Source organism: Pseudoalteromonas piscicida, assembly GCF_002744175.1.
GTDB lineage: Bacteria > Pseudomonadota > Gammaproteobacteria > Enterobacterales > Alteromonadaceae > Pseudoalteromonas > Pseudoalteromonas piscicida_B.
In genome coordinates this window covers 1-48,816 of record NZ_NKHF01000003.1, presented here as the reverse complement: position 1 = coordinate 48,816, position 48,816 = coordinate 1, and the positions used below count along the sequence as shown (strand labels likewise).

The 48,816-nt window shown below is 42.9% G+C and carries 51 protein-coding genes; 32 read left to right on the top strand and 19 right to left on the bottom strand.

Features of this window, described 5'->3' with window-relative positions; all coding sequences use genetic code 11:
- Positions 1-179 precede the first annotated feature (179 nt).
- From CEX98_RS00755 to CEX98_RS00740, 4 genes are all read right to left on the bottom strand, one after another.
- Positions 180-1,106, bottom strand: a complete 927-nt coding sequence (locus CEX98_RS00755; protein ID WP_099640235.1) for a FecR family protein — start codon at positions 1,104-1,106, stop codon at positions 180-182.
- 3 nt (positions 1,107-1,109) lie between these two features.
- A complete protein-coding gene (locus CEX98_RS00750; RefSeq protein ID WP_172439698.1) occupies positions 1,110-1,601 on the bottom strand; it encodes a sigma-70 family RNA polymerase sigma factor in 492 nt (163 codons plus the stop codon).
- A 72-nt stretch (positions 1,602-1,673) separates the two neighbouring features.
- On the bottom strand, positions 1,674-2,816 hold the full coding sequence (locus CEX98_RS22810) for a TonB family protein (protein WP_172439697.1): 1,143 nt from the start codon (positions 2,814-2,816) through the stop codon (positions 1,674-1,676).
- 18 nt (positions 2,817-2,834) lie between these two features.
- Positions 2,835-3,431 carry a biliverdin-producing heme oxygenase gene (locus CEX98_RS00740; RefSeq protein ID WP_099640233.1) on the bottom strand — a complete coding sequence of 199 codons (597 nt, stop codon included), beginning with the start codon at positions 3,429-3,431 and terminating at the stop codon, positions 2,835-2,837.
- Positions 3,432-3,637: 206 nt separating this feature from the next.
- Between CEX98_RS00740 and CEX98_RS00735 the strand changes: the two genes are divergently transcribed.
- From CEX98_RS00735 to CEX98_RS00720, 4 genes are all read left to right on the top strand, one after another.
- Complete coding sequence (locus CEX98_RS00735; RefSeq protein WP_099640232.1) at positions 3,638-4,291, top strand: MotA/TolQ/ExbB proton channel family protein; 654 nt, start codon at positions 3,638-3,640, stop codon at positions 4,289-4,291.
- 10 nt (positions 4,292-4,301) lie between these two features.
- Positions 4,302-4,709 carry an ExbD/TolR family protein gene (locus tag CEX98_RS00730; RefSeq protein ID WP_099640231.1) on the top strand — a complete coding sequence of 136 codons (408 nt, stop codon included), beginning with the start codon at positions 4,302-4,304 and terminating at the stop codon, positions 4,707-4,709.
- A gap of 435 nt (positions 4,710-5,144) precedes the next feature.
- Positions 5,145-6,071 (top strand): hypothetical protein, encoded by a 927-nt coding sequence (locus tag CEX98_RS00725; RefSeq protein ID WP_099640230.1) that lies wholly within the window; start codon positions 5,145-5,147, stop codon positions 6,069-6,071.
- Complete coding sequence (locus tag CEX98_RS00720; RefSeq protein WP_099640229.1) at positions 6,071-6,628, top strand: hypothetical protein; 558 nt, start codon at positions 6,071-6,073, stop codon at positions 6,626-6,628. Before CEX98_RS00725 ends, CEX98_RS00720 begins: the two co-directional genes overlap by 1 nt.
- Before the next feature lie 17 nt (positions 6,629-6,645).
- Here CEX98_RS00720 and CEX98_RS00715 read toward each other — a convergent pair whose 3' ends face one another.
- On the bottom strand, positions 6,646-7,068 hold the full coding sequence (locus tag CEX98_RS00715) for a helix-turn-helix transcriptional regulator (protein WP_099640228.1): 423 nt from the start codon (positions 7,066-7,068) through the stop codon (positions 6,646-6,648).
- Positions 7,069-7,167: 99 nt separating this feature from the next.
- Here CEX98_RS00715 and CEX98_RS00710 point away from each other — a divergent pair, with 99 nt between their 5' ends.
- The 4 genes from CEX98_RS00710 to CEX98_RS00695 all read left to right on the top strand — a co-directional run bounded on the left by CEX98_RS00710 (position 7,168) and on the right by CEX98_RS00695 (position 10,980).
- The gene (locus tag CEX98_RS00710) at positions 7,168-7,539 is read left to right on the top strand and encodes a hypothetical protein (protein WP_099640227.1); all 372 of its coding nucleotides are present in this window, start codon (positions 7,168-7,170) and stop codon (positions 7,537-7,539) included.
- A 256-nt stretch (positions 7,540-7,795) separates the two neighbouring features.
- Positions 7,796-7,966: a hypothetical protein gene (locus tag CEX98_RS22805; RefSeq protein WP_157782791.1), complete on the top strand. Its 171-nt coding sequence runs from the start codon at positions 7,796-7,798 to the stop codon at positions 7,964-7,966.
- 753 nt (positions 7,967-8,719) lie between these two features.
- The gene (locus tag CEX98_RS00700; protein WP_099640225.1) at positions 8,720-10,159 is read left to right on the top strand and encodes a hypothetical protein; all 1,440 of its coding nucleotides are present in this window, start codon (positions 8,720-8,722) and stop codon (positions 10,157-10,159) included.
- A 47-nt stretch (positions 10,160-10,206) separates the two neighbouring features.
- Positions 10,207-10,980 carry a hypothetical protein gene (locus CEX98_RS00695; protein WP_099640224.1) on the top strand — a complete coding sequence of 258 codons (774 nt, stop codon included), beginning with the start codon at positions 10,207-10,209 and terminating at the stop codon, positions 10,978-10,980.
- Positions 10,981-11,010: 30 nt separating this feature from the next.
- Here the strand turns inward: CEX98_RS00695 and CEX98_RS00690 are convergent, their stop codons facing one another.
- The 3 genes from CEX98_RS00690 to CEX98_RS00680 are packed head-to-tail and all read right to left on the bottom strand — an operon-like array spanning position 11,011 to position 11,996.
- On the bottom strand, positions 11,011-11,325 hold the full coding sequence (locus CEX98_RS00690) for a type II toxin-antitoxin system RelE/ParE family toxin (protein ID WP_099640223.1): 315 nt from the start codon (positions 11,323-11,325) through the stop codon (positions 11,011-11,013).
- A complete protein-coding gene (locus CEX98_RS00685) occupies positions 11,319-11,549 on the bottom strand; it encodes a hypothetical protein (protein ID WP_099640222.1) in 231 nt (76 codons plus the stop codon). Before CEX98_RS00685 ends, CEX98_RS00690 begins: the two co-directional genes overlap by 7 nt.
- A gap of 30 nt (positions 11,550-11,579) precedes the next feature.
- On the bottom strand, positions 11,580-11,996 hold the full coding sequence (locus tag CEX98_RS00680) for a hypothetical protein (RefSeq protein WP_099640221.1): 417 nt from the start codon (positions 11,994-11,996) through the stop codon (positions 11,580-11,582).
- 384 nt (positions 11,997-12,380) lie between these two features.
- On the opposite strand from CEX98_RS00680, the gene CEX98_RS00675 reads away from it, so the two are divergent.
- The 5 genes from CEX98_RS00675 to CEX98_RS00655 all read left to right on the top strand — a co-directional run bounded on the left by CEX98_RS00675 (position 12,381) and on the right by CEX98_RS00655 (position 15,074).
- Positions 12,381-12,515 carry a zinc ribbon-containing protein gene (locus tag CEX98_RS00675; RefSeq protein WP_099640220.1) on the top strand — a complete coding sequence of 45 codons (135 nt, stop codon included), beginning with the start codon at positions 12,381-12,383 and terminating at the stop codon, positions 12,513-12,515.
- Between the two features lie 90 nt (positions 12,516-12,605).
- Positions 12,606-13,691, top strand: a complete 1,086-nt coding sequence (locus CEX98_RS00670) for a DUF3644 domain-containing protein (RefSeq protein WP_099640237.1) — start codon at positions 12,606-12,608, stop codon at positions 13,689-13,691.
- 70 nt (positions 13,692-13,761) lie between these two features.
- Positions 13,762-14,472, top strand: a complete 711-nt coding sequence (locus CEX98_RS00665; RefSeq protein ID WP_099640219.1) for a hypothetical protein — start codon at positions 13,762-13,764, stop codon at positions 14,470-14,472.
- A gap of 63 nt (positions 14,473-14,535) precedes the next feature.
- A complete protein-coding gene (locus CEX98_RS00660; RefSeq protein ID WP_099640218.1) occupies positions 14,536-14,889 on the top strand; it encodes a hypothetical protein in 354 nt (117 codons plus the stop codon).
- Positions 14,886-15,074 (top strand): hypothetical protein, encoded by a 189-nt coding sequence (locus tag CEX98_RS00655; protein WP_099640217.1) that lies wholly within the window; start codon positions 14,886-14,888, stop codon positions 15,072-15,074. The genes CEX98_RS00660 and CEX98_RS00655 overlap by 4 nt, the downstream gene beginning before the upstream one ends.
- A gap of 29 nt (positions 15,075-15,103) precedes the next feature.
- Here the strand turns inward: CEX98_RS00655 and CEX98_RS23540 are convergent, their stop codons facing one another.
- The 3 genes from CEX98_RS23540 to CEX98_RS00645 form a co-directional block, all read right to left on the bottom strand.
- On the bottom strand, positions 15,104-15,955 hold the full coding sequence (locus CEX98_RS23540) for a tyrosine-type recombinase/integrase (protein ID WP_431520148.1): 852 nt from the start codon (positions 15,953-15,955) through the stop codon (positions 15,104-15,106).
- Positions 15,956-15,991: 36 nt separating this feature from the next.
- A complete protein-coding gene (locus CEX98_RS23535; RefSeq protein ID WP_347337885.1) occupies positions 15,992-16,309 on the bottom strand; it encodes an Arm DNA-binding domain-containing protein in 318 nt (105 codons plus the stop codon).
- 196 nt (positions 16,310-16,505) lie between these two features.
- Positions 16,506-17,366, bottom strand: a complete 861-nt coding sequence (locus tag CEX98_RS00645; protein ID WP_099640216.1) for a YicC/YloC family endoribonuclease — start codon at positions 17,364-17,366, stop codon at positions 16,506-16,508.
- A gap of 153 nt (positions 17,367-17,519) precedes the next feature.
- Between CEX98_RS00645 and rph the strand changes: the two genes are divergently transcribed.
- Together rph and pyrE are read left to right on the top strand one after the other, a co-directional pair.
- Positions 17,520-18,233 (top strand): ribonuclease PH, encoded by a 714-nt coding sequence (rph, locus tag CEX98_RS00640; RefSeq protein WP_099640215.1) that lies wholly within the window; start codon positions 17,520-17,522, stop codon positions 18,231-18,233.
- A gap of 22 nt (positions 18,234-18,255) precedes the next feature.
- Positions 18,256-18,900 (top strand): orotate phosphoribosyltransferase, encoded by a 645-nt coding sequence (pyrE, locus tag CEX98_RS00635; RefSeq protein WP_099640214.1) that lies wholly within the window; start codon positions 18,256-18,258, stop codon positions 18,898-18,900.
- Positions 18,901-18,996: 96 nt separating this feature from the next.
- Here the strand turns inward: pyrE and CEX98_RS00630 are convergent, their stop codons facing one another.
- The 7 genes from CEX98_RS00630 to yegQ form a co-directional block, all read right to left on the bottom strand.
- Positions 18,997-19,710 carry a response regulator transcription factor gene (locus CEX98_RS00630; RefSeq protein ID WP_099640213.1) on the bottom strand — a complete coding sequence of 238 codons (714 nt, stop codon included), beginning with the start codon at positions 19,708-19,710 and terminating at the stop codon, positions 18,997-18,999.
- Positions 19,711-19,828: 118 nt separating this feature from the next.
- Positions 19,829-20,989 (bottom strand): M23 family metallopeptidase, encoded by a 1,161-nt coding sequence (locus CEX98_RS00625; protein WP_099640212.1) that lies wholly within the window; start codon positions 20,987-20,989, stop codon positions 19,829-19,831.
- Positions 20,990-21,243: 254 nt separating this feature from the next.
- Positions 21,244-22,182 (bottom strand): GGDEF domain-containing protein, encoded by a 939-nt coding sequence (locus tag CEX98_RS00620; protein WP_099640211.1) that lies wholly within the window; start codon positions 22,180-22,182, stop codon positions 21,244-21,246.
- 2 nt (positions 22,183-22,184) lie between these two features.
- Entirely contained in the window at positions 22,185-22,589 is a 405-nt protein-coding gene (locus tag CEX98_RS00615; RefSeq protein WP_099640210.1) for a response regulator, read from the bottom strand.
- A gap of 2 nt (positions 22,590-22,591) precedes the next feature.
- Positions 22,592-25,279, bottom strand: a complete 2,688-nt coding sequence (locus tag CEX98_RS00610) for a PAS domain-containing sensor histidine kinase (protein WP_099640209.1) — start codon at positions 25,277-25,279, stop codon at positions 22,592-22,594.
- Between the two features lie 276 nt (positions 25,280-25,555).
- A complete protein-coding gene (locus tag CEX98_RS00605; protein WP_099640208.1) occupies positions 25,556-25,810 on the bottom strand; it encodes a YfhL family 4Fe-4S dicluster ferredoxin in 255 nt (84 codons plus the stop codon).
- A 2-nt stretch (positions 25,811-25,812) separates the two neighbouring features.
- Positions 25,813-27,171, bottom strand: a complete 1,359-nt coding sequence (gene yegQ / locus CEX98_RS00600; protein ID WP_099640207.1) for a tRNA 5-hydroxyuridine modification protein YegQ — start codon at positions 27,169-27,171, stop codon at positions 25,813-25,815.
- 320 nt (positions 27,172-27,491) lie between these two features.
- On the opposite strand from yegQ, the gene ndk reads away from it, so the two are divergent.
- The 14 genes from ndk to trmB all read left to right on the top strand — a co-directional run bounded on the left by ndk (position 27,492) and on the right by trmB (position 42,309).
- Entirely contained in the window at positions 27,492-27,923 is a 432-nt protein-coding gene (gene ndk, locus CEX98_RS00595; RefSeq protein WP_010377338.1) for a nucleoside-diphosphate kinase, read from the top strand.
- Between the two features lie 204 nt (positions 27,924-28,127).
- A complete protein-coding gene (locus CEX98_RS00590) occupies positions 28,128-29,264 on the top strand; it encodes a bifunctional tRNA (adenosine(37)-C2)-methyltransferase TrmG/ribosomal RNA large subunit methyltransferase RlmN (protein ID WP_099640206.1) in 1,137 nt (378 codons plus the stop codon).
- A gap of 142 nt (positions 29,265-29,406) precedes the next feature.
- Positions 29,407-30,897: a type IV pilus biogenesis/stability protein PilW gene (gene pilW / locus CEX98_RS00585; protein ID WP_099640205.1), complete on the top strand. Its 1,491-nt coding sequence runs from the start codon at positions 29,407-29,409 to the stop codon at positions 30,895-30,897.
- A gap of 8 nt (positions 30,898-30,905) precedes the next feature.
- Complete coding sequence (locus tag CEX98_RS00580; protein ID WP_242441580.1) at positions 30,906-31,766, top strand: RodZ domain-containing protein; 861 nt, start codon at positions 30,906-30,908, stop codon at positions 31,764-31,766.
- Positions 31,767-31,771: 5 nt separating this feature from the next.
- Complete coding sequence (gene ispG / locus CEX98_RS00575) at positions 31,772-32,890, top strand: flavodoxin-dependent (E)-4-hydroxy-3-methylbut-2-enyl-diphosphate synthase (RefSeq protein WP_099640203.1); 1,119 nt, start codon at positions 31,772-31,774, stop codon at positions 32,888-32,890.
- A gap of 136 nt (positions 32,891-33,026) precedes the next feature.
- A complete protein-coding gene (hisS, locus tag CEX98_RS00570) occupies positions 33,027-34,304 on the top strand; it encodes a histidine--tRNA ligase (RefSeq protein ID WP_099640202.1) in 1,278 nt (425 codons plus the stop codon).
- Between the two features lie 9 nt (positions 34,305-34,313).
- A complete protein-coding gene (locus CEX98_RS00565; protein ID WP_099640201.1) occupies positions 34,314-34,931 on the top strand; it encodes a YfgM family protein in 618 nt (205 codons plus the stop codon).
- 9 nt (positions 34,932-34,940) lie between these two features.
- The gene (bamB, locus tag CEX98_RS00560; protein ID WP_099640200.1) at positions 34,941-36,122 is read left to right on the top strand and encodes an outer membrane protein assembly factor BamB; all 1,182 of its coding nucleotides are present in this window, start codon (positions 34,941-34,943) and stop codon (positions 36,120-36,122) included.
- A 74-nt stretch (positions 36,123-36,196) separates the two neighbouring features.
- Positions 36,197-37,666: a ribosome biogenesis GTPase Der gene (gene der / locus CEX98_RS00555; protein WP_099640199.1), complete on the top strand. Its 1,470-nt coding sequence runs from the start codon at positions 36,197-36,199 to the stop codon at positions 37,664-37,666.
- Positions 37,667-37,873: 207 nt separating this feature from the next.
- Positions 37,874-39,217, top strand: coding sequence for a UDP-N-acetylmuramate:L-alanyl-gamma-D-glutamyl-meso-diaminopimelate ligase (mpl, locus tag CEX98_RS00550; RefSeq protein ID WP_099640236.1), 1,344 nt, complete (start codon positions 37,874-37,876; stop codon positions 39,215-39,217).
- 5 nt (positions 39,218-39,222) lie between these two features.
- A complete protein-coding gene (locus tag CEX98_RS00545) occupies positions 39,223-39,846 on the top strand; it encodes a flavin prenyltransferase UbiX (RefSeq protein ID WP_099640198.1) in 624 nt (207 codons plus the stop codon).
- 6 nt (positions 39,847-39,852) lie between these two features.
- On the top strand, positions 39,853-40,773 hold the full coding sequence (locus tag CEX98_RS00540; RefSeq protein ID WP_099640197.1) for an ABC transporter ATP-binding protein: 921 nt from the start codon (positions 39,853-39,855) through the stop codon (positions 40,771-40,773).
- Between the two features lie 2 nt (positions 40,774-40,775).
- Positions 40,776-41,543, top strand: coding sequence for an ABC transporter permease (locus CEX98_RS00535; protein WP_099640196.1), 768 nt, complete (start codon positions 40,776-40,778; stop codon positions 41,541-41,543).
- 100 nt (positions 41,544-41,643) lie between these two features.
- Complete coding sequence (gene trmB / locus CEX98_RS00530; protein WP_099640195.1) at positions 41,644-42,309, top strand: tRNA (guanine(46)-N(7))-methyltransferase TrmB; 666 nt, start codon at positions 41,644-41,646, stop codon at positions 42,307-42,309.
- Positions 42,310-42,352: 43 nt separating this feature from the next.
- Here the strand turns inward: trmB and CEX98_RS00525 are convergent, their stop codons facing one another.
- Positions 42,353-44,275, bottom strand: coding sequence for a GGDEF domain-containing protein (locus tag CEX98_RS00525; protein WP_099640194.1), 1,923 nt, complete (start codon positions 44,273-44,275; stop codon positions 42,353-42,355).
- A gap of 659 nt (positions 44,276-44,934) precedes the next feature.
- Here CEX98_RS00525 and panP point away from each other — a divergent pair.
- From panP to CEX98_RS00510, 3 genes are all read left to right on the top strand, one after another.
- Complete coding sequence (panP, locus tag CEX98_RS00520; protein ID WP_099640193.1) at positions 44,935-46,566, top strand: pyridoxal-dependent aspartate 1-decarboxylase PanP; 1,632 nt, start codon at positions 44,935-44,937, stop codon at positions 46,564-46,566.
- A 207-nt stretch (positions 46,567-46,773) separates the two neighbouring features.
- Positions 46,774-47,745, top strand: a complete 972-nt coding sequence (locus CEX98_RS00515) for a sensor domain-containing diguanylate cyclase (protein ID WP_242441579.1) — start codon at positions 46,774-46,776, stop codon at positions 47,743-47,745.
- A 180-nt stretch (positions 47,746-47,925) separates the two neighbouring features.
- Complete coding sequence (locus CEX98_RS00510) at positions 47,926-48,309, top strand: VOC family protein (RefSeq protein WP_099640192.1); 384 nt, start codon at positions 47,926-47,928, stop codon at positions 48,307-48,309.
- The last annotated feature ends 507 nt before the right edge of the window (positions 48,310-48,816 follow it).

Below are 48,816 nucleotides of genomic sequence, written 5' to 3'. Positions count from 1 at the left end.
GGAGCACAAAGTCTTTATCGCCTGACTCACATAGAATAACTATGCTACACAGGCTTTGCCTTGTATAAATGGCAATCAAACTGCTGCAAAAACAAACTTGAAAGATCAACAGGCCCTAAGTAAATGCGCTATTTCATCCTGCAAATTGATTAGAGAATTAATTTAACTGGTATAGCTATCTACTGAGCGGTAATACTCCAATAGGTATTTTTATCGATTATATTGACTGGCAATACTTTAGGCAGCAATGCAGCAAATTGTTGGGCGTCAGCAATATTGTATGTTCCGCTGAGTTTTAGCGCAGTAGAGTGCGGCTCCGAGAGCTTTAGTGGTTTCTCACTGTATCTGTTTATTTGCAGGATAGCGTTTTCTAAGCTGCTATTATTAAAAACGATTTTACCGCTTTGCCAGTTGGCAAATTGGTCACTTTTACGTTGCGACAGCTTGTCATTCTCGGTGTTATACATTTGATTGGCTGTAAGGTAAACATCGGGAGAGGTTGGATCGGATACCTTCACTTTACCATGTGCAACAGAGACCACCATTTCATCGGCCAGTTTATTAATATTAAACTTGGTCCCCAGCACTTGTACCATAAATTCATCGATCTTGACCGTAAAGGGGCAAGCAGGGGCGGGCGCAACGTTAAACATGACTTGGCCTTGGAGCAGTTGAACCTGTCTTTCGGTGTTTTTCATTAACACTTTGATGCGGCTATCACTGTCTAAAAATAATTCCGAGCCATCGCTTAAGATAATATTTTTCGACTCACCAATTGCGGTTGTGTAAGTGTCTCCTGCACCTTGGTGAAGCATAAATAGGGTTATTGCAATGGCGAAAACCGACGCTGCTAGTGCGAGAGGTTTGGCAAAGGTGCTGTTGTTTGACGCCCGCTGAGTGGCTAATCGGATCAGCCTTTCAGCGCGATGTGGTTCTATTGCGCCCAGTTTGCTATCAAGCAAAATACATTCTTCAAATGCCTTTTGGTTTTCGTCACTTTCATGGAGCCAAGCCTTCCACTGTTCAAACACTGGAGGCTCGGGGTGTTCTTTTAGTTTAAGCAACCACTGTGTGGCTTGCTCAAAGCGGTGATCATCATGATGCATGTTTTATTCTTCTAATAGGACTTCACGACAGCGTTTCATCGCCTTAATGATATGCTTTTCTACCATGCTTTGCGAAATTTGCATATGGGTAGCAATTTGTGACTGATTTAACCCTTTGTATTTATGTAGGACAAACGCTTCTCGGCATTTGGGTGGTAAATCAGCTATACAGCGCTCGAGGCGTTCGTACTCTTGCTGTGCAATAAGCTTACTTTCAGGGTTTAAATGTGCCTGTTCAAATAGAGGGCTCTCTTCCTCTGGGAGTGCGGTAAAGCTACACACGTTATTACGTCTGTAGAGATCAACCAGCAGGTTATTGGCTGTTTTTAAGATTAACGCTTGGTCCAAATTATCCGTGGAGTGCTGCTGAGCTTTATTTCTTCCCTGTTTTATCAAACGAGCAATGGCTTCTTGAATGATATTTTGCGCTTTGTCTTTGCAACCTGTGCGTCGAGAAATAATCGACACCGCTCGTTTGTAAGTAGATAAAGACATAAAACTGTACTGCTTTTGGGAAAGTGGCGTCATCATATAGATCAGTTTAGTAAAAGTAAAAGATAATTATTCTCATTTATCTAAAAAGTACTCGATGGGTACAATAAGTTGATGAGGAGCGTCTAGGTGAGCAGGCACTTTGGGTAATGGCTGGGCTTTTCGGACGGTATTTAGTGCTGCATTATCGAGCACCGCAACTCCTGAACTTTTTAGAATATGCATTGCTACTACTTTGCCTTCTCGTGACAGAGTGACATCTAAATAGGTGACACCCTGTTGCTTTTTCATCAGCGCCGATGTTGGGTAAGTACGGTTTGCCATGAGCGTAGAGAGTAAATCGGCTTGCCAAGTTTTTTCTCCTGCGGCGGTGTGCTGCGTACTAACATGTTTTTGTTGTTGGCTGGCAGCCCCCGCATTTGCTAATTGTGCAGGCGCTTGCTGCGGGGCTTTGTTAACCTCAGGTTTGGGCGGTGGCGCGGTGTCTTGTTTTGGGGCTTTTTTCGCCTGCTTTACCTGATGTTCACTCGGCTGAGCTTTACTCAGCACCGGTTTGGGCTGAGGTGGTGTTTTTTTCTCCGGTGGCGCTGACTCAGCCGCCGCTTGGGTAGCCGTAGTTGGAGGTGCATTTTCAACCTCCACCTCCGAAACATGGGGAGTGGGAGCGTTGGCTATCACTAATTGTGCTTTGATCACTTTGGGTTGCTGAAAACTCGGTGATGGGGTAGGAGGCGACGAGGCCGCAAACACCGTAAACAGCACACCGTAATGCAGCAATAAAGCACTTAACCAAGCGTAAGCTGTACGATACTGGTGCGTGGGTTTATTGATTTGCTTAGCATCACTTGGCTTTGATAATACATAAAGCTGCGCGTAACCTAGGCTCAATGCAACCAAGCCAGACAACCATAAATTATTGGACACCCAATATAAAGAGCAGACGCCAAAAGCCATGCCCGCAATCGCAAAAAATTTAGCCTTGGGAGGTACAATTTGATGCGCTTGCCAATCACTGAGAACTGGACCAAATTTAGGGTGCGACAGTAACCGCTGTGTTAACCGCTCTGACGAGCGACTAAAGCATGCCAAGGCGATGATTAAAAACACCGTGGTTGGCATTACCGGAAGGAGAGCACCGACAAAAGCGAGTGCCAATGCACACCAGCCAGCAGCTAAATAGGCGACCTGTTTATATTTAGGTCGCCAGTATTGTCTCATCTCTGAGCATTGCACGCGTTAACTCGCCTTTTGGTACATTTCATCAACGAGTTGGTGGGTGTATGCAAATGCTTGCTTGGCGCCATCAAGCAACTCTTGCTCTTGCAAGTCGGTCAATGGGGCGGCTTCAATTGCTGCCATAAACTCACGCCATTTATTTCCGCGACCAACGCCTGGGCCCGCAAGAAAGCGTGCGCCAAACTCACTGGTCAATGATAGCTTAGAAACCTCTTTACCCAACATGGCAGCGCCCAGTTTAGAGCCTTCAATTACGTACAGCCAGCCTAAAGAGCGCGCCAAACTCATTGAGTCTAAAGTGATTTGCGCAGCATCGGTAAACGCACTGGCATCAAAGTCTTGTAAATCGTCTGCTAGCACATCAATGCGATTGCGGCTCTGTAAGTCTGGAATAAGGCTTGCTAATTTCGGGCAGTGATAGAGCGGGTCAACATAATGCATTAGGGCATGCTGAAATTGTAAAAACAACACGTAGTTATTGGTAGAAGCGAATGGCGCTTCACCTATCAAGCGTGCGTCTAAGGTGTCGTGTACGCTAGTTGTTGCTTTGCGTAACTTGGTCATTCTTGGGTATCGATTTTCAGTGGCTTTGCTCATTTTGACTCTAAAATAAATACAACTATGTAGGGTAAAACGAGCGAAACAAAAAACTCCACACCTCAAAAAATAAAAAAATAAATAATAATTATTATCGCTTGAAAGGCGTGAATTTGCTGCTTAACATACCGCCCCCATCAAGGCAGCGAAAGCAGTGGGCAAGCCCAACTTTGCTGGTGGTTTAACAAAAATAATGAGAGCAAATTATGGTAGATAATCCTTACGGCATTGCAGCGCTGTGGACTCAGAGCGATTGGGTGATTAAAGGGGTGGCCGTCATTTTGGTGTTAATGTCTCTTGCGAGTTGGCAGGTTATCATCAGTAAGATAATACTATTACGAAAATTGCGCTCATTGAGTAATGCAGTCATTCCCCATTCTGGGCTAGCAAAAAAATGGTTGGAACAATTGCAGCAAGAAGCAAAGGTAGCCAAAGATTTTTATCAGTTATGTGATGCACAGCAAACACAGTCTTTGCCGCCATTACAAGCTTGGCTTCAAGTGCAGTTAAAGAATAAAGTTTCATGTTTTCGCGGCACTTTACAAGCAGACTTGGCAATTTTGGCGTCGATCTCATCCTCTGCGCCTTTTATTGGCTTATTTGGAACTGTGTGGGGTATTTACCATGCTTTAGTCAAAATTAGCCTCAGTGGTTCAGCAGGTATTGATAAAGTTGCAGGCCCTGTGGGAGAAGCCTTGGTGATGACTGCATTTGGCTTGGCGGTAGCCATACCTGCACTGATTTTTTACAACGTAATTAACCGCGCCAATGCTGGCAAACTCGATGCTCTAGTGAAATGTGCATTAGAAGTAGAAGTAGAAGAAGTATTTGGACACCAATACCAACCAAGCTCACACTGAGGGAGTCTTCATGGCCTTTTCAAATCAACATGATGATATCGACGACGGACAAATCAGCGATATTAATACCACGCCTTTAGTCGATGTGATGCTAGTACTATTGGTTATATTTATTATTACTTTACCTGTAATAAATCAAACGGTAGAAGTAGACTTACCAAGCGAGCAAGCCAGTCAAAACGAACCTGAAGCAACCGCGCTTTACTTAACTGTCGATAAGCAAGGTCAGCTCTTTTTAGACAATCAAGCTCTAGATGAAAAGGCCTTTAAAGCAGCACTTACCAAACACGACACCAAAGAGACCGTATACCTACGCGGCGACAAACAGGTTGCTTATGAACATGTTATTAAGGCAATGAGTCAGCTCCAACAGGCAGGGTTTTATAATCTAGCGTTTGTGACAGAGTCTACCCCCTGATCTTTAGGTGTGACACACAGCTTGCGTATGGTTTTCCTCTGTGCCTGTTTTTATAAACTTGATTTAATACTTGAGATGAAAAGCCTAAAAGCACGTTAACTCGTTATTTTAGGCTTGGTTTATACTTGAAAGCTTTTATTCGATGTTTTGGATCTGCTTCTTGAGTGTGAAATATAAATCTTTAAATTACAGTTGGTTATCTTTGACTTTTATTAGTGGAAACGGGCGTCTGCCACCACTCCTGCCACCATTGTTTTACGGTTAACCCTGTATCGAATTACTCTATATTCTATTACAATACTGAGTATATCATGTTTTAACTTTAACAAGCACACATCTATAAAGCGCACGTAAAGTATGTCTTGAATGACTTTTTCTAGATCATATGATACATTTTTTTAACGTAAACTGTATTCTTATAGGCAAAAGGAAGTTATGCACGCAGTAGCACCTTATTTAATGCGTTGTTACAACAAAGAGTTGGACGGACGTAAAGATCAACGTTATCAGGTTCTAAATTGCATTGGCCAGTATGATCTTTTTTATCTTATCAAAGATTTTATTGAAGCTAACCAAGGTGCTTATAAAATCGTAGAGGACACTAAACAAGTCTACCAGTTCAGTGATTTAGAGTTTGATGAAAACTCAAGAGAGATTTCAGCTTGGTTCAATGTGGGTAATTATGGGATAAAAACAGATATAATTAATATTGAAACAGGCGCTGTGGATTTTGAGAAAGCTCAAAACAATGCTGAAATTATTAAGCATTTTGTCCATTTCTTTATTCCCAAAGGTTTTAATGAGGCAATGTCTTTCATGCACTCTTATAGAGGAACAGGCGTGAAGACATTATTCTACATATTGTTTTCCCATTATTTTTCAAATAAAACCCAGCTTGTAATTCAGATGAACCCGTTGTCATACGATAATGCTGTAAATGCTTGGTTGGACGCCGTAGCTAAAGAGGTCAGGTTAACGAAGTTTGTTGGTGTAAATGATATTGCTGATCAGGTAAGTATGCTAGGGCATCATGAACAAGAATTGGTCATTAAGCCACCAAGAAAAAATAACCTTGGTAAGCTGAAAGATTATTTACGCAGAGATTCAGAGAGGTTTAAAGCTATTGAGATTATGGGAGGATATGGTTCTCAGATAAAAACAATAGTTGAAATGAATGGTAAGCAAAAGACGTTTTATATTGGTGGAAGTGTTTCTTCACCACTTTGTGAAATTGAGTTAGACGAAGATGTTGTGTTAAATGATGGGGTTCCAGATTATCGTTCAATTAGGCGTTGGATAAGAGTCATAGTCAATGAATATGCTAAGACTATGTATCCAGGGCTAAACATTAAGGTTGCATAATGAGCTCTAAAATTAATATTTCTGATATTGTGGTTGGGCATTTTCGTACTTTAAGAAGCTCAGGTAATGATAAAATTAGTTTTATAGATCTATTCACTTTTATTTTATTACCTCTGCTTTTGTCTCTAGTAACCGTCATATGTGGTCTCAAGCTATCCAATGAAATGACTTCTTTGTTAGTGAACTTTGGAGCAATTTTTACCGCACTGCTTCTTAGCGTTTTGGTATTGGTGTATGATCAAGGGAGTAAAATAGACGAGAAAATAAAAGAGGATAAAAACCAAGGGCATTTCCTCGGTGTGAAAAAGTCTTTACTTTCAGAGCTTTACTATAATATATGCTATTCCATAGTCGTTTCGATCTCACTGGTGTTTTTGTGTTTGGTTGAGAAATCAGTTAGAGGGTGGGCAGCTAGCTTTAGCATAAGTGGTTGTGACCTTAGTTTTAGTCCCAGTGAGCACTTGCTATCACCACTTGTTGCATTTTTAACCTTAAATTTAATGATGACGATTTTGATGATAGTTAAACGGATGCATGTACTTTTAACTTCTAATTGATGGCTAAGAGCTAGCAGTTATTGTTTTTTAATCCACTCTTGTATATCATTATAGCGCCAGCCGATACGGCTTCCTGTTAGTGGCACTCTAGCGGGGAATTTCCCTGCACGTTCTAGTCGCCAAATGGTTGTACGGGAGAGATCAGTTAGGCGCTGTACTTCTTTTACGCAAATGATCTTATCGGGTGTGTTTAGTTGTGGCGGTTCATTACTGGGCTGGATTTGTTGCGCTAAGTACTCCAAAAGTTGAAAGCCGAAAAATTCCGTAATTTCTTCGTCAACTTGGATATACTCAATTTTATGCTGCTTCTGTAACTTTGTGAGCGCTTCAATAGTGCAATGCAAGAAAAGAGCGGCTTCAGTCTGAGAAAAGCGCTGATAAAGGCATATACCCATGCTATCGGCCATATCACATATTTGTGGAGTAAACGGATGCGCCATATTTAAGCTCTATTCCCTTCTTGCTATACCTGACAAAGTTGAAATTTTAAGGTTCAGGGTTCAAACTGTTTATATATCAGTCAATATAGATAGTAATGTATGGAAGCCAAAGAGCAAGATTCAATTTATCGGCCAAAAGACGATGAGCTGGTTTCACGAATTAACGCCTATCACACGGTAATGAAGGAAAAGCGCAATATTGAACTGAGTCTTGACCTATTCAAAGATAAAGAATGGGCTGAGCGGTTGGGTTCGACACAAGAACTCGAACAGGCGCACAAAGTCATTTCAACTAGCCTAGAAAAGGCCATCATGAGTTTTAGTGATAGCGATTTGAAAAAAGCCAGTGAACAAAAACTCTTAGACGATACACAGCTCCATGAAATGCGAATTAACCAAGCTAAAGCAAAGCTCGGTATACTTCGTCAATCTCAAGATAGTTACGAGAAAAAACACGGTAAATCAATTTAATAGAGTGACCGAGTTAAATCGATTATTTCGAGTAACGCGAAATAACGAAGTAAATTTGATTATTTTAAAATATCAGTAAAATTAGTTTGATAGATTTAATTGATAACACAAGTTTATGAAAGTAACTGTCTATACCACAAAATGAGGGGCGGGGAAGTCTCCAATCTCAACCAATATCGTTCACGACCACGGTTTTGCGTTAGGAACAAACGAGCCATACCATATTTATGACGAAATATTACCTGAAGATCAGTTTATGGCCGTTGATCTCAATGAGCCTTTTCCTGTGATACCTGAGCATATAGATATGGTCTTCGATCTTGCTGGGGCACTTTCAAACAGCGCATTAAGTATTAGCACAGCTATTGCGCAATCGGACTGGGTGATTATACCTATCTATGATGAGTACAAGTCCATACTGGCGTGATTAAATACGCTTGCTGAAGTTTTGCACCTCAATAAAAATGTTCTTGTGGTGGCAACCAAACTGCAAAAAACTTATCGCGACAAAGGTAAAAGCTGGCATGAGTGCGAAAGTTTTAAACATATTCAAATGCTTGTGCATGAAAAGTTTGGTTGAGATATTTCTGTGCTACCACTGAAGTTTTCCAAGGTATTTGATGAGATCTTTAAGTCCAAAAAATCAATCTCACAGCTTCAAGCTGCATCACCACTTGCCAAGTTTCAATATAGGGAAGTGAGTAGGCAATTCGATGCCATTTATTCTTTAATCCTCCCTAAACATGAATCAAAAAAATAGCCTGACAAACATCAAGCTTAGTAACAAAAACACACTATCTAATTTGATGCATCAGCCATCACAAGTAAAAACCAGTGGCAGAACAGCAAAACCAGCGGCGGAAAAACAATCAGAGCTGGTAGGTTTAAGATTTACACCGTCAGAGCTTGCAATCATCAAAAAAAAGGCAGGGCTAGTGCCAGTGGCTACCTATATTAAAAATGAGTTGGTAAATAAGTTAAATTTATTCAACTAACTGGTCTTTAAATGAACAAATTAATCCCCATGTTACTTTTTGTACAAAAAGTAACATTTTTATTTTCCAACTCGCGGTGTTCAAACTAGCGGCTTAAAAGTGAAAAGATACTTTCCAGCAAGTTCTTGGTTTTGTGGACTCTTAGCTCACGGCCCATGAGCTGATATTAATTTGAAGGGAATAATATGGGTAAAATTAAAAATCCAGCCACAATATCTACACAGTTTAACATTGATTTAGCTACGCTGGATAAGCTGGGAGTTGTAAATGTATTGTTGAATACCGACACGTTGGTTTTTATTGACCCATTGCTTTTAGAGGAAAGTAGTCATATCGAGATGAGCGTTGGTGCAGCTCAGTCATACAGGCAGAGATTTAGTCAAATAATAAAGCTTTTGTCAGTATCGAAAGAAGAGAATGATATAGCTTGGCGAAATGCAAAGAGGCTTTTTAAATTCTCAGAGGTAAGCTGGACTTGTCTAGGCTATGGAACCAGTGTTAGAGGCTCAGGTTTTGGGAAAGACCTGATTTCAACTACTTTGGAAACTGCTCGTCAGATAGTTTCTTTAGGTGTGGAAGATGTTGATTTATTCATGGCTCTGGCATTGTTTGAAGAAGGAATAGGCCCAGACAGAATCAGTGACATGACTACAAATATAATAATTCATGATCTGGTTAAGTTTTCACAGACCATCAATAAATCATTACAGTTGCCTACAAAACAATTTAAAGTTGAAAACACTGTATATGACTTGGTTGAAAACCCTTACTCAAGTCAGCCTTTGTTATTTGTTCCAAATGATATTGTTAGGGATTTACCAATTGCATCTGACTGGAGTGATATTTCTAGAGTTGTGAGAGAAAATGAAGAGCTTAGAGAGAGAGTAAATAACCATGTTGGTGAAATTTGGGCTAACATGTCAAAAAAGCAAAAAGAACAATTAAAAAAGTCGGCATTGAGAAGCAAAGAAGCATTTCAGCAAGTTATGGATATGATTCGAGAGGTGTCTCCCACACCTTATGATTTTAGTAATGATAGAAATGGAGAGGCCTTTTGGACCGAATTACTGAAGTCGGTATCACAATCACACCCCTTTGATCTTTCTAACTATTCAGGTCGAAAATTAACTTCAACAGAAGTGATTGAAGTTGTGCATAAGATATTGGAGCAGTTTCAGGAGCTTGTTGAACATAAAGGGCTTTGGAAGGAATTATGGGATGAAAATGGTAAACCAAGAAAAGAAAAAGCATCTCAAAGACTATTGTTTGCAGTTGCATATAGCTATTGTAAAGCAAACAATCTAGATCTCACTCCTGAAGCTGACTCAGGTAATGGTCCTGTTGATTTCAAAATGTCACAAGGTTACGACTCAAAAGTCGTAGTCGAAGTAAAGCTATCTACGAACACAGCTTTAGTACATGGTTATGAAAAGCAGCTCGAAATATATAAAAGAGCGGACGATACTGATTTAGGTATATTTTTGATTATGGATGTTGGTGGTATAGGGAAAAAGTATGCTGATGTTCAAAAAGCTCGTAGGGAGTTTCTTGCTGAATATGGACAAGCATCAGATATTTGGTTTATTGATGGAAATCAAAAAGCCTCAGCTAGTAAAAGGCATTAAGCTAGCATAAACCCTCATATAAAGAGTTTTGAAAGTAAGGAAATTATATGTCTTTTAATGCAAAGGTTATTAAAGTTTTGATTGCTAGCCCGGGTGATGTTGCTAATGAAAGAGAAGCAATAGCAGAAGTCATTTCTCGATGGAATAGTATGAACTCTGAAACCCAGCAAGTTGTATTGCTCCCTGTTGGGTGGGAAACTCACTCCGCCCCTCTTCTAGGAGGAAGGGCACAAGGTTTTATAAATGAGCAAGTCGTAAATGGTTGTGACATGTTAGTAGGAGTGTTTTGGACTAGGCTCGGCTCACCTACAGGTGTTAGTGAGAGTGGTACTGTTGAGGAAATCGAGCACTTCATTGATAATGGTAAACCCGTCATGCTCTATTTTTCATCTCAACAAGTTGATATTAATAACCTTGATTTAGAGCAACTTCAATCATTGCGCGCTTTCCAAAAGAAAATGCAGAAAATAGGCTTGACTGGTTCGTATCGGAATCTGCCTGATTTTAAGGAACAGCTCTTAGGTCAGTTATCTATAAATATTCAAAGGTTGAACAACGGTGAACCCATAAACGTTCCTACTGAGGCGGAAGTGAAAGAAAAAGCTAAGGTGCTCAAAAAAGCCATTAAAGAGGGAAGAGTTTATATGGAGGACTATGAAAAGGATGGCCATGTTAAATCTTTTCTTGTCAAAGGAGATACAAAAGAGATTAAAGACGGAATTAAAAACCTTGGTGGTAAATGGAACCGTGCATTACAGGGTTGGATTTTTCCTAAATCAATGGAAATTGAGGTTGCCGATTTTATTAAAAATAACACTTGATTAATCTGTGTTTTTTTATTGGAACGAAACCTATTTAGGTTGTTTTGTTGCACCTATTATCATATTTTGAAATACCGAGGCGTGGAGTATATGCAGGATATACACACTGTCTTTTGATGTATCGTATTGATAGTACAAGTTGTAGTCTCGGTAAACAAAGCGCCTGATATTCTTTTCTTTGTTATAGAGCGGGTGAGAGCAAGGGAATGTAGCTAAGTTTTCAACAGCTCTGTGCAAGAACTCTTCACAAAAACTTCTGGCTCTGGCTGGATTATCTTCAGCTATAAAACATTCGATCGCTTCAAGGTCGGTTTTGGCTTTGCGGGTTAATAGTACTTTTACCATTGAGATGCAGGTTTAGAAAGTACTTGTGAGATGTTGCCTGCGTCAAGTTCAACCATATCACCATTAGCCACATCTTGAAGACCTTGTTCAATACCCGAATCAATGCGTTTTTTAACGTACTCTGAAACTGCCTCGAAGATAAGATCTTCAGGCGACTGAAACCCTGAGTTGTTAGCTTCAGTTTGCACAAGCTTGGCAACGTTACCGTGGAGAGTAATAGTCATACTGTCTACTCTTAAAAAATAAGTCTACTTCTATTGTATCAGAAATTGGGTAAAGTCAAATGGCCAGTTAGTAAAGAGGCTCAAATCATACGCCCTTTGTTTACTGATTTTGCAACCTATTGGTACTTTGTCTTCTACTTTGTTGATAGCGTTTACGATCTCTTTCTGGATTTGGTAATAGGTTGTCTTTAGGTAAAACACCTTATTGTTTTCGCTGTCGGATTGAACTTGCATTGCTTGCTTGGAGGCCATTGAGATAATCACATATTCAATACGCGCTTCTCTGAGGTGCGGAAAATGGCTCTGAAACTTCTTACTTTTCTTATTCTTAAAGTTGGCAGGTGAGATCTCAGCGACAAACGATTTCCCGTCAATCGTAAATGGCCTTTCTACTGACTCTGCCGCACCGTCGTTAATCCACGTGATCAGCGGGTCATTCGGCGACACATCTTTTGGAGTCGCTTCGTCGGTTTCGGAAAGGTTGAGCCTTTTAGTTGACTGGAAAAGCTCAAGTTGAATCGCGATGCTTTCTTGTCAAAACTGCATACTTCTAGGTTTTGGTCACATAGCGGTAAGTTAAAAAGTATTGGCTGTGATTATTTTACTCAAAGGTACAGAAATGCAAGTGAATATCTTTTGCGCTTTTATTTTTATGATGTTGAAATTACTAGATAAATGTATTCTTGACAGGGTTTTGCAACTCACGCATGATGGATTTTTAGACTAAATTATTTTAGCTCTAAATAGCAGTATCAAAATGTTGGTACTTGCCTTATCCCGCCTAGGCAAGCGCAGTTACCTTACAATCAGGGATTATTAAGGAGACTATTTATGTCTACAACTGGTGAAAAGCCCGGAACAGGTACTTACACCTGTAAAAAATGTGGCGAGCAAGTTACGTTGGATGATCACGACGATAGATTACCGCCTTGTCCACGGTGTCATCATACTGAGTATACACCGTAGTATTTTTCAGTTTGACTTAAATGTCCGCTTCTGGATTTACAGAAATCTACTCTTGGTTTAGAGGTGGACATTTTGGTGGAGGGTGTTGCTGTGACATTACGAAAAGGAAAAACGAAATCTATTCTTGAAGCCTCTATAGACTCTGCACTCCTCGCTGTTGAAATATACAATAAGCCAAGAACTAGTTTTAGAAGCGAAGGCTTCATCACCATGATGATAATGGCATGGACTCGGCTATTTCACGCTCATTTCAATGCAACTATTGGGCAGAAGTATTATTATAAAAAGAAAAATGGCAGATATGAAGTTATTGACGGTGAGAGAAAAGCTTGGGAGCTTTCTACATGTATAAAAAAGTACGCTAGTTTGACTAAGGGGGTTGAATCAAACTTAAGCTTTTTCATAAGGCTTAGGAATAAAATTGAGCATCGCCATATAGAAAAAAGAGAGGTCGACACTCTTATTTTTGGTGAATGTCAATCACTACTCTTCAATTATGAAAGCCAATTAATTGACTTCTTTGGTAACGAATACTCTATAAATGAAGCTTTAGTCTACAGTCTCCAATTTTCTCAAATCCGAACAAAGAAGCAAGAACAAGCTAACAAAGCTGCATTATCAAAAGATTTGTCTGAATTAGTAGCGTTCGTACAGAAATACAGAAATACTCTAGACGCTGATACATACAACTCTCGAGAGTACAGTATTAGATTGATTCAAATTCCCAAAATTTCGAATACAAATAGAGGTGACGCTGCAGTAGAGTTTGTTCAATGGGATTGTCTTAGTGACGATGATAAAGCTGCATATGAGAAACTAAACGTTATCATTAAAGATAAGACAGTAAAAATAGAAGCGGCAAATGTAGGTAGGTTGAAGCCATCAGAAGTTGTTAAAAAGGTAAACGATGGTCTAAAGGGCAAAGAGATTACGATGCCCTTACATGTGGTTTTATATAAGTTATTTAGAATTAGGCCTGCTAACGGTTCAGATGATCCATTTGATACTAACGCTGAGTTTTGTCTTTATGACGAGCCTCATAATGATTATGTTTATCAAGATGCTTGGGTAACTTTCCTTATTCATTTTTTGCAAACAACAGATTTTGAGCCCTCAGAATTAAGAGCTAAAGAGCAACAAGGCGAGAAGCTGGATATATCAAAATACCTGATATGAGTACGTTGATATAAGGCATCTAAACACAGAGGAATTTAAATTGAAGCTAAGTTACCAATGTCCCTACTGTATGAAAGAATCCTTTGCTAAGTTTCCATCACAATCACTAATTTTTAGAGTAGATCATCAGCAATTAGATGATAGTTGTATTCACCCTATCACATGTCCTGAAGGGCATCTGTTCGCAATGGTTTTTAATGGGTCGAAGTTTGAGGTCCTGTTTGATATCGCGCTAAACGCCATATCGGATGGATATTTTCGTGAAGCCGTTTCCTCATTCTCAGCATCGTTAGAAAGGTTTTTTGAATTTTTCATAAATTATGTTATGTATCAAAATCTTAAAGGCAATAGTGAGTTTGATAAAGCATGGAGAAGCGTGAAAAATCAGTCGGAAAGGCAGCTCGGTGCGTATATATTTGTTTACCTTTATAAGTACTCATCTTTTCCCTGTATATTAACCCAAGAGCAAAGCAATTTTAGAAATAAAGTAATTCATAAAGGCTACATTCCTACAAAGCAAGAAGCTATTGACTTTGGCGAAGTTGTTTATACCTGTATTATGGAAGTTATAAAGAAGATAGAACAGGGTGAGGAAAGGCAGTTAAGCGAGTTTTATAACAAAAGCCTTCCGACTATTACAGGCTACGAATGTACCTTAACGATGAACCCAAAAGGAATTTCATTAAATTCAAAATACAAGAACTCTAAATTGCCAGAGCCAACTAGATGCAAACCGTATTCATTAATACTGAAATCTTTTAAACTAAATACTGAGTTTTAAAAGATAGCTAGTGATTAATATTTATTATTAATAATACATAGCTTTTCTGATGGTGGTAGTACGATGGAAAAAATAGCAATTTACGTTGAGCAACAAAAAGTTGCATTGGACTATATAAAGCACCTTACTACACTTAGTACTGGGTCGATACTGCTGTTGACTTTACTGCTAGAAAAGTTTTTCAGCACACCTAACTCTGAGTGGTTAGTTTTGTTAACTTTTGGCTGTTTCACAGGAGCTATTTTGTTTCTGAGTTTCGCAGCATTTGGAGTTTTGTTGAGTATCAGGGGGGAGGTAAAAAGCTCCGTCCAACATTTCACTGCAATCTCTTTTATTATTGGTATTATTTGTTTTATAGTCGCTCTCATTTCGCTTAGTGGATTTGCCTTAGTTAATTGGTGGGGAAGTATGAAATGAAAAAACTATATAAAACGATAGTTTGTGCGTTGTGTGGGGAGCAGGTTCATGTTGAGTCGGACGTTATTGTTGAAAAAGAGATGGGCTTTGATTGTCCCGCCTGTGGTGGGCATGAGTATGTGGCACAAACTGAAAATAGTTTGGCCAAAACTCAAAAGTCTAAGGATAATAGAAGCGAACCTTAGTTAATTTATTAGTCAGAACTATTAACAGGTTACCTTTCATTTGAGGCTACAATAAATGGTAATATACATATGGTGATTAACAACGCCTCCCTTCGCTCATCCAAATAATCATACCTATCATAGATGCCTTCAACGCCTTTAAGCTTATGGTTTAAACATCGCTCGGCGATATGACCAGCTACGCCATTGCCTGCAAGTAGGCTTCGACAGGTGCGGCGTAGGTCGTGAACGGTAAAGTGGGGCACGGGCATTTTGTCTTCACGAAATAGCTTTTGAATGGCGGCGTTGAGTGTGTCGGGGCTGATATGTCCAAAGCGCTTGCTGGCTCTGCGGTTTGGAAAGACATAGTCAGAGCCAAAGGCTCGTATTTGCAGCTCTTTGAGCCATTCAATGACGATGGGGCTTAATGGCACGGTTATGCCTCGGCCTGTTTTGCTGCGCTCCTGTGGAATATGCCAAAGCGCTTCTTTAAGATCAAATTCAGCCCATTTAGCAGCGATCAGTTCGCCTTTTCTAACACCTAAACAAAGTAGCAGCGAAAAGGCCAAATAGTTGTCGCGGGTAAATTGGTCAGAATTTTCCCGCAGGCATTGATACACTTTCTCTAGTTCTCCAAGTGATAGGGCGCGGCTACGGCTTTGCTCTACACCGCCCGCATCTGACACGTTAAATGCTTCAGCTGGGTTTGAGGTGCGTAAATCTAGCTTAATTGCGTGTCTGAATAGCTGCTTGCAGTACATGAGCGCGTCATTTGCAATGCTTGGGCGGTCACCTTGCGCAATGCGTTGTATCGCGCCGCGAATATCTCTAGGGTTTACTTTTTCGATTGCTAACCCACCAAAATAAGGGGCAAGATCTTTGGTATAAATACGTCTAGGGATATTTGGGTGCTTTAAGCGTTTTTCGCATTCTTGCAGCTAGTCTTCGGCAAGATCATTGACGGTTTTTAAGGTTTCGTTATCGAGGCGCATTTTCTCGGCTTGAGGGTCGATGTTTTCATTTTTCACATCAAGCACAATTTGCGCTGACTTTAAGCGTGCCTCAGCCAATGAAACATCGGGGTATTTGCCGAAGGTTATTTCTCTGCGCTTTTTATGAATTGTATATCTAACCACCCAAAAAGCGCTTCGCTCTTTACTGATTCGAATATAGAGGCCATTCCCAATTGAGTGATAGCCTACTTTACCCGTTTTGATTAAAGACTTAATTTGCTGAGCGTTGATTTTGTTTGCCATATCATACCTTTACAATAAAAGTGGTGGCAGATTTTTAAAGTTTGGGGCAAATTTTGAATTTTTTCAAAATCTGCCACCATTTCTGCCATCATTTTTTCATTACAAAGAGCAATTCGGGGCAACAGGTTGAAACACGTAAAACTCATAACAACCCGACTTTAAAGGCTATTTTAACACTCAGAAACAGCCTGAAACATTACTCAATATTCTGGATCTGCTCGCGCATTTGTTCGATCAACACCTTCAACTCAACGGCGGCGTTGGTGATGTCGCTGTTGATTGACTTTGAGGCTAGGGTGTTAGACTCACGGTTGAACTCTTGCATCATAAAGTCTAGGCGACGACCACATGCGCCTCCTTTTTTGAGGATTTTGTGGGTTTCTTTAACGTGTGACTTTAGACGGTCGAGTTCTTCGGCAACGTCTTGTTTTTGCGCGAGGTAAATTAGCTCTTGCTCAAGGCGGCCTTCGTCGATGTCGGTTTTTAGTTCTTCGAGTTTTTGTGAAAGCTTTTCACGTTGCCACTTAGTGACTTCAGGCATGTGGCCTTCAACAATAGCAACTTGCTCTAAGATCCCATCAAGACGGGTGGTGATCATGGTTTGTAGGTTTTCGCCTTCGCTTGCGCGTGCTGCTTTAAAGTCTTCGATAAGCTCGTCAAAGCCGCCTAACAGCTGGCTATTTACGGTGTCTAAGTCGACTTCTTCGGCTTCCATTACGCCAGGCCAGCGGAGGATATCTACTGGATTAATGTCGCCGCCACTTTGTGATTGTAGCCATTTTGCGCTTTCAACCAGTTGCTTGGCGAGCGATTCGTTTACGGTTAATTGGCCAACGTGGGCCGGGTTTGCCGTGAATTTTAGGAATACTTCTACTTTGCCGCGTTGTAGGTGTTTACGCAGGCGTTCGCGTATTACTGGCTCTAAGCCTCTAAATTGTTCTGGTGCGCGGATAAAGGTTTCGAGGTAGCGTTGATTAACTGAACGAATTTCCCAAACCCCAGTGCCCCAGTCACCTTTCACTTCTTTGCGGGCGTAGGCGGTCATACTATGGATCATATAAAGTCCCTAAATTAACTTGGTTTAACCGAGCCATTATAGCCGAATTTACACACAGCTCTAAAGTGAATTTTATTTTTAGTCGGATCGCGTGGCATAGTGACTATGATCCCTTTATAATGTACGGCAAATTTTGATGATGGGGGAACGTGGATGCGTCCAAGCGAAAGAACTGCAAATCAGATCAGGCCGGTTACATTTACTCGTAACTATACAATGCATGCTGAAGGCTCAGTAATGGTAGAGTTTGGTAACACCAAGGTGTTGTGTACAGCTTCAGTGGAAGCCGGTGTACCACGCTTTATGAAGGGTCAAGGCAAAGGCTGGATCACCGCAGAATACGGTATGCTTCCGCGCTCTACACATACGCGCAACAACCGTGAAGCGGCGCGTGGCAAACAAGGCGGCCGTACCATGGAAATTCAACGCTTAATCGCGCGCGCGCTTCGTGCTGCGGTTGACTTAAAAGCGTTAGGTGAAAACACAATTACTATCGATTGTGATGTAATTCAAGCTGACGGTGGTACTCGTACTGCATCAATTAGCGGTGCTTGTGTTGCTTTAGTTGATGCATTAACACATATGCGTGCCAAAGGCATGATCAATGTTAACCCATTAAAGTTCATGATCGCGGCTATCTCGGTTGGAGTGTACAAAGGTCAACCAATCACAGATTTGGAATACCTTGAAGATTCAGAAGCAGAAACTGACATGAATGTGATCATGACAGAAACTGGCAAGCTAATTGAAGTGCAAGGCACCGCTGAAGGCGAACCTTTCTCTTTTGAAGAGCTTGATGAATTGCTTGGCTTGGCTAAGCATTCAATTCGCGAAATCATTGATTTGCAAAAGCAAGCATTAGCGTAACCAACACTCGGTAGGTAAAGACATGAAACAGTATCAAAAAGAGTTTATTGAATTTGCACTGGAAAAGCAGGTGCTTAAATTTGGTGAGTTTACGCTAAAGTCGGGTCGCACGAGCCCTTATTTCTTCAATGCTGGCTTGTTCAACACTGGCCGTGACCTTGCGCGTTTGGGCCGTTTTTATGCTTCAGCGCTAGAAGATGCAGGTATTGAGTTTGACGTGTTATTTGGTCCTGCCTACAAAGGCATTCCAATTGCAACGACAACAGCGGTTGCACTTGCTGATCATCATAACAAAGACGTGCCTTACTGCTTTAACCGTAAAGAAAAGAAAGACCACGGTGAAGGCGGAAACCTTGTTGGTTCTGCACTTGAAGGCCGTATTATGTTGGTAGACGACGTGATCACAGCGGGTACTGCTATTCGTGAGTCGATGGAAATTATTGCGGCAAACGGCGCTGATCTTGCTGGTGTACTAATTGCGTTAGACCGTCAAGAAAAAGGCAAAGCCGAGCTTTCTGCTATTCAGGAAGTAGAACGCGACTTTAATACACAAGTGGTTTCTATCGTGAAGTTGGCTGATCTTATCACTTACCTTGAACAGCAAGGTGGTATGGATGAGCACTTAGATGCAGTAAAAGCATACCGCGATAGCTACGGGGTAGCTTAAGTCGTACTGTTTGTAGCGGTAAGGAATGACTTACCGCTACAGCAATCTTACTTAAATCCCACCACTTAACCTTCCTTTGTCATATTAAACGACCGACTATCCCATATTAACGATGGGAATATGGCGCAGCGCCCAGTTGGCTAATTCAACGCGATTTCGAGAATTGGTTTTTTTAAAAGCACTATAGATATGTGTTTTTACCGTATGGCTACTGATGTTGAGCTTGTCGGCAATATCTTCGTTTTTTGCGCCAGCAGCAATGAGTTTGATCACTGACTTTTCTCTGCCTGTTAATATATTGAGCTCTTCGTTTGTGAGCACAATATCGCTGTTTGGTAGTGTTTGAGGGAGCGCGGCAATTAGTTCACTGAATGCGGCAGAAATAGCGCTGCGACAAAACCAAAGCTCACCCTTTAATACGCTGCTTAGGCCTTTAAATAACGTCTCTGGTGGCGCGTTTTGATAAAGTATTCCCTTTACGTTGCCAAGCAAAGCCGTTTTCTCGTTTACGTTGTCTGGGTCGGCGTTGAAAAGAAGCACCTTATGTTTGGCGGCTAATAGCTTTACTTCCGCGCTGATAAGTTCATCACAATCTCGATGTTCGGTATCGACTAAGAATAGGGCGGTTTGAGCTCGCTGTTCGGGTTCTGGTAGCCGGGTATCTACCTTGACGGTACTACCGAGTGTTTCTAAGACTTTTATGAGCAATGTATAATTAGTTGAACTAGTATTGGCACGAGCATGTGTCAGAATAAAAAATGCCCGCTCTTGCCACTCGACTAAGTCGCTGGAATATTCCTTCGTAAGCATAGATGTACTAAATCCTTTTTTATTTTTTGTTAAATTTAATATACATATGTTTTACAAAAAGTTTAAGTTTTTTATAAGACCCAGTTATGCGCTGGGCCTTTGAGCTAATATTGCAGGCTTATTTGTAAAGTGCATTCCAAGCACAAGTGCGATATCCATTCTTCTCAAAATAGAAGCGATTACAGTTATCATCATAGTTGTAGTCACCTACATCTATGCGATAGCCGCTAATGTACCAGTTATGTAAAGAGATATGGCCACCGTTATACAACAGAGAAAAGTGAACATGAGGGCCGCTAGATTGGCCGCCCTGACACAGCGCGGTTGGTTTATCATTCGCATAGCGCCCTAACCAAGCGCCGGCAGAAATAACATCACCGGTGTTGTATTGTAAGTTTTCCATGTGGTAGTACTGAGTTGAGTAGCCGCTGGAGTGAGTGACGCGAATATTACACTGTGAATAGCGAGTCACCGTACCACTGTGTGCTGCTTGAACCCAAGGTGTATTGCTGCCCCAGCCCCCTGAACCATTGTTGAAATCCAGCGAGGAGTAGGGGTATCCCGAGCCTGTATTTGAGTGAGCACCACCACTGTACCAAGCGTAGCCAGAAGGCCATGGAAAGCTCATACTAAAGCTTGCCACCGATGCAGCCTGTGTAGACGCCTGCTCAGAAAATGAGGTATCGCTATTGGCAGTTAATGCTAAAGACTCACCATTAAACAGCGTTTGGTATACAGTTAATAATGCATCAACAGAAGTATGCGTAAGATCAGCAAGAGCGACTGTGGCCTCATTTACCGCAATCAGCTTTTGCGCTTTACCTTCTTCTTTAAGCTTCTGGAATGCGTAATATCTTGCGCTAAGATTTAGTGCAACATCTTTCACCTGCGCATCAAAACCTTTTTCTTGAGAAAGCTCGCCAAATGGTGCTTGGAGCGAATCAGCATTCGGTTTGCTGATCACACCTGATTGCAGTTCCATTAGCGCAAGCAGCAATTTAGGGTTGATGCTCGCATATCCTGCATAGTGCAAAATCACCTCAAGTTTTTCGCTTAGGTGAGGCGCTGTCGAATCTAGTACTTGTTGCCAGTCTACTTGCTGTAAGGCATTACTAAATAGGAATTGATCAGGGTTAACGGCCTGCAAACTAGAGAGAGGTAAACTGCTAATATGCTTGGCAGTAAACTCAGGCATAGTTACCGAGTCATGTTGACCTGCTGCAAATACTTGATGTGAGAGGAGCGTGAGTACACACGCTGATAAATAGTGGCGTTTCATGTCGTATCCTTTCTGTTTGTTTTTTGTTCAAGTTAAGTTATAACTAAATGTATATAAATTGTAAAATAAAAGTTTTTTAATAAAGTGGAGAGTCGCCGTTAGACGGTGTAAACATGGCTGCTTAACTTTGTGGGATACCTGCGTTTAATAACCGGGTAAGTATATGAAAATTAAGAAAGTAACAAAGGCGCTATATTCAAAGATATAGACAGTTCAAGAAAAGTGAGGGACAAAGATGGCTATGTGCGACTTTGCTACTCTTGCTCTTTATCTAACCCGGTTTCTGAATAAAGGGCGTAGGGGAGCTGATTAGTTTTCGCGTAATACATGGCTTTATCTGCTTTGGCTATCAATTCTTCCGCAGACGTGGCATCCGTTGGATAAATTACAGCACCTATGCTTAACCCTAATTTAACCTCTTGAATGTTGGCGTTTTCATCTTGTAGGCAGTAGTTGTCACTGAGCAAATCATACTTGTGCTGTGCTAGTTTCCTAAGTTGGTTTTTTTCGGTGAGGTGTGGGGCTATTACTACAAATTCGTCGCCACCGTAACGGGCCACGAAATCGGAGGCACGTTTATACATTTTTAACTTAGCCGACAGTATTTTTAATAGCTGATCGCCAGCTTGGTGGCCAAGTTGGTCATTAACCGGCTTAAAGTTATCCAAATCTATAAACAAAACACCAAAGCCGTGGCCATATCGTTCCGATTCAGAAATGGCTCTATCAATCTCTGAATCAAATGCGCCCCGGTTATGGAGCATGGTTAATCTATCCATCACCACGAGGTTTTCTAAGTTACGCTGCATTTCGTAACGCTCCTTCGAAAACGTAATAGTGCGAACCAGCAGCGGACTACTCAATTCATGCTTGGGAATATAATCTTGAGCGCCAAGTTGAATTGCTTTTTCGCCAAATAGGGTGTCAGAGACGCCAGTTAAGACAATAATAGGCGCACAGACAGAAAACTGCTTTACTTTAATCAAGGTGTTCAAGCCTTGGCTCTCGTCAATATTCAAATCGATTAACAACGCCTCAGGTTTGACTGTCTTTGTTGCATGTTCCAACTGGTCTAAGCTTTTAAAATGCTTAACATTAAATTTTTGCCTGCCATTTGTGTGAGCAAGGGTACGCTTGACCAAATAAGCATCTTCGTCATTGTCTTCGAGCAGGTAAATCAGCCATGTATTCATCGTTATCCTTGTACCACTCGGTTATTATCAAACCAGTATTGTTTGATTAGTTTAATCAAAGACTCCAAATCACTTAACCGACCAGGTTTAGTAATATAAGACTTTGCGCCTAACTGATAGGCTTTGCGAATATCACTATGGTGCGTTGATGTGGTGTAGCATACCGTAATGAGGTTATCGGCAATGTGCTCATCTTTTAATGCTTCCATCACTTCAAAGCCGCTCATTTTTGGCATATTTAAATCAAGTAAAATAACTTGATTATGCGCCTCTTTGGTATTGAGGTAAGCTAATAGCTCGTGCCCATCTGAAAATATTTTCAAGTCAGGAGCATTAACTAAGCTACTGTAAGCTCTTTTAAAGAAGTAAATATCATCAGGATCGTCCTCAACTAATAGTAGCTCCATGATCACTCCTGCTTATCTTTGGGAAAGACAATTTCAAATAGCGCACCATCGTCGCTTTGTAGGCATTTAATGGTTCCACCATGTAGTTTTACAATTTGACGGCACAACGAAAGTCCAATACCGCTGCCATATTCTTCGGTTGTACCAAAGCGCCTAAATGGCTCAAATACCTGTTGACGGCGAGATTTTGGAATGCCAATGCCGTTGTCTTTGTAGTGGAGCACCGTTTCATGTCCGGTTTGGCTGGCATAAATATGGATCACTGGCGGTTGGTCAGGGGTTTTAAATTTAATACTGTTGCTGATCAGGTTTTGCAGCACTTGCAAAAAGAGTGATGCGTCAAGCTCCAGCGGTAACTCACCATTTTCAACTTTTATCTCGGTGTTGCTTTCTTCTAAACTAAAGCTCATGACTTCACAAACGTCTTCAATAAGTAGCGTTAGGTTTGTGGGTTGTACCTTCAATTCTTGAGAATGCAATCGCGATAGCTTTAACAAGTCTTGGATCATGATCCGCATTCTTTGGCTTGCGTCCACAAGCCGGTCTATCTCAAATTTTGCGTCTTCGTAATCCGTCAGCTCAGGGGTGATCCTTTGTGCCAAGCTGTCTGAAAACGCGGTAATTTTTCTAAGTGGTTCTTGCAGATCATGAGATGCAATATAGGCGAAGTGCTCTAAGTGAGCGTTAGACTCTTGTAGCTGCAGTAGCAGCTCGGTGTGCTCTGTCATATCTACAAACGTGCCAAGCATTAACTCTGGGTCGCCATTTTTATCCCGAGTGATCACTGTATCAACGGAGTAACACCAAACCCAATGGCCATTTTTATGTTTAAAGCGATACTTTATGGGGATCAATACGCCATCTTCACTCGCTCTCACCTCATCAAGATGTTCAAACACTAAGGCTCGTTCACTTTCATGAAAGCAAGTGTCTAAATTACAGCTTTCCAGTTCGTCCATGGTATAACCAAGAAGCTGAGTATAGCGTTTATTAATACGAGTGTTTTTGTGGTTTTTTAAGTCGAAGAGATACAGTCCGCACACCGCAGAGTCTATCATTCTTTGTAAAAAGCGTTGATTATCTTCGAGCTCTTTTTCTGCGTATTTTCTCGCGGTAATATCAACGGCAATGCCAACAATACGTTCGACCTGATCTTTGTTGTCTTTTAACGGGTAGAGGGTAGTTTGATACCAATGCTCCTTACCGTTAAATGGCAGCATTTCTGTGTAATCAACAGGCTTTGCCAGCTCTGCGCAAAGTTGGTAGTTTTTCTCTATGCGGTCGACCAATTCAGTCGCAAGTGCTTTGCCTCTGAGCTCATCAAGGGTTTTCCCAAACACTTGCTCGAATTTAACCCCTGTGCGTTGGCAGGCAAACTTATTGTATTCTAAGAACCTAAATGTTTGATTAGGCTCAACCTTTAATAACCAAATTGCTTGGCTTGCGCCTTCATAAATGGCGTTTAAGATTTTACTTTTTTCTGCAACTTGCAGCTCTAGCGCTTTTCTTTGATGAATATTTCTCAGTGCACCAGACATCATTTGTGGCTTGCCGTGTTCATCAAACTGGCTATTACCTACCGCAGAAAACCAAGCGTATTCACCTTTGCTATCGCGCCCCAAATACTCCACAAAGTACTGCTCTTTGGTTTTGAAGTGATGGTCGATTGCAGCTTGTACTTGTTGTTGATGGTCTGGGTGGATATGGGCAAACCAATCATCAAAGGTAACTTGCTCATCTTCTCTTTTACCAATCATGGTTTTTAGGCGAGCAGAATAACTTACACTATTATCAACCACATTCCATTCCCAAATACCATCTTCTGTTGCACCAATGGCCCGCTTCATCTGCTCTGTAGAGTTTGCAAGTGCTCGCTCTGTGCGTTTAAGAGAGGAAAGGTTGTTAAATACGGCAAGAATTAGGTTGGTGCCATCGTGAGGCTCTTGTACGAGGCGCATTTCCATGGGAATTTGATTTCCAAACTTGTCTTTAACGTGGCATAACGCCTCTTTACTGTAATCGTTTTGGTCAAGTAGGGACTGACTAATGGACTCAAGGCTATCAAAAGGATCATCTAAGCTGACAATGTCATGGAGTCTCAGTCCTAGTAGTTCGTCGGGGGAGTCATAGCCAAGTTCACGATAGAAATAGGGATTGCATTTGCTAATAGACAGCAATTGGTCAAGTAACAAGGTACTCGTCGGCAAGGTGTTGAGCATAAACTCAGTAACACGGTGCTGGTCAAGCTGCGAATGTAAGGCTTGCTTCTCGTCTGACATCCGTTTTAGTCTTGCGGTGACGCCATGGAACTGGTTGGGAGTTGGTATGGCAACGGCACTGGGAATAAGCCTAAACAAATAGACCGCGGTGACCATTGAAATAAAAGCGGTGGCTGCTTTTGAAATACCATGAATACCATATGCGCCATGCCATACTGTGTATACGCCAATGAGGTGGGTTAATCCACAAAGAGTAATAAAACTACAAAAAAGGATAACCACCCAATTTTTACCAACATCGGGGCGCTTTTTTGCATAAATCATGATAGCCAAGGGAATGGAGAAGTATGCCGCAGCAATCAAGATGTCTGAGATCACATTGGTCCACAAGATGTGCGGTTGCCACAAATAGCAGTGCCCGTGAGGCATGTAAGCGCTGTGAAAGAATGACTCAAATGAGTTCAGATCCATGTTATGTCCCTACCACTAAATAGCCTTGATCTCATCGATGGGTGTGAAATCAAGATAAACAGAGTTTGTGTTAACCGAGTCGATGGCTTTACCAGATGCATTCACAGCTCAACTATTTTGCATCGGTAAATATCGAATCGCAGTCTTTGATCTATGCTTTAACTGTAGTATATCTGTTTGAAATATCGACAAGATAAAACGTAAATCTTTACATTTACACGTATGGCTAGGTGTCGGCTTTTGGCAATTAGGGGGCAAAGGTGAAGCAAGTATGCTTCACCCATTAGGCTCGGTAAGACGTAGGTATTTCTCAGCTAATTGATCCAACGTTTCTTTGTGATTTGGATCAGGTTTAATGCAATCTATTGGACAAACACTTACACAGGTGGGGGTATCGTAATGACCCACACATTCTGTGCATTTGTCTGGGTCAATTTGATAGATTTTATCACCCATATAAATGGCCTGATTTGGGCATTCTGGGTCACACATATCACAATTGATGCATTTATCGTTGATCAAAAGTGCCATGACTACACCTTTTTAAATGGATTTCGCGTATCCTCATGTTGACCCAAATTACGCATTAAAATCGCATGGTTTAGGTCAATGTCCTCAGGCAGCGGGATTTTTACAATATGACCGGAGCCTTTCGCATCATCAATTGTCTCGCCCTTTTTATTTTCCATGTGCTCGAGATTAAAGTGAATATTGCCTTTCGGGGTCATCAACTCCAGGCTGTGCCCTGTACAGAATTTGTTTTTTACATCGATTTCAACCAAGCCATTATTGCTGCGACCAAGTACTTCTCCGACAAATTGCTGTTTGTCCGAGATGGAGTGGCCGTAGTCGTAGTTTTGATAGTCCTGATGCACATGACGCTTTAAAAAGCCTTCGGTGTAGCCTCGATGAGCGAGGTTTTCAAGGGTTTTCATCAAGCTTGGATCAAAGGGCTTGCCAGCAACGGCATCATCAATGGCTTTACGATAAACCTGCGCGGTGCGCGCCACGTAATAAAATGACTTAGTACGACCTTCAATCTTGAGGCTATGTACCCCCATTCTGGTGAGTTGGTCAACATACTGTACGGCACGTAAGTCTTTAGAGTTCATGATGTATGTGCCGTGTTCATCTTCAAACGCTGGCATGTATTCGCCTGGACGGCCTTGCTCTTCGAGCATAAAGACTTGGTCGGTTGGTTGGCCTTCACCAAGTGTGGGAATAATGGCCTTTGGGTCCACTTTGTGTACTACGTCACCGGTTTCGTTTTCTTGGCCCGGTTTTACGTCATAACTCCAACGACAGGCATTAGTACAAGTCCCTTGATTTGGATCGCGCTTATTGATGTAACCAGACAGCAAACAGCGCCCCGAGTACGCCATGCATAGAGCTCCGTGGACAAATACTTCAAGTTCAGTTTCAGGGCACAGCGTGCGAATTTCTTCGATTTCTTGCAGTGATAATTCACGAGACAAAATCACCCGTTCCACCCCTTGCTTAGCCCAAAATTGCACGGCTGCATAGTTAACCGCATTGGCTTGCACAGAAAGGTGAATTGGCATGTCTGGCCATTTATCGCGAACCAACATGATGAGGCCAGGATCAGACATGATAAGCGCGTCTGGTTGCATGGCAATAACCGGTTCAATATCACGTAAGTAGGTCTTTACTTTGCCGTTATGTGGCGCAATATTTGACACCACATAAAGCTTTTTATTTTGCTGGTGGGCTTCATTGATACCTATTTCAAGGTTTTCAAGGTCAAATTCGTTATTACGCACTCGAAGGCTATATCTTGGTTGCCCGGCGTAAACCGCGTCGGCACCGTACGCAAAAGCGTAACGCATATTCTTTAAACTGCCGGCAGGAGAGAGAAGTTCTGGTACAAACATAGTTTACCTCATACATTGAACTGATTACGGGTCAGCTGTTGAGTGATTTCGCTTGCTGATTCTAAAAAGCGGCGCAGTATAGAAGAAAGCCTGTAAAGTAATTTTGATGTAGATCAGGTTTTTCGATGTTGTACAGGAAGTAGGCTGACTTCCTTATGGGCTGTGCTGTGGCGATGTATCTTGATAAGTTTATTGGTACTAAATTCACCAAACTTTTCTATCTTCGAAAAGAAAGCGACGCGAGATAGTAGGTTTTTTCTACCAAACAACGTATAATTCGCGCCCGTTAATATTCACAACAATATTTTGGAGCAAAAAAGATGGCTTTAGAGCGCACTTTTTCAATTATCAAGCCTGATGCGGTAGCTAAAAACCACATCGGTGCTATCTACAACCGTTTTGAGTCTGCTGGTCTTAAAATCGTTGCATCAAAAATGGTTCACCTTTCTCAAGAGAAAGCTGAAGGTTTCTACGCAGAGCACAAAGAGCGTCCTTTCTTTGGTGCACTAGTTTCTTTCATGACTTCTGGTCCTGTAATGGTTCAGGTTCTTGAAGGTGAAGATGCAGTTCGTAAAAACCGTGAAATCATGGGTGCTACTAACCCTGCAGAAGCGCTTGCTGGTACATTACGTGCTGACTACGCAGACAGCATCGACGAGAACGCTGTACACGGTTCTGACGCGCCTGAGTCTGCTGCTCGCGAAATCGCTTACTTCTTCGCTGAAGAAGAAATCTGCCCACGTACTCGTTAATTCGAGACTGTGTGCCAAAGAAGGGCTTTCGAGCCCTTTTTTTGTCCCGTAGCCAAATGCTGTTGGTATGGGATAAGCGTGCTTTGTTAAGTAATCCAACTACTTCACAAAACACGTTACATTATTTGTGATGTTTGCTGCTTTTTTGTACAATGTGCTGTTGGCAATTTAGCTGTTCTTACCGTCTTTAACCGAGGTTGTTTCATGACCACTACTGAGAAAAAAATTAACTTACTTGATTTAAATCGCGAGGGGATGCGCGAGTTATTTGCATCATATGGCGAAAAGCCGTTCCGCGCGGATCAGGTGATGAAATGGATTTATCATTTTGGTATCGACAACTTTGATGAAATGAGCAACTTAAACAAAAAGCTGCGCGCCCGTTTGCAAGCTGAGTGTGAGATCAAAGCACCTGAGATTTCAGTTAAGCAAGAGGCCTCAGATGGCACCATCAAATATGCATTGTTACTTGAAGGCGGCCAAGAAGTAGAGACCGTGTGGATCCCAGAAAAAGACCGAGCAACCTTGTGTGTGTCTTCTCAAGTTGGCTGTGCTTTGGAATGTACTTTCTGCTCAACAGCGCAGCAGGGTTTTAACCGTAACCTAAAAGTATCTGAGATCATTGGTCAGGTATGGCGAGTGGCAACCGACATTGGCCTACACAAAGGCGATAGCACCAAGCGTCCGATCACCAACATCGTAATGATGGGGATGGGTGAACCTCTGCTAAACCTCAATAATGTGGTGCCAGCAATGGAACTAATGATGGATGATTGGGCATTTGGTTTGTCTAAGCGCCGTGTGACTTTGAGTACATCAGGGGTTGTACCAGCTCTGGATATCTTAAAAGAAAAGATCGACGTGGCCTTGGCGATTTCTTTACATGCGCCGAATAACCCGCTACGTGACGTGCTGGTTCCTATCAATAAAAAGTATCCAATCGAAGAGTTTTTAGCTGCTTGTCGTCGTTATATTGATGGCTCAAAGGCAAATAAAGACGTAACGATTGAATACGTAATGCTGCAAGACGTGAATGACAGCACCGATCATGCCCATGAGTTGGTTGAAGTATTAAAAGGGACGCCGTCGAAGATCAACCTGATCCCGTTTAACCCATTCCCAGGCAATGATTATGGCCGTTCAAGTAACAGCCGTATCGATAGATTTTCAAAAGTCTTACAAGCCGCAGGGTTAACGTGTATCGTGCGCCGTACGCGTGGTGATGATATTGATGCCGCTTGTGGACAGCTTGTGGGGGACGTGGTTGATAGAACCAAACGTCTAGCAAAGAAAAAGCAACGTGACGACAACGCAATTGCTGTCAATGTGAGTGCGCAATAGTTGGTAAAGAGCTGGGGTTTCCCGGCTCATTTCGTCTCAACTTAAGATAAGTTCCGGTTATCTGACAAAAAATAGATGAATCTCTTTGCCTTTTGGGTAATATAGTGCAGACATAGAACCCAGTGGCATTCAAAGGTGAGTGATGCAATCGCGAAATTATCGCAAAACAGGATTGGCTGCATCCATTCTCGCAGGCGCGAGTTTAGTTCTGTCAGGGTGTGTGACGGAGAGTCGTTATCGCTCCGATGGGCGACCTGTGGCCGAGCAACAAGTTAACAACGTCAATGCTGCCAGAACTCGCATCGCACTTGCGCTTCAATATCTCAATTCAGGCAATACCACTTCTGCTAAGTTTAATCTTGAGCGCGCATTGCAACTGGCGCCAAAATTGGCTGAGGCGCATTATACGCTGGCGTACTATTACGAGCAGGTAGGTGAGCAACAACGGGCCGATAGCGCCTATCAGGCGGCCTTAGCGATTGAGCCTGATAACCCCGATACGCTGAACAATTACGGCACGTTTTTGTGTCGAGTTGGTCAATACGACAAGGCCAGTGATTATTTTTTCAAAGCGATAGAAGTGCCTAGTTATCTGCGGGTTTCCGCCAGTTATGAAAACTTGGCGTTATGTGCGTTGAAGCAAAATGAATACTTGCTCGCCGAAGACTATCTGCAAAGTGCGATTAAGCACAATGCACAACAGGTTTCTTCGCAGCTTGCTTTGGCCGGCCTATATTATGCGCGTAGCGACTTTTTGAGAGTGGAAGATATTCTAGAAGCCGTTGAGAAGCGTGGTTTTATTTCGCCCAGAAGCCTGATGTTAGGGCACCTTGTTCATATGCAGATGGGCCACTTGCAAAAGGCCCAAGATATTGCAACAACCCTAGTGCAAAGCTATCCCAAGTCGCCGCAAGCAGGTTTGATATTGACAGATAATATCGCGGCAAGTGAATTTGAGCGACTCAGGAATCGGTATCGGGAGTCACAGTTAAACAAGTTGGCCGATGCTTCACCGAACCATATTGTGGCAAACCCAAAAATTAAAATTAAACGTAAGAAAACGCAATCTAATTCAACGCCTGTATTCACTGCTGATTCACCTGTTGAGACCAATAATTTTGCGCCATTAGCAAAACCTGAGGTGGTCAAAACAGCGCCTGCGGTCAACACAGCGTCGCGCCCCGATGAACAAGTTGAGTTTTATCAACCGAATCCTGCGGATGTCACTTTTAGTGCCGCGCTACGGGAGCGTCAAGTAATGACAACAGCGGCCACTAATACGTCCATTCCGCTGTTAAACAGTGAAATAGCCGCGCCAAAGGTGCCTTTTCATACTGTTATTGCAGGTGAAAACCTGTTTAGTATTTCGGTAAAATACGACATTAAAATGGTCGATTTGATGAAGTACAATCAAGTGCGTGAATCTGCAAGATTATTTGCGGGTCAAAAGGTGTATCTAAATAACCCCAATGTGATCCATGAAATCGCAACGGGAGATACTTTGCTCAGTGTAGCCGATCGATATGGTGTGTTGATCGATGAAATTATGCGATGGAATAAGCTAACTCCTGATGTGGCACTGCAAGCAGGTCACGGATTATTAATTGTGGATCCAACAAATTACGTTTTATGAACCAATCAATGAAAGAGCAAGAATCACCTGAACAAGAGCTGCCTTCACTTGGGCAAACTTTAGCAACGGCAAGACAAAATGCCGGGATCAGTTTTGCCGAAATTGAATCACGTCTAAAGATGACTCATGCCCAACTCACCAAGCTCGAGCAGGACGATTATCAAGACTTAGGACCTGAAACTTTTGTGCGCGGTTATATTAAAAACTACGCCACATTGCTTGGGCTAAATCCGGTGGATGTACTGGCTATGTATCAATCACCCGAGGTGCCGCCACAGAAAAAGCGAATGCAGAGTTTTTCGCGTCGCACACATAAAGAAGCCCATGATAATCGCTTGATGATGGTGAGCTATATTGTGTTAGCCATTGTACTGGGGTCGTCTGCATTTTGGTTTTGGCAGACCAATACAGCTGAACCAGAAATGGCGCAAGAGAGCGCCGTAACCGCCCTTGAAGCTCCTGAGACTGACATAACCAACACTCAAGAAGAAGCGCAAAACGCGGCTATAGAGCAAACTATTGATACCGATGTACAAGACACACAGCCTGTTAATACCCCAGAGGCTTCAGCGTCAAACATGGCCGAAACCAAGCCACAAGAGCAGGTTAAACGAGATCCTGGCTTAAGTACGGTAGTGATGTATTTTAACGAAGAAAGCTGGGTTGAAATGTTTGATGCAACCCAAGAGCGTGTCGCGTTTGGTGTTAAAAAAGCAGGATATACCATGACAGTTGAGGGGAAAGCCCCTTTTTCTGTTATACTCGGCAAGCATCGGGCCGTAGAGGTCACACTTGACGGCAAACCAGTGACCTTACCTGAGTTTACTAAAAACCGTTTAGCCAAATTTAATTTACCGTTAGCAGAGTAGTCAGCATGTTTTCAGAACCACCAATAAAGCGTAGAAAATCAACAAGAATCTATGTCGGTAATGTGCCTATTGGCGATGGCGCACCGATAGCCGTACAGTCAATGACCAATACCAACACGTTAGATGTTGATGCAACGGTGGCGCAGATCAGGGCTATTCAAGAGGCGGGTGCAGATATTGTGCGTGTCTCAGTGCCAACTATGGATGCCGCTGAAGCATTTAAAAGCATTAAAGAGCAGGTTGATATTCCGTTAGTAACGGATATTCACTTTGATTACCGCATCGCCTTACAGGTTGCAAAATACGGCGCAGACTGCCTGCGTATCAACCCAGGCAACATTGGTAGCGAAGATAGGATCCGTGCTGTAATTGATGCCGCAGGCGAGCACAATATTCCGATCCGGATAGGTGTTAATGGTGGCTCGCTGGAGCGAGACTTACAAGAAAAGTATGGCGAGCCAACTCCTGAGGCCTTACTAGAGTCTGCAATGCGTCATGTTGAAATTCTTCAGCGCCATAATTTTGATCAGTTTAAGGTTTCGGTAAAAGCGTCAGATGTATTTTTGGCTGTAGGGGCTTATCGTTTACTTGCCAAAGAAATCGATCAACCGCTGCATTTGGGGATCACGGAAGCTGGTGGCTTCAGAGCCGGCTCGGTGAAATCAGCTGTGGGCCTTGGGATGTTATTAGCCGAGGGCATTGGTGACACGCTTAGGGTATCGCTGGCAGCCGACCCTGTGCAAGAGATAAAAGTCGGATTCGATATCCTTAAATCGCTTCGAATTCGTTCTCGTGGCATTAACTTTATTGCCTGCCCTAGTTGTTCAAGACAAGAATTCGATGTGGTGAATACCATGAATCAACTTGAAGAGCGACTAGAAGATATTACTACGCCGATTTCGGTGTCGGTGATTGGCTGTGTGGTGAATGGCCCAGGTGAAGCCTTGGTGAGCGACTTAGGCCTTGCTGGTGCAAATCGTCGTTCAGGTCTTTACATTAACGGTGAACGTCAGAAAACACGTATTGATAATGACGACATCGTTGCACAGTTAGAATCTCAAATTCGAGATTACGTTGAGAAAAAAGAGCACGAAGAAAAAATCGATGTAAAAATCATCGACTGAGACGGGTGTAATCGTTAAGATAAGCGAATTTTCTAGCTTTATACAGGTATGCAAAAAGTGCTACCTGAGCATATTTTTAAGCAATCGCACCAACCAATGAATACTGGTTAGTGGCAAAGTATAATTAGGGTTTTCAGTGACTAAACAACTTCAGGCAATCCGCGGAATGAATGATTGTCTGCCGGGTGATACGCAAATCTGGCAGAAAGTAGAATCGGTATTAAGAGAGACAGTAGCTGCATTTGGTTACCAAGAGATCCGTTTTCCAATCGTTGAGTCGACCGTTCTATTTAAACGCTCTATCGGTGAAGTGACCGATATCGTAGAAAAAGAAATGTATACCTTTGATGACCGCAATGGCGACAGCTTAACGCTACGCCCTGAAGGGACAGCAGTGTGCGTACGTGCTGGTAATCAAAATGGTTTGTTATACAACCAAGAGCAACGTCTTTGGTATATGGGGCCGATGTTCCGCCACGAAAGACCGCAAAAAGGCCGTTACCGTCAATTCCATCAATTTGGTGTTGAAACCTTTGGTATGGCAACACCAGATATTGATGCCGAAGTGATCCTAATGACAGCGCGCCTATGGCAGCAGTTTGGCATTCAAGACCATGTAAAGCTTGAGCTCAATTCTTTGGGCTCCAATGAAGCACGTGCTGAATATCGCGATGCCTTAATTGCTTACTTGGAGCAGCATAAAGACGTACTCGATGAAGACAGCTTGCGTCGTATGTACAGCAACCCGCTGCGCGTACTCGATAGCAAAAATCCAGATGTTCAGGCCATTTTGGTGGATGCACCAAAACTTTCTGAGCACTTAGATGAAGCATCTCGTGAACATTTTGCGAATTTGTGTGAACGTTTAGACGCAGCAGGCGTCGAATACCAGGTTAACGAAAAGCTAGTGCGTGGTCTTGATTACTATAATCGCACGGTATTTGAATGGGTAACAACCAGCCTAGGTTCACAAGGTACTGTATGTGCAGGTGGACGCTACGATGGTTTGGTGGAGCAACTTGGTGGCAAAGCCACGCCAGCCGTTGGTTTTGCAATGGGCATTGAGCGTTTAGTCTTGTTGCTACAAACCTTAGAGTGCGTGGGTAATATTCGTCGCAATGCCGATGTGTATGTGGTTGCCATGGGTGACAAAGCGGCGATTCAAGCTCCGGTTGTGGCGCAACAGTTACGAGATGAGGTTGCAGGGCTTCGCGTGATGGTACATTGCGGTGGCGGCAACTTTAAAAAGCAATTTAAACGCGCAGATAAAAGTGATGCGGTCGTTGCACTGGTGCTAGGTGAAGATGAACTAGCAGAAGGCAAAGTTACCGTGAAATACTTGCGTGAAGAGAAAGAACAAATCACCTTACCGCTAGCAGACGTAAAAGCACTGCTTGCAGAGTTGGTAAGCTAAGAGGTTAGAATGGAAATTTATTCAACAGAAGAACAACAAGCAGAAGCAATAAAACGATTTTTCCGTGAAAATGGTGCCACGCTAGTGATTGGTGCGGTATTAGGTTTGGGTGGTCTATATGGCTGGAAAACGTATAACCAAAGCCAGATTGACAGTGCGGAAGCGGCATCTGAAGCCTACACTCAAGTTGTTGAAAGTGATGATGTGCTTAAAAAGAGTGAAGCATTTGTCGCCAACAATGCCGATTCTAACTACGCTGTACTGGCTGCTTTTGTAGCGGCAAAAGAAGCCATCGAAAAAGACGACTTAACGTTAGCCGCAGAAAAGCTAACGTGGGCAGCTGAGCATGTTGAAAATGCTGAGCTTAAAGCGACTGCACAGCTGAGACTTGCACGCGTTCTGGCGTCTCAAGCGCAATACGAACAAGCGCTTGCAACACTTGCTCAGCCAATGCCTGAGGCATTTAAAGCGCAACAAGCAGAGATCCAAGGTGATATCTACCTTGCGCAAGGTGAGCAAGATAAAGCACGCGATGCTTACCAATCAGCATTAGATGCGGCGAAAGGTAATAACAACCCGATGCTGCAAATTAAACTGGATGATCTTGCGCAAAAGACTACGGTTTAAGGAGTCGCCATGAAGAAGTTAACAATGGCCTCATTGGCATTATGTGTCGCAGCGCTGACTGCTGGTTGTTCTTCAAGTGATGATGAAGAAGAACTGGTACTTCCTGAAATCAACAACCAATTTGAAGCCAACATTGTATGGCAAGAAGGGGTTGGTGATGGGGTTGAGCATTACTTTTCTCGTTTATCACCAGTAAGTTATCAAAATACGGTATTTGCTGCTGCCCGTGAAGGGGTTGTGACAGCCTTTGATACTGAGACTGGTAAAGAGAAGTGGCGAGTTGATGTACGTGAAAATACCAACTTCTGGCCTTGGGAAGACAGCGACAGTGCAAAATTGTCGGGTGGTATCACTCAAGCGTTCGGGAAACTGTATATTGGTTCTGAACATGGACAGGTTTTCGCGCTAGACCGTGAAACGGGCGAAGTTGTATGGCGCAAGTCAGTACCCGGTGAAGCGCTTTCGGCTCCGTCGGCTGGTGATGGCCTACTTTATGTTAACTTAGGTTCAGGCAAACTCGTTGCTTTACACCCAGATACCGGTGAAGAGCGCTGGCATTATGAACAAGAAGTTCCGGCGTTAACGCTGCGTGGCTTAAGCTCTCCAACTAGCGCTAATGGCGGTGTACTTGTTGGCGAAGAAAGCGGTAAGCTAACGGCTTTGATTGCTGAAAATGGTTTCACTGCTTGGAGCACGGATGTTGCAATTGCTAAAGGAGCTTCTGAGTTTGAGCGTTTAGTTGATGTTGACACTAAACCCGTGGTTAGCGGCGCATATGTGTATTCTATCGCCTATAATGGTAAACTAGTCGCTATTGATGTTCGTAGCGGTAACGTCGTTTGGGATCGTGAGTACAGTAGCTACCGAGATCTCAGTCTAGATCTGGATGTAATTTATCTGGTTGATAGTGATGGCGTGTTATATGCACTTGATAAAAATTCAGGTATTGAACGTTGGACACAACCTGCGCTACGCGGTTGGTATCTAACTGCCCCGACAGTTGCCGGCGACTATGTCGTTGTTGGTGACCAAGAAGGTAACCTGCATTGGCTGGACAAAAACTCGGGAGAGCTGGTGTCTCGCACTGAGTTTGATGATTCTGGGTTTTATATTGAGCCTATCGTAGTGGATGGCAAAGTGTTTGTTTACACACGAGACGGTGAACTTAGCGCAGTTCAAATTCCGCAATAACCTTCTGAATTTTTAGATGTTTTATGGGGCTTCGCTTTTGCGAAGCCTTTTGTTGTTTTTAAAAGAGGTAGTCTATGCTTCCTGTGATCGCTCTTGTTGGGCGACCTAATGTGGGTAAATCCACACTATTTAATCGTTTAACACGTACTCGTGACGCGTTAGTTGCTGATTTTCCGGGCCTTACTCGCGACCGCAAATATGGCCAAGCAAATTACGAAGGCTATGAGTTTATTGTGGTAGACACGGGCGGTATCGATGGCTCAGAAGAAGGCATTGAAACTGAAATGGCCGAACAGTCGCTGCTGGCAATTGAAGAAGCAGATATTGTGCTATTTTTGGTTGATGCACGTGCTGGTATGACGGTTGCCGATCAAGCCATTGCGCAGCACCTTCGTAAGCAACAGAAAAAATGTTTTGTGGTTGCCAATAAAACCGACGGCATTGATGCTGACTCCAACTGTGCTGAGTTTTATCAGCTTGCGTTAGGAGATGTTCAGCAGATCGCCGCAGCACACGGTCGTGGTATTACCCAGCTACTAGAGTTGACTCTACAGCCTGTGATTGCTGAGCTCTCTTCGCAAGAAGAAGCGCTAGAGCAAGACGATGAAGATATTGCACAACTTTACCTTGAAGGTGAAGAAGCCGAAGAAGGTAAAACGGGTTTTGAAGACAAACCTGTAAAACTTGCCATTATCGGTCGTCCAAATGTGGGTAAGTCAACTCTGACAAACCGTATTCTGGGTGAAGAGCGTGTGATTGTGTACGATATGCCAGGCACAACCCGTGACTCAATTTACATCCCAATGACGCGTAATGACAAAGAATATGTGTTAATCGACACAGCCGGTGTACGTAAGCGTAAAAAAGTCAGCGACGTGGTAGAAAAGTTCTCTGTGATTAAAACATTGCAGGCAATTGAAGATGCTAACGTAGTCTTGCTTGTTGTGGATGCTCGAGAGGGGATCTCAGATCAGGATTTGAGCCTGCTTGGTTTTGCACTGAATGCCGGTCGTTCGTTGGTGATCGCCGTGAACAAGTGGGATGGTCTTGATGACTACGTAAAAGACCGCATTAAAACCGAACTAGACAGACGACTAGGTTTTGTTGATTTTGCGCGTTTACACTTCATCAGTGCACTACACGGTACAGGTGTAGGTCATTTGTTTGAGTCTATTGATGAGGCCTATGAGTCGGCAACAAAACGAGTTAGCACTGCGATGTTGCGTCGTATTATGGATATGGCCCAAGCCGATCACCAACCACCATTAGTTCGTGGTCGTCGTGTTAAGCTTAAATATGCGCACGCTGGCGGTTACAACCCTCCACGTATTGTTATTCACGGTAATATGGTGCATGAGCTACCAGACAGCTACAAGCGTTACCTGATGAACTACTATCGTAAAGCGCTAAATGTGATGGGAACACCGATTAAGATTGAATTCCGCGAAGGGGATAACCCTTATGCTGGTCGTTCAAACAAAATGACGTTATCGCAAAAACGCAAACTGCGTGCCTTTGCAAAAGAAAATCGTAACAAGTCCTAAGTGTGACAGGTCGGGCTTTGGCCCGACTTCATTCCTTACTTGCCGTCCCTAGCGCAAGTACGCTCCGCTTTTTCACTTACCGTCATGCCGCCATATAGCCAAGACAAGAACAATACTGGTGCGTGAGATTCAACAATAAAGTCAGCCACCAATAAGCTGAGTATGTTAATCTAGTTGGCAATGAAAAATATCAAGAACGCTAACGCCATGCATGTACATATTTTAGGGATCTGCGGTACCTTTATGGGTGGGATCGCCGCAATTGCAAAGTCTTTGGGGCATAAAGTCACAGGTTCTGACCTCAACGTTTATCCGCCCATGAGCACCCAGCTTGAAGCCATCGGGATTGAACTAACGCAGGGGTATGACCCACAGCAATTGATCGATACACAACCAGATGTGGTGATCATAGGTAATGCCATGAGCCGTGGTAATCCTTGCGTTGAGTATGTGCTAGAAAAAGGCTTGTATTATACATCTGGCCCAGAGTGGCTTAGGGAAAATGTACTGCGTGAGTCTTGGGTATTAGCAGTTGCTGGAACGCATGGTAAGACGACCACGGCAAGCATGTTGGCTTGGGTTCTGGAGTATGCAGGGCTGCGCCCCGGCTTTTTGATCGGTGGAATAGTGCAAAATTTTGGGGTGTCTGCTCGTACCTCAGATACGCCATTTTTTGTCATTGAAGCCGACGAGTATGACACGGCTTTTTTTGATAAACGCAGTAAGTTTGTACACTATTTGCCCCGCACACTGATCCTAAATAATCTAGAATATGACCATGCGGATATTTTCCCTGATTTAAACGCCATTCAAACACAATTCCATCACCTTATTCGTACTTTGCCGAGCCAAGGTAAAGCCATTTATCCTGCCGATGACCAAGCGTTACAAGATGTTATTGCTAGGGGATTTTGGAGCCAGCAGGAATCGCTTGGCAAAGAATGGTCGTATAACCTCAAAGAAGCTGACGGCTCACGTTTTACCGTGCTGTTTGAGGGGGAAGAAAAAGGCGAGGTGGCGTGGCAGGCAATTGGCGTGCACAACGTCAACAATGCCTTGATGACTATTGCTGCGGCGAGGCACGTCGGTATTCCAATCGAAGTGAGCATAGAAGCACTTGGAGAGTTTATCTCACCAAAACGTCGGATGGAGTGCAAGGGAACTGTGAATGGCGTGACCGTTTATGACGATTTTGCCCATCACCCAACTGCTATTGAAACAACACTTGCAGGGCTTCGCGCTAAAGTCGGTAAGGCACCAATCATCGCAATTCTTGAGCCTCGCTCAAATACCATGAAGCTCGGCGTTCACCAAGAGACATTACTGCAGTCACTGGACGTAGCAGATGAAGTCTATTTATTTGAACCTGAAGGGTTGTCTTGGTCGCTGAAGGAGCAGGCCGAGCGTGCTGGACGTCAATGCTTTTCGAGTGTCGCTGAAATCGTCACACAAGTCGTTGAAAATCAAGCTCCTAACCAACATGTGTTAGTGATGAGTAATGGCGGCTTTGGTGGTATTCACGATAAATTATTAACTGCATTGAAAAAGTAATCTCTATGTCAGAACAAACATTTAAAGGGCCAATTACATTGGCGTTTAGTGGTGCATCCGGTGCGCCCTACGGACTACGTTTGCTGGAAGTCTTGGTGTCGTTAAACTATCAAGTGTATGTGCTAATCTCGAGCGCAGCTCGGGTGGTATTGGATACTGAGTCTAACTTAAAGCTTTCTGGAAACGAACAAAAAGCTACTGAGCAGCTGCAAGCATTGTTTTCAGCCAAAGCGCAGCAAATACAAGTATTTGGTAAAGATAACTGGTTTAGTCCAGTGGCGTCGGGCTCGGCTGCACCAAAGCAAATGGTGGTGTGCCCATGTAGCACCGGGAGTGTTTCAGCGATTGCGCTGGGGGCATCCGATAATTTACTTGAGCGAGCAGCTGATGTGGTCATCAAAGAGCGCGGGCAGCTGATTTTGGTACCTCGAGAGACGCCTTTTAGTCCAATCCATCTTGAAAATATGCTCAAGTTAAGTCGCTTAGGCGTGACGATTATGCCTGCGGCTCCTGGGTTTTATCACCAGCCACAAAGTATCGATGATTTAGTCGACTTTATGGTGGCACGCATTTTAGATCATCTACACATCGAGCATACCTTAGCAAAACGCTGGGGTTATGGAGAATAATAAAATATGACAATAGCACTTAACATCAAAGGGTTAAAAAAGGTCTACAGTAACGGGGTTGAAGCGGTTAAAGGCATAGATCTAGAAGTCCAAGAAGGCGACTTCTTTGCGTTACTCGGCCCCAATGGGGCTGGAAAATCAACCACAATTGGAGTTATCGCATCGCTGGTGAACAAAACTCAAGGCAGCGTTGAAGTATTTGGACACAGCATAGATACACACTTAGAAGCAGCTAAATCCAATTTGGGTCTGGTGCCACAAGAGTTTAACTTCAGTCAATTTGAAACACTAAACCAAATTTTGGTGACACAAGCTGGTTACTATGGCGTGCCAAGGGATGTTGCACACCAAAGGGCTGAAAAGTATCTTAAACAGCTTGGACTCTTTGATAAAAAAGACAAGCAAGCTCGTACTTTATCTGGAGGGATGAAACGTCGCTTGATGATTGCCAGAGCCTTAATGCACGAACCAAAATTATTGATTCTGGATGAGCCAACGGCTGGGGTAGATATTGAGCTACGTCGCTCAATGTGGGATTTCTTGCGTGAGATTAACAAACAGGGTGTAACCATTATCCTAACCACACACTACCTCGAAGAAGCAGAGCTGTTGTGCCGCAATATTGCGATTATTGATAAAGGCACGATTGTTGAGCACACGACTATTAAAGCACTTTTGGCTAAATTAGATAAAGAGACCTTTGTTCTGGATTTAAAACCTCCCATGAAGCCTGTTGCGTTAAATGGCTATCAGTATACCACTGTTGATGATCATACGATTGAGGTTGAGGTGGCTAAGTCGCAAGGCCTAAATGGTGTTTTCTCACAACTTACAGAGCAAGGTAATCAAGTATTGAGTATGCGCAATAAAGCGAACCGCTTGGAAGAATTATTTGTGGGCTTACTAGAGCAGGGGAGAGGGGCATAATTGTGTTGAAATATGGCGTCGCGTTAAAAAGTATTTGGATCAAAGAGTGTATTCGTTTTTTGCGTATTTGGGTGCAAACCTTAGTCCCTCCTGCAATCACAATGACACTTTATTTTGTGATTTTTGGCAGCCTGATTGGTTCACGCATTGGTGAAATGGGGGGCTTTAGTTACATGGAGTTTATTGTACCTGGTCTTATTATGATGTCGGTGATCACTAACTCCTATTCTAATGTGGCCTCGAGTTTTTATTCCACCAAGTTTCAAAAGAGCATTGAAGAGTTACTGGTAGCGCCAGTACCAAACTATATTATTGTACTTGGTTATATGGGCGGTGGTATGGCAAGAGGTATGCTCGTTGGGCTTATCGTTACCATTGTTAGTTTGTTTTTTGTTGATATTCAAATTCATAATCTGGCGGTGATTATCATCACGGTAATTTTAACTTCCGCCGTGTTTGCGTTGGGAGGGCTTATCAATGCTGTATTTGCTAATAGTTTTGATGATATCAGTATTATTCCGACGTTTGTATTAACGCCGCTAACCTATCTAGGCGGGGTGTTTTACTCTATCACCTTGTTGCCAGAGTTTTGGCAAGGGGTGTCGCAAATAAACCCGATCATCTATATGGTTAATGCATTCCGCTTTGGCTTTTTAGGTGTGTCGGATGTGGATATTGGCGTGGCCTTTACCGTGTTAGGTATTTTTATCTGTGGCTTATTCTTGCTCGCGCTTAATTTGATTAAACGTGGTGTTGGCTTAAGGCACTAAACACAAGGCGGCTCGATCCAATAGAGCGCTGCAAATGATGGCAGCGCTCTTCCAGAATTTCAGGTAAAATCCCACTATTCCCCTTTAATATTGACCGGTTATGACAGAAGCAAACTCTCGTAGTATCACCACAAACCAACAAGGGCTACACGAAAAGCTCGATGAGATTGTCACTAAACACTTACAGGCTGAATTTAAAAAGCCAATCGCAGCGCATACCCAGCGCGCGTTTGATGAGGTGAATGAGCGAGTTCAGGCGTTTGACGGGCCAGTTATTTTGGACTCGTGCTGTGGCGTGGGTGAAAGCACTGCTAATTTGGCTAAGTTGCACCCCGACGCGCTGATCATTGGGATTGATAAATCTTCTCATCGCCTAGAGAAACACGATGTAGAGTATAAACAAGCTGAGCAGGGACAATATATTCTAGTTCAAGCCGATCTCAATGATTTTTGGAGACTGGCGTTGGCAGCAAACTGGCAGCCTACTCATCATTATTTACTGTATCCAAATCCATGGCCTAAAGCCAAACATATTCAAAGACGCTGGCATGGCAGTGCGGTGTTCCCTTACATCATTAAACTCGGTGGCCAGTTAGAGCTGCGCAGTAACTGGGATATTTACGTTAAGGAGTTTGCTCGAGCATTGGCGCTAAGTGGGATTTCTACGCAAGTTGAGGCCTACGAAAGTGACGAAGCTATCACTCCATTTGAGCGTAAATACTGGGCCAGTGGGCAATCCAGTACCCGCTTAGTCGTCAAACTTTAATTATAATTGTGATGTGGGGCCTAATACATTCAAGCCCCACAGCTTAGAGGTGGCCGCTGGCTTTACCAATCCAACTGCCTTCAAGTCTTGCAACCCCCGCAGCTTCTAACTGCTTAGCTTGTTTGCTATTGGTAACACAAGGCACTATCAGTTCAATACGTTTGCTATTGCAATGACTGGCTAAATATTCAATTGAGCTTAGCAACATGTCATCTTCGTCTAGATTTTCGCAGATACTAGCTTCAAGACAAATTGCATCGAGTGGTAACTTCAAGATCCGGTTAATAGTAAGGAAACCACTATTGACACCACACACCGACACATTCGCGCCTTTTGCTTTTAGCGACTGCATTAACAAGCTCATATCACTAAAGTTTTTAAGTACATCCGTTTCATTAAACTCGAAAGTGATAAGTTGAGGTTGTGGGTATCGACGTAATATTTGGCTGATATAGTCAAAATATTCAGCATCGGCCACTTCGCTATGACTGAGTTGTATGCTCCAAGCATGATTAGACTTTCTAAACCGAGTAACACACAATTCGAGTAGCTTCATACTGATTTGAGCGCGCAGCTTAGGCTGCTTCATCACTGGGTAGAAGTGTTCAGTGTCAACGATTGCGCCGCGTTCGTTGAGTATCCTAGCGGTACAATAATACTGGATATCACCGTGATTATGGCAAGCTCGACGTGGGGTAAAAAATGGAATAATGCGGTCAGATCCACAAGCGTCTTGGAGCATTCTGGTGAGATGTAGGTTTTTTGCTTGTTGCTGAGGGTTGAGCTGCAGCTGGGAGTCAAAATAGCAAATTTGGATATTTTGTTGTTGTGCTTGCCTAAGCGCTAAAAACGCATTTTCGAGCAACAAAGCACAGTTACCCTTTGCAACGCCAGCGCATAAATTCACATATAAGTGAGGAGCATCGTAAATGGGTTTGGCACAAGGGAATGACTCGGTTAAATTAGCAAGGTAATGTTCACCATGCTCGGTACTGGTGACTAGGGCTATTTTGGAGGTAGTAAGGCGATAAACCTCAAAAGGGTGCGTAAACTCAGAAAAATAGCGCATCACTTTGGCCATTACGTTATCGCCGACCTCTGTACCATAAAAGCTAATGATGTCTTCAAGCTCTTTTACCCAAACCACACTCAAACATAAGTGTTGCGACTTTGAATGTTTTAATGCTTGCTCAAGTGCAATGCGATTGCCAAATCCGGTCCGGCTATCATTCGTTAACGTTTTTTTGTAGTACATAAAATACAAGCTGACTACGACTAAAAACATAATAAAGAAAAAGCTCGCATCTATGGCGGCATCAATCACGCTTTCATGGAGTCTGCTTTGTAAATCGTGAATGGTAATATCAGCCCCTGCGATATAGGTTGTGCCATCAGGCAAGACAAAAGGGATAAATACACTTTTGAAGTGACCCCATTTATCTTGAGCCACTTCAAACACAGGCTCGGTAGAATGAAATGCACTTTTTAGGGTAATAGAGGCTTCTGAGTAGATATCTTGATACCGAGTCATACGGTTAAGTTTAAGGTCTTCTCGCGTATAACTAGATGCTGTAAAGTGAACATGAGGCGGCTTTAGCACCATAGTGTATACGTATTCCACATTCAGAGCTCGCGCAAGCTCGGTGAGGGCATGGCTTTTTTGCTTAAATTCAAGTGGGGTGATGCGCTCTGGAAACTCGTGATATTGCTTGCCGGTAATCACGTTTGCACTGGTGGCTGCATTGATAAGTTGTGAATCAATTCTGGCGATAATATCGCGACGTGTATCGTAATAATTAGCGATGACATAAATAGAGAGGGCGGCCAGAAATATAAAAGAAGCCAACCCCAACCAAGCAACGGGTAGCCTAGGCGTGTAACTAGTGAGGCCAAACCACTGAGCTACCTTGTTTGCAGCGGGTTTTGAGTTGGCCTTAAGGGGCTGAGCTATGCTCCGAGTATTCATGATAATCCTTTATCCACCAATTCGTTACGAATGAACGATAAAATGCCATGCTGACATTTGGGTGGTTTTACCTTGTTACATTATATAAACAATACATCATAAATTGACGACATGAAAAGAAATAGCACAAAAAACTTTTGTCTATATTTAACCTGAGGTTAGGATAAGAAATGCGCTAACTCTTTGTTTTTAAAGTCACACTAAATTTTTTCCTTATCTAGCCAGAGTGTTTTGGGAGATAACTAAGTGAATTTACCCACCAATAGCTGGCTATCGGCAGTGAGTTCAACGCAGTTAGCGCTAAAACTGGCTGCTAGAAAGGCATTAATTATCCGAAGCTCAGGTTATTTAGTAAAATGCATTGTTGTTGACGGTGGAAATATACCACTCTTTTTATACTGACGCTCTGATTTATACCGTATTTGTCCCCATAATGTAAAATGAAAGAAGAACGTTTCAAGGTCATTTTCATTGAACTTTCGTTGGCTTTTCATAAAATTGTCAATGTTTCATGAATTTTAGCGCGACAATAGAAGACAATTCTCTTTCTTTACAGTAAAGTTAGCCATTTCACATATCACAATCTCTTGTGTAAATTGTATCGACCCCAGCTTTCCTTGGGGTAGGTTAATGCACTGTTTGATGTTTAGGTAGTATTCATGGGTCCAAAGCGTTGCGCCGTTGCGTCTGAAGAAAGCTTAATGCGTATATTTACCGTGCCTGAGGCACCAGATTCAACTTTAAGCAGAATCGAGCAAGAAATCTCGAGCAATTTGGCTGGCTTTTTAAATGAAAATATAGCTGCCATCGAAAAGCCCCTTCACGAGGTCGAAAAAGACTTTCAGTCTGCGCAGATCCCAGAAGTTCCTATGTTTGTCTCAGACTACGCACAAGATATTATGGAGCAATTAGTTGCCCACTCAGTGCATACTGCTGCTCCGAGCTTTATAGGGCACATGACGTCAGCGCTACCGCACTTTGTGTTACCTCTGTCTAAACTGATGGTGGGCCTGAATCAGAACCTGGTGAAAATTGAGACATCAAAAGCTTTCACACCACTTGAACGGCAAGTTTTGGGAATGGTACACCACCTTGTTTATGGCAATGATGATGCCTTCTATGATAAATGGATGCACAGTGCAAAAACGTCATTAGGGGCATTTTGCTCTGGTGGCACCATAGCTAATATTACGGCACTTTGGATTGCACGTAACCGTTTACTAAAAGCCGATGGCGAGTTTAAAGGGATTGGCGCATCAGGAATGGTTGCTGCGATGATGCACTATGGTTACAAAGGCCTCGCGGTACTGGTGAGTGAGCGCGGTCACTACTCCTTAGGTAAAGCGGCTGACGTGCTCGGTATTGGGCGGGATAATTTTGTTTCTATCAAAACGGCCTCGAATAACAAAGTTGACGTCAGCGCCATGCGAGAAAAAGCGCATGCGCTAGAAGCGCAAGGTATTAAGGTGATGGCCTTAGTTGGGGTCGCTGGAACGACAGAAACAGGTAATATCGATCCGCTAGACGAGATGGCTGATTTAGCACAAGAGCTAGGCTGTCATTTTCATGTTGATGCCGCATGGGGCGGGGCAACGCTGTTATCGAACAATAACCGTCATCTCCTTAAAGGGTCTGAACGCGCTGATTCAATTACAATCGACGCACACAAGCAGATGTATGTGCCGATGGGCGCTGGCATGGTGCTATTTAAAGACCCCGCAGCGTCAGATGCGATAGAACATCATGCTGAATACATTTTACGTAAAGGATCAAAAGATTTAGGTAGTCACACCCTAGAGGGGAGCCGCCCAGGTATGGCAATGTTAGTACATGCTTGCTTACGGGTGATTGGCCGTCAAGGCTATGAAATGTTGATAGACAAAGGCATCGAAAAAGCGCGCTACTTTGCTGAGTTAATCAAGCAAACCCCTGATTTTGAGTTGATTTCGGAACCCGAGCTGTGCTTATTGACCTATCGCTATGTGCCTGAAGCAATAAAGGCTGCTATCGCCCAAGCTGAAGAACACGAGAAGATAGAAATTTATGCAGCCCTCAACCGTTTTACTGCGAGCATGCAAAAGCGTCAACGTGAGGCTGGACGCTCGTTCGTATCGAGGACGCGATTAACGCCAGAGCAATATGATCGTCAGCCAACGGTTGTTTTTCGTGTGGTACTTGCAAATCCACTGACGTCAGAAACGTTACTCAAAGAAATTATGGATGAGCAAAGACAGCTCGCGACATCTGATCCTGTGTTTAAAAAATACCTCGCAAAATACTGTAATCATTAACATGACTGGTAAAGTGGCCGAGTGCCACTTTATTCATTCTTTTTACGTTATTAAACTGTTAACCTTTCCTGTTTTACTCCTTATTTCTTACATCTTTTTGTGTAATTATGCCAATTCATAGGTTTACTAGTGAATTCTCAGTATTTAATACTATGCTTAAGAATTATGGCGCGTTATGCTAGTGGAAAAGAATAAAATCTTCGTATTATGTTGAAGCACTTTAGCAATGTCACTCAACGGCTTCGTCGACTTAGCTCGCAGGAGCTTGATGTATCGGGAAGTTTTCAAAGCTTTCTGATTGATATGCTTGATGAGGGGAGGTCAACGCTAGGTGTAACACGTGTTTCTGTCTGGCTATTTGATGATCTTGATAAGCCTACCGAGCTCATCAATGTTGCTAATACGGATTGGTGTGTGGATCAACTGCCAGACCAGCTTCCAGCCCTTAAGTACGAGGATTTTCCTGCTTATTTCAGTGCAATCAATAGTGGCCAGTCAATTGATGCAAATAACGCAGCAGAAGATCCAAGAACTTGTGAATTTCTTGAACCTTATTTAATCCCCCATAATATTAAGACGATGCTAGACACCGTCATATTCAAAAATGGTATTCCTCATGGTGCCGTATGCTGCGAGGGAAATAATATTCGTACTTGGCATAAAGACGAAATAGCATTTGCAGAGATGATTGCGGATTGTTGTAGTCGCCGTTTATTGGTGAAAGAGCTTTGGCAGTTACAGCTTCAACTCACTGATATGGCTTTTAAAGATCCGTTAACTGGTTTAAGTAATCGACGCTTTTTGATGGATAATGCCGTGCGAGAAATTAGTCGTCATGCACGCTTTGACCACCCTTTTAGTATGATGATGTTAGATATCGATCACTTCAAAAAAATCAATGATAATCACGGGCATGAGACCGGTGATTTGGTATTGAAAAGCTTTGCGGAAATCTGCATTAATACACTTAGACTTGAAGATTGTATGTGTCGGTTAGGCGGGGAAGAGTTTATTGTGTTACTGCCAAATACCGCCGTTAATTCCGCGATGGTGATTGCTGAGCGCTTAAGAAAAGAGATAGAGCAAGCGGTTATCACTACCCCCGCAGGTGAGATCCGCATTACCTCCAGCTTCGGTGTCGCAGAGATAAATACTAACCTACCATTAGCCATGCATTAAAAGCTGTTGACCACGCAGTTTACCAAGCAAAGGCGGCGGGCCGAAACTGCGTTACTCCTGTCCAGTAATTGTTTCTGTCTCTCCAAGCATGAATGGGCGCAATGCGCATTTTACCTTGCCCAATATTTGTGCTTAAGTTATAACTGGTTACAGTTAAAGTTCAAACTGAGTGAGGGCTAAGTGTTTGCCAAAACGGTTATTTATGTAGAAAGTGTCGAAGAGGTGCTCGATTTTTATTATCAAGCATTTGGCTTAAGCACCTTCGATATGACCGATGAGGGAGATTACGGTGAGCTTGATACTGGAGAAGTAAAGCTTGCTTTTGCAAGTCATCCGCTGGCGCAATCTCAGTTTAGGCAAGACTACATTCGCTGCCACCCAAAACAACCCGCATTGGGGTTTGAAATAACCTTAAGTTGTGAAAATGTCCCCCAGTGTTATGACAAAGCAGTCGCTGCGGGCGCGGAGCCATTGAGTGCCCCCAGTCAGAAAGGCAATGTTACACAAGCCTATGTAAGAGCCATAGAAGGAACCTTAGTGGCGTTAGTTTCAAAAAAGCCATAAGTGATAAAAAGAACTCCAGCAGGATTTTGTAGGTGGTTCACCTGCCGAGCAGTTACAGCGGTGTTTGAAAAACCAATCAAAATCTCGCTGCATAAAGCAGCTCCTACAGCATGGTTTTACAGCGTTTTGTAGGAGGCGGTTTACCCGCCGAGCAGTTGCAGCGATATTTGAAAAAATAATCAAAATATCGCTGCATAAAGCAGCTCCTACCCCACGGTTTTACAGCGTTTTGTAGGAGGTGGTTCACCCGTCGAGTAGTTACAGTGATATTTGAAAAGTAATCACAATCTCGCTGCATAAAGCAGCTCCTACCGCACGGTTTTACAGCGTTTTGTAGGAGGCGGTTTACCCGCCGAGCAGTTGCAGCGGTGTTTGAAAAAATAATCACAATATCGCTGCGTAAAGCAGCTCCTACAGCATGGCTTTACAGCGTTGTGTAGAAGGTGGTTCACCCGCCGAGCAGTTGCAGTGGTGTTTGAAAGATAATCAAAATATCGCTGCATAAAG

What these genes read in the sequence shown, in the direction of transcription:
- CEX98_RS00700 (WP_099640225.1), top strand. Translation starts at nt 8,720, where the DNA reads ATGGGTAAAATTAAAAATCCAGCCACAATATCTACACAGTTTAACATT.
- CEX98_RS00720 (WP_099640229.1), top strand. Translation starts at nt 6,071, where the DNA reads ATGAGCTCTAAAATTAATATTTCTGATATTGTGGTTGGGCATTTTCGT.
- CEX98_RS00665 (WP_099640219.1), top strand. Translation starts at nt 13,762, where the DNA reads ATGAAAGAATCCTTTGCTAAGTTTCCATCACAATCACTAATTTTTAGA.
- CEX98_RS00625 (WP_099640212.1), bottom strand. Translation starts at nt 20,989, where the DNA reads ATGAAACGCCACTATTTATCAGCGTGTGTACTCACGCTCCTCTCACAT.
- CEX98_RS00525 (WP_099640194.1), bottom strand. Translation starts at nt 44,275, where the DNA reads ATGAATACTCGGAGCATAGCTCAGCCCCTTAAGGCCAACTCAAAACCC.
- CEX98_RS00580 (WP_242441580.1), top strand. Translation starts at nt 30,906, where the DNA reads ATGAAAGAGCAAGAATCACCTGAACAAGAGCTGCCTTCACTTGGGCAA.
- CEX98_RS00655 (WP_099640217.1), top strand. Translation starts at nt 14,886, where the DNA reads ATGAAAAAACTATATAAAACGATAGTTTGTGCGTTGTGTGGGGAGCAG.
- CEX98_RS00590 (WP_099640206.1), top strand. Translation starts at nt 28,128, where the DNA reads ATGACCACTACTGAGAAAAAAATTAACTTACTTGATTTAAATCGCGAG.
- CEX98_RS00695 (WP_099640224.1), top strand. Translation starts at nt 10,207, where the DNA reads ATGTCTTTTAATGCAAAGGTTATTAAAGTTTTGATTGCTAGCCCGGGT.
- CEX98_RS00620 (WP_099640211.1), bottom strand. Translation starts at nt 22,182, where the DNA reads ATGAATACATGGCTGATTTACCTGCTCGAAGACAATGACGAAGATGCT.
- CEX98_RS00685 (WP_099640222.1), bottom strand. Translation starts at nt 11,549, where the DNA reads ATGACTATTACTCTCCACGGTAACGTTGCCAAGCTTGTGCAAACTGAA.
- CEX98_RS00545 (WP_099640198.1), top strand. Translation starts at nt 39,223, where the DNA reads ATGTCAGAACAAACATTTAAAGGGCCAATTACATTGGCGTTTAGTGGT.
- CEX98_RS00675 (WP_099640220.1), top strand. Translation starts at nt 12,381, where the DNA reads ATGTCTACAACTGGTGAAAAGCCCGGAACAGGTACTTACACCTGTAAA.
- CEX98_RS23535 (WP_347337885.1), bottom strand. Translation starts at nt 16,309, where the DNA reads ATGGCAAACAAAATCAACGCTCAGCAAATTAAGTCTTTAATCAAAACG.
- bamB (WP_099640200.1), top strand. Translation starts at nt 34,941, where the DNA reads ATGAAGAAGTTAACAATGGCCTCATTGGCATTATGTGTCGCAGCGCTG.
- CEX98_RS00740 (WP_099640233.1), bottom strand. Translation starts at nt 3,431, where the DNA reads ATGAGCAAAGCCACTGAAAATCGATACCCAAGAATGACCAAGTTACGC.
- ispG (WP_099640203.1), top strand. Translation starts at nt 31,772, where the DNA reads ATGTTTTCAGAACCACCAATAAAGCGTAGAAAATCAACAAGAATCTAT.
- CEX98_RS00610 (WP_099640209.1), bottom strand. Translation starts at nt 25,279, where the DNA reads ATGGATCTGAACTCATTTGAGTCATTCTTTCACAGCGCTTACATGCCT.
- CEX98_RS00755 (WP_099640235.1), bottom strand. Translation starts at nt 1,106, where the DNA reads ATGCATCATGATGATCACCGCTTTGAGCAAGCCACACAGTGGTTGCTT.
- pyrE (WP_099640214.1), top strand. Translation starts at nt 18,256, where the DNA reads ATGAAACAGTATCAAAAAGAGTTTATTGAATTTGCACTGGAAAAGCAG.
- CEX98_RS00515 (WP_242441579.1), top strand. Translation starts at nt 46,774, where the DNA reads ATGTTGAAGCACTTTAGCAATGTCACTCAACGGCTTCGTCGACTTAGC.
- CEX98_RS00630 (WP_099640213.1), bottom strand. Translation starts at nt 19,710, where the DNA reads ATGCTTACGAAGGAATATTCCAGCGACTTAGTCGAGTGGCAAGAGCGG.
- pilW (WP_099640205.1), top strand. Translation starts at nt 29,407, where the DNA reads ATGCAATCGCGAAATTATCGCAAAACAGGATTGGCTGCATCCATTCTC.
- CEX98_RS00730 (WP_099640231.1), top strand. Translation starts at nt 4,302, where the DNA reads ATGGCCTTTTCAAATCAACATGATGATATCGACGACGGACAAATCAGC.
- panP (WP_099640193.1), top strand. Translation starts at nt 44,935, where the DNA reads ATGGGTCCAAAGCGTTGCGCCGTTGCGTCTGAAGAAAGCTTAATGCGT.
- CEX98_RS22810 (WP_172439697.1), bottom strand. Translation starts at nt 2,816, where the DNA reads ATGAGACAATACTGGCGACCTAAATATAAACAGGTCGCCTATTTAGCT.
- CEX98_RS00690 (WP_099640223.1), bottom strand. Translation starts at nt 11,325, where the DNA reads ATGGTAAAAGTACTATTAACCCGCAAAGCCAAAACCGACCTTGAAGCG.
- mpl (WP_099640236.1), top strand. Translation starts at nt 37,874, where the DNA reads ATGCATGTACATATTTTAGGGATCTGCGGTACCTTTATGGGTGGGATC.
- CEX98_RS00735 (WP_099640232.1), top strand. Translation starts at nt 3,638, where the DNA reads ATGGTAGATAATCCTTACGGCATTGCAGCGCTGTGGACTCAGAGCGAT.
- CEX98_RS00660 (WP_099640218.1), top strand. Translation starts at nt 14,536, where the DNA reads ATGGAAAAAATAGCAATTTACGTTGAGCAACAAAAAGTTGCATTGGAC.
- CEX98_RS00540 (WP_099640197.1), top strand. Translation starts at nt 39,853, where the DNA reads ATGACAATAGCACTTAACATCAAAGGGTTAAAAAAGGTCTACAGTAAC.
- CEX98_RS00615 (WP_099640210.1), bottom strand. Translation starts at nt 22,589, where the DNA reads ATGGAGCTACTATTAGTTGAGGACGATCCTGATGATATTTACTTCTTT.
- rph (WP_099640215.1), top strand. Translation starts at nt 17,520, where the DNA reads ATGCGTCCAAGCGAAAGAACTGCAAATCAGATCAGGCCGGTTACATTT.
- trmB (WP_099640195.1), top strand. Translation starts at nt 41,644, where the DNA reads ATGACAGAAGCAAACTCTCGTAGTATCACCACAAACCAACAAGGGCTA.
- CEX98_RS00725 (WP_099640230.1), top strand. Translation starts at nt 5,145, where the DNA reads ATGCACGCAGTAGCACCTTATTTAATGCGTTGTTACAACAAAGAGTTG.
- CEX98_RS00715 (WP_099640228.1), bottom strand. Translation starts at nt 7,068, where the DNA reads ATGGCGCATCCGTTTACTCCACAAATATGTGATATGGCCGATAGCATG.
- CEX98_RS00750 (WP_172439698.1), bottom strand. Translation starts at nt 1,601, where the DNA reads ATGTCTTTATCTACTTACAAACGAGCGGTGTCGATTATTTCTCGACGC.
- CEX98_RS00710 (WP_099640227.1), top strand. Translation starts at nt 7,168, where the DNA reads ATGGAAGCCAAAGAGCAAGATTCAATTTATCGGCCAAAAGACGATGAG.
- yegQ (WP_099640207.1), bottom strand. Translation starts at nt 27,171, where the DNA reads ATGTTTGTACCAGAACTTCTCTCTCCTGCCGGCAGTTTAAAGAATATG.
- der (WP_099640199.1), top strand. Translation starts at nt 36,197, where the DNA reads ATGCTTCCTGTGATCGCTCTTGTTGGGCGACCTAATGTGGGTAAATCC.
- CEX98_RS00565 (WP_099640201.1), top strand. Translation starts at nt 34,314, where the DNA reads ATGGAAATTTATTCAACAGAAGAACAACAAGCAGAAGCAATAAAACGA.
- CEX98_RS22805 (WP_157782791.1), top strand. Translation starts at nt 7,796, where the DNA reads ATGGCCGTTGATCTCAATGAGCCTTTTCCTGTGATACCTGAGCATATA.
- CEX98_RS00645 (WP_099640216.1), bottom strand. Translation starts at nt 17,366, where the DNA reads ATGATCCATAGTATGACCGCCTACGCCCGCAAAGAAGTGAAAGGTGAC.
- ndk (WP_010377338.1), top strand. Translation starts at nt 27,492, where the DNA reads ATGGCTTTAGAGCGCACTTTTTCAATTATCAAGCCTGATGCGGTAGCT.
- CEX98_RS00605 (WP_099640208.1), bottom strand. Translation starts at nt 25,810, where the DNA reads ATGGCACTTTTGATCAACGATAAATGCATCAATTGTGATATGTGTGAC.